Genomic DNA, 57,671 nt, shown 5'->3' on the forward strand with positions numbered 1-57,671 from the left:
TTATACCGAAATATTTAATCCGCAAAATGTGACTAATGCTTATGGAGAGTATCTCGACCCATTAAAAGGTAAAGCTTATGAACTTGGTCTGAAGAGTGCTTATCTTGACGATCGTCTGCACACAACTGTCGCGCTATTTAAAATTGATCAAGACAACCTAGCAACACCAAATGGAACTGTCATAATTGATGGGAAACCTGTTACTAATTACAAAGCTGCTCAGGGTACTGAAAGTACAGGTTTCGAGTTAGAGGCTGTAGGCGAGTTTATTGATGGTTGGAACATCACAGCGGGCTATTCTCAGTTTACAGCTGAAGATGTGGAAGGAAACAGGATGGCAACCACAAGTCCACGCAAACAGTTTAAGCTATTTACCACGTATCAGTTTGTCGATTATCTGCCTGAATTAACTGTGGGTGGGGGTGTTAATTGGCAGAGTGACAGCTACTCAGAAAATACAGTGTTAATAGAACAGGACGCTTACACTTTAGTGAACCTGATGGCTCGCTATAACTTGGCCGACAATATGGATCTGCAAATTAACATAGAAAATCTTCTAGATGAAAAATACTATGCTTATATGTCTGCATCATCTGCAGCCTATAGCGTGTATCACTATGGTACGCCGCGTAATGCCACGGTGAGTTTTAGTTATCGTTTCTAAACTTCTAGCCTAATCGTAAAGGGATAGCCTTAATATCGGCTATCCCTTTTTTATTAGGCCAATTCAAATATTAAACACGCCTAATATTGCAGTTGCTAATTAAATTGGTACAGGTACGTGTTTCATTCTCGACATGGATTATATCTGTAAATTATTAACACTGTTTATTACGCCTATTTAATTCACATGATTCAACGGCCATGGGGCTTAACCATCAAGGACAGATCATCGCCGCCTATGAAGATATAGGCAGACATATCGCACTCGACAAGTTAATTGGTGCCTTTGCCGCTCGCAATGTGGCACGTCCAGTGGCCGTATTGTTCACCAGTCGCGCGAGTTTTGAGATGGTGCAGAAGGCCGCTAGTGCCAATATCCAAATTCTGTTTGCTATGTCCGCCGTGACTTCACTGACGTTGGAGTTAGCTGAGAAAAGCAATATCACGCTTATCGGGTTTTGCCGTAATGGCAGGGCAACGCTGTACACCCACGGCTATCGGCTGTTGGGACATCAATATCAAAGCATAGCCAAGGTAATATGATGCCTTGTCATTTTCATCGTTAGCTATCGTTTATTTTGAGTATTAATTAACGCTGATTGGATAAATGAATATTAAAGCGGATTACAACTGAAAAATGGTACACCCGAGTGGACTCGAACCACCGACCCCTACCATGTCAAGGTAGTGCTCTAACCAACTGAGCTACGGGTGCACTGTTTGAATTTCACTTTTTAGACTCTGTGAAGAGAGTGGTACACCCGAGTGGACTCGAACCACCGACCCCTACCATGTCAAGGTAGTGCTCTAACCAACTGAGCTACGGGTGCATCGTAAATATTAACTTGCTATTCAAAAGCGTTGCGCCTTGGAACGAGCGCTATATTAGGGGCATAGCGCAGGGCTGGCAAGCAAAAAAATCAAATTTGTCGTCAAATGGTGAATTGCTGTGCAACTTGTCCAGTGTTTCAACAAAGTTGTTGATATAACGGCAAGTTAGACTTACTGAGCACGTCAAACCACTAAGACATAAACAAAACGGCGAGCTTAATGCTCGCCGTTGCTTTAAATCTTGCCTATCCGATTAGTGATGCAAACTGTCGCCTTCAATCAGGCTTAAATGCACACCATGTTTTTGGATGTAACGCAGTCGAATGAAAAATAGCAGCGCCGCCGAGGTGAGACCTGCAATCAATCCGGTCCAAAAACCGTGTGCGCCCATGGCAGGAGCGATATGATCCGTATAAGCCAAGGTATAACCGAGTGACATCCCTATGCCCCAATAGGAAAACAGCGTGATATAAAAGGCACTGCGGGTATCTTTATAACCACGTAGGGCTCCGGCGGCAACCACTTGGACTGAATCTGATAATTGATACAGTGCCGCCATTAACATCAAGCTGCCGGCTAAAGCGACAACTTCTGGATCACCATTATAAAGCTCTGCAATCTGGAATCTAAATATGACGGTCAAGACTGCAGTTGATAATGCAAGGGATAGCGCTAACCATAAACCCACTTTGGCGACCACTGCAGAAATATCAGCACGATCGCGACCCAAGTAATAGCCAATTCTAATCGATACTGCGATACCAATAGACAACGGCAGCATAAATACAATCGCAGAAAAGTTCAGTGCTATCTGGTGACTTGCCACCACAGTTGCACCTAATGGGGCGAGTAACAACGCAATAATGGCAAATAAACTCACTTCAAAAAACAGCGCCATTGCTATCGGCATGCCGAGTTTGGTCATTTTTTTCATCGTTTCAAAGTCAGGACGATGAAATTTACTGAAAGGAGCCAAGGCCGCGAATTTCTTATGCAGTTGCATATAAATAGTCATAGCTATCAGCATGGCCCAAAAAACCAAAGCGGTGGCAATACCACAGCCAGCACCGCCCATCGGAGGTACGCCAAAGTGTCCATAAATAAAGATGTAGTTGGCGGGGATGTTCACTGCTAAGCCGACAAAGCCAATGACCATAGTTGGTAACGTGTAAGAAATCCCTTCACTACAGCCGCGCAGCACTTGATATAGCACAAATGCGGGCGCGCCCCATAAAATACCGTCGAGATATCCAATGGTTAAGCGGTATAATTCGGGTTCTAAATCCATATGGCCAAGCACAAAGGGCGCTGATGCGAGGAAAATCATCACGCCAATGCCACCAATGATGGCAAGATAGGCACCTTGAAAGGCCAAAGGTTGGATGGCTTTTTGATTATTCGCCCCATTGTAGTGGGCGAATAAAGGCGTAAAAGCCATCAGTAAACCTTGGACGAATAGAATAGCGGGTAACCAAAGGCTAGTGCCGACCGCCACAGCGGCCATATCAACCGCGCTAACACGGCCCGCCATAACGGTATCAATAAAGCCCATCATGGTCTGAGTGACCTGAGCTATTAGCACCGGCAGCGCCAATTGGATTAAACGTTTGGCTTGATAGCCTGAATTATTCATAAATACAGCCTTTAACGATTAAGCGAGCAGAAAATGTTTACAGGTATAGTTCAAGCCACCTGCGAGGTGGTTGCAATACATAAGAAAGATGGCCTAAATACCCTTGAGGTAGCGTTCGAACCTGATTTGCATGAGGGACTTGCGATTGGTGCAAGTGTGGCAAATAACGGGGTATGTCTTACTGTGACTCAGGTCGTTGATGATAGGGTATTTTTCGACGTAGTGGAAGAGACCTTGCGACTGACGAATCTGGCTAATTTGTCTATAGGTCAAAGCGTTAATGTTGAGCGTTCGTTGACTTTTGGTAGTGAAATTGGTGGTCACATTCTCTCTGGCCATATTCACACTAAGGCTAAAGTCGTCGATATTAGCCATACAGAACAGCATTATGATCTGACACTGGGCATTGAGCCTAAATGGATGGATTACATTTTTTATAAAGGTTTTGTTGGCGTTAACGGCTGCAGCTTAACGGTAGGCGAGGTGAGTGACTCCGGCTTTAAGTTGCACTTAATTCCTGAAACCCTAAAACTGACCAATTTGAGTCAGTATAAAGTGGGTGATGAACTCAATATTGAGATCGACAGCCAAACGCAAGTTATCGTCGACACTGTCGAGCGCGTGCTGGCCAGGCGTTTTAACGAACAAGCCCATTAGTGTCGTGACATCGCAGCCTTTAGTGCAATCTCGTTTAATAGATTTGCTCGTCGTCTGAATCGATATACAGCTCAACGGTACGTCTCAATTCGTCGATATGTAAGCGTAAGTGAATGGGATTACAACAAATTCGGCAATCATCGTAATAATCTTGATCTCCGCAGCTGGCATCGATACTGATATCTTGATGGTGCCCGCAGTGGGGACAAGCAATAACTTTGTTCATGACTCTCATGGTGTAACTCCTTATAGCTAATAGAAGAAAGCCACAATAGAGCAGAGCCCCAATAGAATAGAGCGAATCGCTCAGTTCAATCAGTACATCTCACACTTAGTTCGTTCATCGCACCTATTGTTTTGCGCGTTGGTCATGTTCAAACCTGAGTGCTGTTTATGTGCGTCCTATTCGAGTGCTTCTATTTAAGTGCTTCCTATTTGAGTATACAGCAGAGTGCAGTGCGCTGACTTAGACGAAGTCGGTCTCAAAACGCAGCATGATAGACGTTCTGGTTAAAGGGTTTGCTTAGTGGATCAATAACCCTTTTAGCATTTAGTCCTTAACCGTGACTAATCCTTCCATTTCGCTGCTGTGTAACACGCCATCGCGGGCATTTTTGGTAATATCCAGCGTTAAACGCTGCATCTGTAGCTCAAGCTCACTTTTAATATCAACGAGTAATACTTGAGTATCGATCTGTGGTTCGTTTGTACTTACATGCTGCGGCTCAGGTAAAGCGGCGGCAGTGTTCGTGAGTGCTACAGCCAGTATAATGCAGTTCAACATATCAACTCCCTTGTCATGTTTTCAGTGATGGCTAATAAACTGGCGCCAGAATAGGGGAGTTAGATGACCGCTAAGTTACCAAGACACTGCAAAATCATGAATTTGCTTTTTGCTTTCAATCCCAATTCTGGCCAATATGCTTGCGCCTTTTAGCTACAATCCCTTAGAATAAACGCCCTGCTACGCAAGGCGGCTAAGACTCCTGTACTGTCTTAACCTAGCGAGCATTTCTCTTACATTAACTAAAACCAAGTGGCCCTACGTGTGGGTCACCACTGGAAAGGACATTTCATGCCTGTAATTACACTTCCCGATGGTAGCAAACGTGAGTTTGCTCATGCTGTATCGACCCTCGATGTTGCCGCCGATATTGGCCCAGGTTTAGCGAAAGCTTGTATCGCTGGCCGCGTTAATGGCGAATTAAAAGATGCTTGCGATCTCATTGAAACCGATGCAGAGCTATCAATCATTACCGCCAAAGACGAAGAAGGTGTTGAAATTCTTCGCCATTCTTGCGCACATTTATTAGGTCACGCGATTAAGCAAATGTGGCCAGAAACCAAGATGGCGATTGGTCCAGTTATCGATAACGGCTTCTACTATGATATCGACCTTGAGCACAAGTTGACTCAAGATGACATCGACGCCTTAGAAAAGCGCATGCTTCAACTGGCAAAAACTAACTATGACGTTGTAAAACGTGTGGTTAGCTGGCAAGAAGCGCGCGATACATTCGCTGCGCGCGGCGAAGATTATAAGATTGCCATTCTGGATGAGAACATCAGCAAAGACGCGACGCCTGCGCTGTATCATCACGAAGAATACACAGACATGTGTCGTGGACCGCACGTGCCTAACATGCGTTTCTGCCAACATTTCAAATTAATGAGCATTGCTGGCGCTTACTGGCGTGGTAACTCAGAAAACAAGATGTTGCAACGTATCTATGGTACTGCTTGGGCTGACAAAAAAGCTTTGAGCACACACTTAACCCGTCTTGAAGAAGCGGCTAAGCGTGACCACCGTAAAATCGGTAAGCAGCTCGACTTGTATCACATGCAAGAAGAAGCACCGGGTATGGTGTTCTGGCATAACGACGGTTGGAGCATCTTCCTCGAATTAGAAAGATTCATTCGCCGTAAGTTAAACCAATACACTTACCAAGAAGTAAAAGGCCCATTAATGATGGACCGTGTGTTGTGGGAACGTTCTGGTCACTGGGATAAATACTCAGAAGCCATGTTCACGACCAGCAGTGAAAACCGCGAATATGCAATCAAGCCAATGAACTGCCCAGGCCACGTGCAGATCTTCAACCAAGGGTTGAAATCTTACCGCGACCTGCCATTACGTATGGCTGAATTTGGTTGCTGTCACCGTAATGAACCTTCTGGTTCTTTGCACGGATTAATGCGCGTACGCGGCTTTACCCAAGATGACGCCCATATTTTCTGTACTGACAGCCAAGTCCAAGAAGAAGTGAGTGCCTGTATCCAGATGGTTTACGATACATACGCCACCTTCGGCTTTGAAAATATCGTGGTAAAACTGTCGACTCGTCCTGAAAAACGTATCGGTGACGATGCAATGTGGGACAGAGCGGAAGAAGCACTTAAGCAAGCGCTGCGTGACAATAATATTGAATTCACTATTTTGCCAGGTGAAGGCGCGTTCTACGGACCCAAAATCGAATTTACTTTACACGATTGTTTGGACCGAGCGTGGCAATGTGGTACTGTGCAGCTCGATTATGCGTTGCCAAGCCGTCTTGGTGCAACTTATGTTGCCGAAGATAACAGCCGTCAGACCCCAGTGATGATCCATCGTGCTATTTTAGGCTCTTTGGAACGATTCTTGGGTATCTTGATAGAAGAATATGCAGGACGTTTCCCAACTTGGTTAGCCCCAATGCAAGTTGTCGTGATGAATATCACCGATAAACAGGCTGATTATGTTGAAGAAGTCGTAAAATTCTTCAAAGAACAAGGTATTCGAGCGTCTTTTGACTTGAGGAATGAGAAAATAGGCTTTAAAATACGCGAGCACACCTTAAGGCGTGTCCCTTATTTGTTGGTCGTTGGCGATCAAGAAATGGAAAATAAGGAAGTAGCGGTGCGTACCCGTGATGGTATCGATTTAGGTAAGATGCGACTTGAAGATTTCGCCACTAAAATCCATCAACAGATTTCGCTCCGTAGTCTCAAATTGTTGGAGGAATAGGTCATAAAGATCAAAAAAACAGCAGGGCGTCAGCCGGCCCCTAATAGAATCAATGAAGAAATCACAGGCGTACCAGAAGTACGTTTAACAGGCATTGATGGTGAAGCTATTGGTGTGGTAAGCATCAGAGATGCTCAGAATTTGGCAGATGAAGCAGGTGTAGACCTAGTAGAAATCAGCCCAAATGCTGAACCTCCAGTATGTCGCATTATGGACTACGGTAAGTTCCTTTTTGATAAGGCTAAGTCAGCCAAGGAACAAAAGAAGAAGCAAAAGCAGGTTCAGGTTAAGGAAATTAAATTCCGTCCTGGAACTGACGAAAACGACTATCAGGTAAAACTACGCAACCTGATACGTTTTCTGGAAGACGGGGACAAAGCGAAGATTACGCTTCGTTTCCGAGGTCGCGAAATGGCACACCAAAACCTAGGTATGGATCTATTGAACCGTATCAAGGCTGATTTGGATGAGTATGCGGTTGTTGAATCTTTCCCGAAAATGGAAGGCCGACAAGCAATTATGGTGCTAGCGCCTAAAAAGAAATAAGTAGGGCAAAACTTAAAGTAGCGAAGGTCTATGGCCTTTGCTCGCCTTGCTTTTTATTAAACATCCCAATGCGGAGTTTTAGAAATGCCTAAAATGAAAACAGACAAGGGTGTAGCGAAGCGTTTTAAGAAAACCGCTAATGGTTTCAAGCGCAAGCAAGCACACTTACGTCACATTTTGACGAAAAAAAGCACTAAACGTAAACGTCATTTACGTGCTAAATGTTTAGTTGCAAAAGCTGACGTTCCAGCAATCGCGCGTCAATTACCTTACGCTTAATTTAGGAGATTAGAAAATGCCAAGAGTTAAGCGTGGTGTAACCGCTCGTGCTCGTCACAAGAAAGTTTTAAAACTAGCTAAAGGTTATTATGGCGCTCGTAGCCGTACTTACCGTGTTGCTGTTCAAGCAGTAACTAAAGCTGGTCAATATGCTTACCGTGACCGTCGTCAGAAAAAACGTCAATTCCGTCAACTTTGGATTGCACGTATTAATGCTGCTGCTCGTCAAAATGGTCTGTCTTACAGCCGTTTCATCAACGGTCTGAAAAAGGCGTCTATCGAAATCGATCGTAAGATTTTGGCTGACATCGCTGTATTCGATAAAGTTGTATTTGCAACTTTAGTTGAAAAAGCAAAAGAAGCGTTAAACTAAGAAATTAGTTTGTTGCTGTAGAGAAGGGACCATTTGGTCCCTTTTTTTATGTGTCATTTTTAGCTAAAAAAATAGCAGGCCAAGCCTGCTATTGGTTGAAAAAAGTTTAGAGTTTAATTACTTTTTAGCGTCTAAATAACGCTCTGCATCGAGTGCGGCCATACAGCCTGTGCCCGCAGAAGTAATCGCTTGACGATAATGTTGGTCCATCACATCACCACAAGCATAAACACCTTCGATACTGGTTTGTGTGGCGTTACCTTGCAAGCCGCTTTGTACTTTTAAATAACCGTGATTCATTTCTAACTGGCCTTCAAAAATTCCAGTATTAGGGCTATGGCCAATAGCGACGAACACACCTGCAACGGCTAAGTCAGTAATTGAGCCATCTTTAGTGCTCTTCATCTTAAGACCTGTCACACCCATAGCATCACCAACGACTTCATCCATAGTTTGGTCTAAATGAAGGATGATGTTGCCATTAGCGACTTTGTCCATCAGACGGTCGATTAAGATTTTTTCTGAGCGGAAAGTGTCACGACGGTGGATCAGATGCACTTCAGCGGCGATATTACTTAAGTACAATGCTTCTTCAACAGCTGTGTTACCGCCACCGATCACAGCGACTTTTTGATTGCGATAGAAGAAACCATCACAGGTCGCACAGGCTGATACGCCACGGCCCTTGAATGCTTCTTCTGACTCTAATCCTAAGTAACGGGCAGAAGCGCCAGTTGCGATGATCAACGCATCACAGGTGTACTCGCCGTTATCGCCTTTCAAACGGAAAGGGCGCTCAGTTAGAGTCACTTCGTTGATGTGATCGAACAAGATTTCAGTATCGAACTTTTCAGCATGCTTCTGCATACGTTCCATCAGCGCTGGACCGGTTAAGTCATCCGCGTCACCTGGCCAGTTTTCAACTTCAGTCGTAGTGGTTAATTGACCACCTTGCTGCATACCTGTGATCATCACAGGTTTTAAATTAGCACGCGCAGCATAAACTGCTGCGGTATATCCTGCTGGGCCTGAACCCAAAATCAATAAGTTACAATGTCTGACCTGGCTCATTTTTATCTCCGTGCCTTTAGCAAATTGCAAGGATTGTAGGGAATTTACCTGTGGGGGTAAAGTGTTGGAGGGCGATTCTTTTAGATTGCGCTAATCGAGTCAGTGCGCTTTGGTATTCAGAGTGTCAGTTTTACTTTACTGCGGCTAAATAAACACCTTGAGAGGGCATCACTAGCGAAAGCACGGGACAAGTTTGGATACGGGAGATTATCGATTCACATGCTTGAGCTTTGGTTCTGGCCAATAAAAAATCGGCCTCAACAGAGTCGAGGCCGATTTGGATTATTTGCTAGGTAAAGCAAACGCAATGTTCCACCGAAAGCTTAAACTACCTAAAAGCTATGCTAGTAATGAAACTGGAGAGGTGAACGCTAAATTCAGGGCGTGAGCCACTTCTTTACAGACTACTTTACCGTGCATCACGTTTAAGCCATTGAGTAAGTGCTTGTCTTGCAACAGCGCTTCTTTATAGCCTAAGTTAGCTAACTTAAGAATATACGGTAGCGTTGCATTGTTAAGTGCGAAAGTGGAAGTGCGAGCAACCGCACCTGGCATGTTCGCCACACAGTAATGCACAACATCGTCAACGATATAAGTCGGATCTTGGTGAGTGGTTGCGTGTGAAGTTTCAACACAGCCGCCTTGATCGATTGCTACGTCAACGATAGCACTGCCCGGCTTCATACGTGAAATCATGCTACGGGTAACCAATTTAGGTGCCGCAGCACCTGGGATCAGTACGCCACCGATCACAAGATCGGCTTCAATAACATGACGTTCAATCGCATCAGCAGTAGAGTAAATGGCTTTTACGGCAGAGCCGAATTGCACATTTAAGCGACGCAGTGCATCAATGCTACGGTCAAGTACAACCACATCAGCACCCATGCCTACCGCCATTTGCGCAGCGTTAGTACCGACCATACCGCCGCCAATAATCACGACTTTAGCGGGTTCAACACCTGGAACGCCGCCCAGTAACATACCGCGACCACCAGAAGATTTCTCTAATGCCATAGCACCAGCTTGGATTGACATACGGCCAGCAACTTCAGACATAGGGGCAAGTAAGGGCAGGCCACCACGGTCGTCAGTCACAGTTTCGTAAGCGATACATACGGCACCACTTTTAATTAAATCTTCAGTTTGCGGTAAATCTGGCGCAAGATGCAGATAAGTAAATAAAATCTGATCATGACGCAACATAGCGCGTTCAACTGCTTGAGGCTCTTTTACTTTTACAATCATCTGCGCTTTAGCGAAAACTTCAGTAGCAGTCGCTAAAATTGTGGCGCCAGCATCAATATAATCTTGATCTGAAAAACCGATACCTGTGCCAGCATTTGTTTCTACAAAAACTTCGTGACCTTTGATCGCTAACTCGCGAACACTAGAAGGAACCATACCGACACGATATTCGTGGTTTTTAATTTCCTTGGGAACACCAATAATCATCTTTGAGCCTCAATTGCCTGAAAACCCACTTTTAATGGGCATAATTGTTATTTTATCGTGACCTGAACGTGATTAATTCAGGGATATCTAGTATAGTATCGGCGACGCAGTTTATGCTGCTGAACTTTCGGCATACGTAGAATAAAATGTTGTTTTAGTGATAAAGCAAGGTTAAATAAATGGCATATAATAAAAAGAGTCCTGTAAAAGACTTGGATCGCATCGATCGCAACATTCTTAATGAATTACAACTTGATGGCCGCATTTCTAATGTGGAATTATCAAAAAGAGTCGGACTTAGTCCAACTCCGTGTTTAGAAAGAGTGAAACGACTCGAAAAGCAAGGTTATATCAATGGCTATACCGCATTGGTCAATCCTCATTTCCTGGGTGCATCCCTACTGGTATTCGTGGAAATCACCTTAAGCCGTGATACTCCCGAAGTGTTTGATAAGTTTAACCGTGCAGTGCAGTTACTCGACGACATTCAAGAATGTCATCTGGTTTCAGGCGATTTTGACTACTTACTGAAAACCCGTGTTTCAGATATGTCAGCTTATCGTCGCTTGTTAGGTGAAACCTTGTTGAAATTACCTTCTGTTTCCGACACGCGTACTTATGTCGTGATGGAAGAGGTTAAACACACCAGTCGCGTAGCGATAAATCATCTACTCTCAGATATCTAAATTACCCTGATTGTTTGGTTTTACAATAAGGGGCTTAGGCCCCTTATTTATTGGTCAAGTCAGCACAACTATCCCGTTTAGCACCTATAGCGATTAACCTTGTCATTGCCCTTAAGTTCGCCAACTTAGGGGCATATTTTTGTGGCATTTTTAAGCAGAGTTGTTAACGGAAGTGATTGTGTAATAACTCATTCCTCTCCAAAAGCATACTTAAACATCCCAATAGGTTAATTTTTGCCAATCATGGCCAATTCTGCACAGAAAAACAGGCTAATGTGCTCCACATTTAGTGGGATTCTGGTATCGTTAGCCCACCTGTTTTCACTTTTTATGGATTACGTCGTTTGTCTCAAGGAAATAGTGTACGCACGCTCACTGGCCTGCAACGTCTGCTGGAAGGCGGACTCATCATTTGTTGTGTCCTCGCCACTTATATTTTACTCGCATTGACGAGTTTTAGTCCGTCTGATCCCGGTTGGAGTCAGTCGCATTTTCAAGGCGACATAAAAAACTGGACCGGAGCTGTAGGGGCTTGGATAGCCGATATTCTGTTATATTTCTTCGGCGTCACGGCTTACATTATGCCAATCATTGTCGCCTCGACCGGCTGGCTGCTGTTCAAACGCGCCCATCATTTGCTCGAAGTTGATTACTTTTCAGTGGCCCTGAGATTGATTGGATTTTTGCTGATCATCCTTGGGTTTTCTGCGTTGGCGAGCATGAATGCTAACAACATCTACGAGTTTTCGGCAGGCGGAGTGGCGGGTGATGTCATAGGCCAAGCCATGCTGCCGTATTTTAATAAACTCGGCACCACCTTATTGCTGCTGTGCTTCTTAGGTTCTGGCTTTACCCTGTTGACGGGGATCAGCTGGCTGACCGTGGTCGAGAAAATCGGCTTAGTCTCTATTTGGATTTATAAGAAACTTAAATTATTACCGCATGCGATGAAGCGTGAGCGTGAAACCGAAGATACCCGTGGTTTTATGTCTGTAGTCGATAAGTTTAAGCAGCGCCGCGAATCACAATATGTGCTTGAAAAGCCGCCAGTCGTTGAAACGCCAAAGGTGCGTGAGCGTCATATTGGTCGCAGAGCCGAAATAACCCCAACCTTGTCTACTGCCGCAGATGAAGGGTTTATTACCGAAAGCATTAATACTGAAGAAGCTGCGCCGCAAAAAAACAAGCTATCGGCACTCGCAAAAATTTTGAGTTTGAATGGCAGTAAAAGCAAAAATACACAAAGGGTTGAACCTCAAATCGATCATGATGATTTGGCCGCCCATGGCAATTTTGAAGCGCCGCCTTGGTTAACCGAAGCCCAAGATGCAAGACATGATGAACAAGAAAGCGCCGATTTCAATTCGCAGGCATTCGATCACGACGACAATGAGCCAGTTTTTAACAGCCAAAACTTTGCGGAAGATGATGATGAAAGCTTAGGCTTTACCGATGATGACGTCATTGATTTTGATACAAAAGCCTCAACGGGCGCTGTGAATCAAGCCCAGCGTAAGCAGCAAGATCAAAAAGCGAAAATTGTGGATGGCATAGTGGTGCTACCCGGGCAAGATGATAAACCCGCACCGAAAAAGCCCATGGACCCCTTACCCAGCATCAATTTGCTTGATGTGCCTGATCGTAAAAAGAACCCGATCAGCCCAGAAGAGTTAGAACAAGTCGCCCGTCTGGTTGAAGTGAAGTTAGCCGATTTCAACATCATCGCCAATGTGGTGGGGGTATACCCAGGACCTGTGATCACCCGCTTCGAATTGGAATTAGCGCCTGGCGTTAAAGCGTCAAAAATCTCTAATCTGTCGAAGGATTTAGCCCGTTCACTGCTAGCTGAAAGTGTGCGTGTGGTTGAAGTTATTCCGGGTAAGGCTTATGTCGGACTCGAATTGCCGAACAAGTTCCGTGAAACCGTGTTTATGCGCGATGTGTTAGATTGCGCCGCCTTTACCGACAGTAAATCCAATTTGACTATGGTGTTAGGCCAAGATATCGCCGGCGATCCTGTGGTGGTTGACCTTGGTAAAATGCCGCATTTGTTAGTTGCGGGTACCACAGGTTCGGGTAAGTCAGTGGGCGTAAACGTGATGATCACCAGCTTACTGTATAAGTCGGGCCCAGAAGATGTGCGCTTTATCATGATCGATCCCAAAATGTTGGAATTGTCTGTCTATGAAGGCATTCCGCATTTGCTCTGTGAAGTCGTTACTGACATGAAAGAAGCTGCCAATGCACTGCGTTGGTGTGTGGGCGAGATGGAACGTCGCTACAAGCTAATGTCTATGATGGGCGTACGTAACATCAAGGGCTATAACGCTAAAATTGCCGAGGCGAAGGCCAATGGCGAAGTGATTTTAGATCCTATGTGGAAGTCTTCTGACAGTATGGAGCCTGAAGCGCCTGCATTAGATAAGCTGCCATCGATTGTTGTCGTGGTCGATGAATTTGCCGACATGATGATGATTGTCGGTAAAAAAGTGGAAGAGTTGATTGCCCGTATCGCGCAAAAGGCCCGTGCTGCAGGCATACATTTGATCCTAGCAACCCAAAGACCGTCAGTGGATGTGATTACTGGCTTGATTAAAGCCAACATTCCGACACGTATGGCGTTCCAAGTGTCATCGCGTATCGATTCGCGCACCATTTTAGATCAACAGGGTGCAGAAACCTTACTCGGTATGGGGGATATGTTATTTCTACCACCGGGTACTGCGGTTCCGAACCGTGTCCATGGCGCCTTTGTTGACGATCATGAAGTTCACCGCGTTGTTGCCGATTGGTGCGCCCGTGGTAAACCGCAATATATCGATGAAATTCTCAATGGTGCCAGCGATGGTGAGCAAGTCTTGCTACCAGGTGAAACCGCAGAAACCGATGAAGAATACGATCCACTCTACGATGAAGCCGTCGCCTTTGTGACCGAAACCCGTCGCGGCTCGATTTCAAGCGTACAGCGTAAATTTAAGATTGGTTATAACCGTGCAGCGCGCATTATTGAACAGATGGAAGCCCAAGGTATCGTTTCGGCTCAAGGCCACAACGGTAACCGTGAAGTCTTAGCGCCGCCGGCACCAAAACATTATTAAGCCGCGCGAAGGCGTGGCTTTGATACACCCAAGGGTTTTACAGGGTAAGGAATAAAATGAAAAAACGATTATGCGCTGTGTTGTTAGCTTCACCTTTACTATTTAGCGCGGCAGTGTTTGCCGATGATGCGCAGCAGCTCAGAGACAAATTGATTGGTACTGCATCACTAAAAGCCGATTTCAAACAAACCGTGACTGACGTCAATAAAAAGGTCATTCAGACGGGTTCTGGTATCTTTGCATTGGCCTATCCAAATCAGTTTTATTGGCATTTAACTCAGCCAGATGAATCGCAAATTGTCGCTGATGGTAAAGATTTATGGATCTACAATCCCTTCGCCGAAGAAGTGGTCATCATGGATTTTGCCGAGGCAATCAATGCTTCGCCTATTGCTTTGTTAGTCCACCGCGACGATGCCACTTGGTCACAGTATTCAGTCACTAAGCAACAAGACTGCTATGAGATCAAACCTAAGGCGATTGATTCGGGCATATTGTCCGTCAAGGTGTGTTTCAAAAATGCCCAGTTAGCCAACTTTAATGTTGCCGATGACAAAGGTAACTTGAGCCAATTTGATTTAAGCAATCAGCAAGCGATTACTGATAAAGACAAAGCGCTGTTCAGCTTTGTGCTGCCTGACAATGTCGATGTTGATGATCAACGTCGTAAAACAGCGCACTAGGCGATAGCGTGAGCAGTTTATCCTTTAATTTCGCCCCCGACTTTCGTCCCTTGGCCGCACGCATGCGGCCAAGAACGATCGCCGAGTACATAGGTCAAGCCCATTTACTGGGTGAAGGCCAGCCGCTACGCAAAGCATTGGAAGCGGGGCGTGCCCATTCCATGATGTTGTGGGGGCCGCCGGGCACAGGTAAAACGACCTTAGCCGAATTAATCGCACATTATTCAAATGCCCACGTTGAACGCATCTCTGCGGTCACCTCTGGCGTCAAAGATATTCGCGCGGCGATTGAGCAAGCGAAAGCCGTGGCTGAATCCCGTGGTCAACGCACGTTATTGTTTGTCGATGAAGTCCACCGATTCAATAAAAGCCAGCAGGATGCCTTTCTGCCATTTATTGAAGATGGCACTGTGATTTTTATCGGTGCGACCACTGAAAACCCATCCTTTGAAATCAACAATGCGCTGCTCTCGCGGGCACGGGTTTATCTTATCAAGCGCTTAAGCCATGATGAGATCGCCCACATAGTGACTCAAGCCTTAAGCGATACCGAGCGCGGCTTAGGCCAACGCCAATTTGTGATGCCAACCGATGTGCTCACCACACTGGCGCAACTTTGTGATGGTGATGCCCGTAAAGCGTTAAATCTTATTGAGTTGATGAGTGATATGCTCATCGACGGTGGCACCTTTACCACTGAGATGTTGATCCAAGTGGCGGGGCACCAAGTTGCCGGATTCGATAAGAACGGCGATCAGTTTTACGATTTAATCTCAGCCGTCCATAAATCAATCCGCGGCTCAGCACCCGATGCGGCGCTGTATTGGTTTTGTCGAATATTAGAAGGCGGCGGCGATCCGCTGTATGTCGCAAGGCGCTTACTGGCGATTGCCTCTGAAGATGTCGGCAATGCCGATCCTGCGGCGATGACCATCGCGCTTAATGCTTGGGATTGTTTTCACCGTGTTGGACCAGCCGAAGGTGAACGAGCAATAGCACAAGCCATTGTTTATCTTGCCAGCGCGCCTAAGAGTAACGCTGTCTATACCGCATTTAAGGCCGCCCGTGAGTTAGCTCGCGATACTGGGCAAGTCGAAGTGCCGCACCATTTACGCAATGCACCGACTCAATTAATGAAAGACATTGGCATGGGAGCAGGGTATCGATATGCCCACGATGAAGCCAATGCCTATGCCAGTGGTGAAAATTATTTCCCCGAATCCCTGCAAACAGCGCAGTTTTATTTTCCGACTGAGCGAGGGTTCGAGAAGCGAATCAAAGATAAGTTGGCGCAATTAGCCCAGTTAGATCAAGCCAGCGAGCACAAAAGATATGAATAATCTCTTACTTGTGGCGCTAGGTGGTTCAATTGGGGCTGTTTTTCGCTATCTTATTTCAATATTCATGATCCAAGTATTTGGCAGCAGTTTTCCTTTTGGTACACTGTTGGTTAATGTCCTCGGTTCATTTTTAATGGGCGTAATTTACGCACTGGGGCAAATGAGTCATATCAGCCCAGAACTCAAAGCGCTGATCGGTATTGGCCTGTTGGGCGCTTTGACAACGTTTTCGACTTTCTCTAATGAAACCTTATTGCTGCTGCAAGAAGGGGATTGGCTGAAGGCGACTTTGAATGTGGTGTTGAATCTAAGTCTATGTTTATTCATGGTGTACTTAGGTCAGCAACTGGTTTTTTCTCGCATTTAACTATTAAGAATATATCACATGTTAGATCCTAAATTTTTGCGCAACGAATTAGAAGTTACCGCTGAGCGACTGGCCACCCGTGGCTTTATTTTAGACATAGCTCACCTCACTCAATTAGAAGAAAAGCGTAAGTCACTGCAAGTGGCTACCGAAGAATTACAAGCGTCGCGTAATGCCATCTCCAAATCCATTGGCCAAGCTAAAGCCCGTGGTGAAGATGTTGAAGCGATCATGGCGCAAGTGGGCGATTTAGGTTCACAGCTGGATGCCAGAAAGATTGAACTGGCGGCCGTGCTTGAAGAAGTCAATGCCATTGCCATGTCGATGCCCAACCTACCAGACGAATCAGCGCCAATCGGTGCCGATGAAACGGAGAACGTTGAAGTTCGCCGCTGGGGCACGCCACGCACGTTTGATTTCCCAATTAAAGATCATATCGATTTAGGCGAAAGCCTAAACGGTTTAGATTTTAAAAATGCAGTGAAAATCACTGGCTCACGTTTTATCGTGATGAAAGGCCAAGTTGCCCGCTTAAACCGCGCCATTGGTCAGTTCATGCTGGACTTGCACACCACAGAGCACGGTTATACCGAAGCCTATGTGCCGTTACTGGTTAACGAGGCAAGCTTACTGGGCACAGGTCAACTGCCTAAGTTTGGTGAAGACTTGTTCCACACAAAGCCTGCCACCGAAGAAGGCCAAGGCTTAAGCTTGATCCCAACGGCCGAAGTGCCATTAACCAACTTAGTGCGCGATAGCATTGTTGATGAAGACGAGCTGCCGATTAAATTAACCGCGCATACCGCATGTTTCCGCAGTGAAGCAGGCTCATACGGCAAAGATACCCGTGGTCTGATCCGTCAGCATCAATTCGATAAAGTAGAAATGGTGCAAATCGTTAAGCCGGAAGATTCAATGGCGGCGCTCGAAGCGCTAACAGGTCACGCTGAAACTGTATTGCAACGTTTAGGTCTGCCATACCGTACTGTGATTTTATGTACTGGTGATATGGGCTTTGGCTCAAGCAAAACCTACGACATCGAAGTCTGGTTACCTGCACAAAACACTTATCGTGAGATTTCTTCTTGTTCAAACATGAAGGATTTCCAAGCCCGTCGTATGCAAGCACGTTACCGCGTGAAAGCAGACAATAAGCCCGCGTTACTGCATACCTTAAACGGTTCAGGTTTAGCTGTCGGTCGTACCTTAGTCGCTATTTTAGAAAACTATCAAAATGCCGATGGCAGTATCACAATCCCAGAAGTGCTGCGTCCCTACATGGGCGGCTTAACTCAAATAGGCTAATGGAACGCAAAATAATACTATGGATAAAGGCCAGCGCTATCTCCGTTGGCTTTCCTATACCGCTGTCATTGCTGTATTTTTTGCTGTGATGTTGGCGACCATAGGCAAAGCCGTCTGGGTTGTGTTAGAAAACGTCAAATAACCCTATTAACTTTGTTCAAGTAAAAAGAAAGGCATGTTTCCCAAGGGAACATGCCTTTCTTTTTGTGCCACATTGATGTTCAATGCTCACATTTGACGCTTATGTTCGATATCGAGTTAAGTGTGATGACTTAACCCAATACCATTAAATGCATTTAGCTGGCTTTGGCAGGCCCGCAATTTTGGTAGCTTGTTTTGCTGGGCCAATAGGGAACAAGGTATATAAGTACTTTGAATTGCCTTTGTCTGGCCCTAAAGCTTGGCCAATAGCTTTGACCAATACGCGAATAGCAGGGCTCGTTTTGTATTCAAGATAAAAATCGCGAACAAAATTAATCACTTCCCAATGGGCGGGCGTAAGCACGATTTGCTCTTCTGCCGCCAATAGTAAAGCCATATCCGGTTGCCAATCGTTGAGATCTTTTAAATAACCTTGATGGTCACGGGCGATTTCTGCGCCATTAAATTGCAATGGATTTACCACGTTATCACCTTGTCATGGAGTAATGATTGAGCCACAAACTCATTGTAATCGATAAGCGTCACGTTCTTTAAACGCTCAGATAGGCCTCGAGCGACGACATCGTCTTTTAAGACCATGAACTTGAAGGGCGATAATGCCATTGCCCATTGACGCAGCAGTAACGCGTTCACGCCATCGCTCGATAGTAGAATCGCATCTTCCTTGCAGGCGTAACGTAAGCAGAGTTTCAACGCACTATCTCGGCTGGGAGATGTTTGAATATGATGTAAAATCATCAGAATACTAAGACCTCATCCACCTGTTTTAAATGGGCAGCGATGGCCTCATCGTTGACCACAGTAACAGGAACTGACAGTAAGCCATGGCTTAAGCCGTAGTCGGCTAAGGATTGCTTACAGACAAATACCGACTCGATATCGTACAGCGGCAGTGCTTTAAAGGTGGAGATGTAATCTTTAGCGCCGATAAGCTCAGGCTGTTGATCTTTAATCAAATGCAGCACACCTTCATCGACAAATACCAAACTTACTTCTTGCTCAAAGCTGGCGCTCAGCAGGGCGAGATCTAAACCTTCGCGGCCACGAACAGTACCGTGTGGCGAACAGCGAAATAGGATACACAATTTTTTCATAGTCACCCTGAGAGTTAAAAACTGATCAATCGGTCGGCCGATTCAATGCCGGTGACAAGCTCGCCTAAACCGCCCATGATAAATGACTCGCCCACATTCCAGTGGCTTAGGCCATTCTCGCTGGCATCTTGCTTGCTCACAATCCCACGGCGCAGCGCTGCTGAAACGCAATTGACTAACGGGAGCTGATGGGATTGCGCGAGCTGTTTCCAGTCACTGATCACATCGTTTTCATCGGAGGCGGGTAAGCTTAAATCTGTGGAGTTATACACACCGTCTTGATAAAAAAACACACAGATAATCTGATGCCCAGCCAAAAGTGCAGCTTGGGAAAAGCGTAAGGCGTTAACACTCGCCGACGTGCCATAAGCGGGCCCGTTCACTTGGATAATAAATTTGCTCATTTAAAATAAAAATGGCCCTAAAAGTAGGGCCATTCTAACGCAAGTTAAGCTAAAAATCGCTAACTAGGATTAGTCATCGTTGCCTATGCCCATAAGGTGCAACAGCGCGATGAAGAGGTTTAAGAAATCTAAGTATAATGAGATAGTTGCGCGAATGTAGTTCGTCTCGCCACCGTTCACAATACGGCTAGTATCAAACAGGATAAAACCTGTCATCAATAATGCAATACCGGCGTTAATCGCCATAAAGGCAATGCTGTTACCCATAAAGATGTTAATTACGGCAGCGGCAATCACCACAATCAAGCCAGCGAACAAGAACCCACGTAGGAAAGAGAAATCTTTCTTAGTGGTCACCGCATAGGCTGATAAGGCAACGAAAATCACTGACGTTAACCCCAGTGCTTGCATGATTAGCTGTGGACCGTTTGCCATACCAGCGTAGTGATTCAGCATGTAGCCCAGTGAAGCGCCTTCCATACCAGTAAAGGCAAATACCCAGAAGATACCCGCTGCAGACTCGGCTTTACGTAAGGTCACAAACAACAGCACTAGGCCACCAATGGACAAGCCAATGGAGACTAATGGACTGATATTTAATGCCATTGCCAAGCCAGCACACAGGGCAGAGAAGGCCAATGTCATAGACAACAGCATATAAGTGTTTTTAAGAAGTTTGTTCACTTCCAGTGTTGACGCACTTGTCGAATATAAGGTTTCTTGGGTCATGTTGATCTCCGTTGACACATTTCCAAACTGATCATTTTGATTTTTTACAGCACACTAAGTTCCCGTAAAATCCTAAAACGAACTTAACTGCATTCATGATACCGTACCTGAGATACGGGTGAAAGTCATAGAACCATGAATAACAAATTGTTAATCTTAAAAATTTTGCCTCATCTCACATATCAATCTTAAGTGCTAAGCGTTTAGGATTGAGATGGCTGCATCCGTATCTTTATCCACTAAGCACATGAATGCTTGGTTAAAACTTAATGGGCTTGATAAATAGGCCTGCTGAACTTAGGAGCACTTACAGCAAATTTCAAGTTCAATGTTAAGTTCAATGCCGATTTCAAAGACAAGTTCAATGCCAAGTATAAGGACTAGATCAGCATATTGAGTTTAAACCAAGCTTAAGCCAGCCACTCTTTATGCAATTTTTCAGTATCGCCCAGATATTCCAGCACCCAAGCGAGCGCAGGTGACATCTTGTCGGCATTCCACGCGAGACAACAAGGGCTGGTCTGCTTAGGATTTTCCAGTTGTTTCTCAACCAGCGCACCCGCTTTAATAAACACACTTGCTAAGTGCACTGGCATATAACCAACGCCTAAACCTTCGCGGAAACAGTTAATGGCGCGGATCCAATCGGGGACAACAAGGCGACGTTGATTTTCGAGCAACCAAGTCATACGTTTTGGAATTTCCCGAGAGGTGTCTTCTAGGCAAATCGAGGGGAAAGGGCGCAGCTCATCGTCGCTTAGCGGACGGTCGATATTGGCCAATGGATGATTTTTGCTGACTAAAAAAGCCCACTCAATATCGCCCATGTCTTTATATTGGTACACGCCGCCGACCGGAATTGCGGTTGTTGCACCAATTGCAATGTCACTGCGGCCCGTGGCGAGCGCTTCCCAAACCCCGTTAAAGACCTCAATGCGAATAATCAATTCAATATCATGGAAATGACGGTAGAAGTCAGCAATCAATACACTGATCCTATCGGCACGGACGATATTATCCAGCGCGATAGACAAGGTCGGTTGCCAACCGTTTGCTACGCGCTGCGTGCCACGCTTCATCTCGTCCATCTGCGTAAGCAAGGTTCTGGCTTGCTTAACAAAATGTTCACCCGCAGGGGTTAAGGTTACGCTGCGATGATGACGTTCGAAAAGAATGACGCCGAGTTCTTCTTCTATTTGCTTGACCGCGTAGCTCACGGCAGAGGGCACTTTATGCAGCCGATTCGCCGCCGCGGTGAAACTTCCTACACGAGCCACAATATCTATGAGTTCTAGCGCTTGTTCTGAGAGCATAGCTGACGTCCGTTCCAATGAAAATAATTGATAGCACAAGTCAAAAATAAACGTTTCCAATCGATTTAACAAGTCATTAGACTGCACGCTTTAGTCAATCCGACCCGATTATTTTATGAAAACGTCTAGTAACACCTTTGTAAACATAAAGTTCTTTATGTTTCTATTCTATTTAGCCATGTTGAGCATGCTCGGCTTTATTGCCACTGACATGTATTTGCCTGCTTTCAAAGCAATTGAAGGCTCACTTAACAGTACCCCATCACAGGTGGCGATGTCGCTGACCTGTTTCCTGGCGGGTCTTGCCTTAGGTCAGCTACTTTATGGCCCCTTAGTCAATAAAATCGGCAAACGTTGGGCACTGATCTTTGGCCTAGTGGTGTTTGCCATTGCAAGCGTGTTTATTGCCAACAGTGATTCTATCCTAATGCTCAATACCGCGCGCTTCTTCCAAGCGATTGGCGCCTGTAGTGCAGGGGTTATTTGGCAAGCGATTGTGGTGGAACAATATGATGCCGATAAAGCCCAAGGTATTTTCAGTAACATTATGCCACTGGTCGCATTATCGCCTGCATTAGCACCGATCCTTGGCGCTTACATTCTGAACGAATTAGGCTGGCGTGCAATCTTTATCTCTTTGTGTGTTATCGCTTTTCTACTGATATTGATGACCTTGTACTTTGTGCCAGGCAAGCGTCAGCATACACACAGTGAACATGCTGCGGTATCTTATGGGCAAATTTTGAAAAACACCCGCTATTTAGGCAACGTCGTGATCTTCGGCGCCTGTTCCGGTGCTTTCTTTGCTTATCTAACCGTATGGCCGATTGTGATGGAAATGCACGGTTATCTGCCAACTGAAATCGGTCTTAGCTTTATCCCACAAACCATCATGTTTATTGTCGGTGGTTATGCGAGTAAGTTACTGATAAAACGCATTGGCGGGCATCAAACACTGAATATCTTGTTGTCGATTTTCGCAGCCTGCGTTATTTCGATCATCATGTTCACGCTGATTTTCCCAGCAAGCACGATTTTCCCACTGCTTATTTCGTTCTCTATTTTGGCCGCAGCTAATGGCGCCATTTACCCGATAGTCGTGAACAGCGCGCTACAGCAGTTTAGTCAGAATGCCGCTAAGGCCGCAGGATTACAGAACTTTTTGCAGATCAGCATTGCCTTCGGTGCATCTAGCTTAGTTGCTATGTGGGCAAGCATAGGTGAAGTAGCGATCGGTTGGGGCATCCTATGTTGCGCTATCTTAGTTGTGGTCGGCTATGTGCTGAAGAGCCAACAAGGGTGGGACGATTTTGCCAAACATTTCACTAAGCCAGATCCCGCACGTGTTGGCATAGTGGCCGATGTGAAGCAAAATCCAGCGGATTGAGTGTAATAGCAACAATCGGCGCATAATTGAGAGTTAGTGCTTTACAGTCAACACACTTACTTATATTATGCGCCTCGTTCGGAGGGGTGGCAGAGTGGTTTAATGCACCGGTCTTGAAAACCGGCGTGGGTTTATAGCCCACCTAGGGTTCAAATCCCTACTCCTCCGCCATATTCAGTCAAAAAGCCGCTAAGCAATTAGCGGCTTTTTGCATTTTAGCTATTCTAGCTTTGAGTTTCTGATTCGAAACGCAGCGCCTCCATCATAGTTTACCAACAAGGCCATCAGCATTGATGGCCTTGTTGGTTATTGTCATTTAACTCTAGATTTGCTCATTCAAGATGATGCACTGACAATCTCAGCCATCATTACACTTTGGGTAGTTTGTGTTGGATCATGGCCAGCGCAAAGGCGTTCCACTCTGCATTAGCATAGCTACTCACCAGATCCCGCAGGATAGTCGGTTCGCTGGCGTTATCCACCTGCTGCGAAATTATCGACAAATTCAGCGCATTGCAGTAATCCAGCCGCTCCACCACAAAAAACTGCTTCTTGTAGGGGAGTAACAATGTGTCCTCAGCTTGTGCATTAAAATCACGCGCGGCTAAATAGCCAGTAAACCAATGATTAAGTAGCGTCTCGCATTGCTTAGTGTGGAATAAGTTTCCCCAATCATCCCCGAGTATGGCTTGACCCGACAGGACTCGCTGGCAATGATGAAAATCGATAAACCCTAGCTCACGAGCAATCACTTGTTGGCAATGCTTTAACTGGAGATCTGAGTGTAAGATACCCAACTTCGCTATTAAGGTTGTGACTCTTTGCTTGGCTGACAGCTCACCTTGCTGACAAGCTTTGAGCAGCTTCTTAGCGCGAATTTTAGTTTCATTTAATGCGATGGTGCTTGAGTCTTTCATATTGGCTAACTTCATTTTGCATTACCTCCATGACTGACTCTATTTGCTTGCGGCACGTGAATGAAAGGCCAAATACTGATGATCAATAAACTCAAGAGACAAGCTAAGATGTCCGCGATTGGAAAGGCCATCCATAACTCAATCAAAGCGTTTGGCATGATCTTAATGTTTAATGCACCTGTGATAAATGAAATATCTGTAAAGGATAGTTGAGGTAACAGAACCAGCAGGGGCAGTAATAAACCATAGATTTTTATCCCAGATAATAGCAATGCAAGCTTAGGGCGGTTTGTGCCTTGATACACAGCAATCGCAATACCTGTGATCCCCGCCAAAGGTAAGGCGATAAACGTCACACTCGAAATCTTAACACAGGCGGCAATGAGTGCGAGGTCATCGGTGAAAACACCAAATACTGAGGTAGGAAACCCCATAAATATGATTGTCACTACACTCAGATAACAGCAGGTCAAGACGATTCCCCATTTAGCACACGCTAACACCCGAGAAGATGCCATCGCCCCATAGTTATAGGCACTGATCGTTTGTGCTGCACTGGTGAGAGCCATGAGCGGCAGGGCGATAAAGATATTAAAGCGGCCGATCAAACCATAAGCGCTGATCATGTACGCGACCTCATTCGCCGCTGGCGTATTGGGCACTACATTGGCTAAATGACTGACTAAAATATGATTTACCAATGAGATCACGCAGGCAATCCCAAGATATGACAATAGTATTGGGCTACCTAAGCCAAGAATCGCTTTTATCTCAGTGAGGTTGAGCTTTATCTGCTCTATTCTAAAACAAATAGGCTGGGCAGCTTGCCTATGAAGCGCCTGCTTATTGGCAAAGCAGTTATTTGGAACAAAATAGACGACGGCGATAAATAGACTCACACATTGGCCCGCTACCGTTGCCCACGCCGCACCACTTATGCCCATCTCCAAAACGGCAATAAAGAGTGTATCGAACAGAATGTTCATGACCGCCGACAACAAGATAACCAGCAGCATCACCACGACTTTGCCTTGTGCTCTGAGTAAATCACCGCTAAGGGATAACAAAAAGGTGAACAGACTAAAACAGAGAATGGGTTGTAGATAATCTATAGCAGCTAAGGCAAGTGTTGAGCTTACCCCAATAAATGCTAATAGATTATCGAGCTGGGCGAGTGAGACGACAGTGACAATCACTCCGCAACATAGGGCTAACGCGAAACCGGTATTCGCGATTTGACTCGCCTTATCAAACTCGTTTGCCCCTAAAAATCGGCTCACTAAGGTCGCAGTCCCATTTCCTATCATGCAGGCTAAAGCGAAAATCATCATTTGTAATGGGAAGGCAATCGTTACCCCAGCCAATGCATCGGCGCCGATGTATTTCAAAATAAAATAAGAGTCGACTAAGTTGTAGCTGCCACTGAGCATCATGGCGAAGGCCATAGGTAATGCAAAACGCAAATACAAAGTAGGGATAGCTAACGTACCTAAGTACTCTGTTGGCTGAGAGCTTGAGTGAGATTTCCCGTGGAAGGGTGTTTCGGTGACTACCAAGGGCACAATGTCAGAAGGTTCAACATTGATACTGGCGGGTTTGAAAGTGTTAGCTGTTGCATGTTTCACAAACAATTCTCCTAAGTTTATTGGCATTCCGCTAAGCCAAACTTATTTGATTGCTGTAGGTTCGATATGAAATCGATTCGCAACGCTATTAATTTATCAGAGTGATATCATCTTTTGCGGACAGGCTTCTCTGCAACCTGCCGCGTATTATTCTCACTCAACCGTCTGATGTCAATCAGATTGTCGCATTTGACGATGGCATTCAACCACTTTCCATGGTAAAAGATGGGCTATAAATGACGCCATCCAACAAGCCACTTAAACCACTTTCTGTACCGCAGGTTACTAAGATTCATTGCCTAGCGATAATATAAAAGTCCGTTGTACACACTTCCTTTTAGTTACGACTTAAGCTGTCGCACCTCTGCGTATAATATTAAAAAATAATGTATTGAGGTGTACTATGGATGGTCTAGTTATTGAGTCAATCAGCCTACTGACCTTGCTTGAAGTGGGTGATATTCCACATTATGAACAGTTAAAACCTGGGGATATATTATTGGATTTCCCAGGAGTCTGGTTAGCACTATCTGAAGATTGGAAAGGAATATATCAACACGTGTTAGCGACGCCAGAAGGTTGGTATGACGAGCTACTGCTTTCTCGATTGTTATTAAAAGAATCGACGCACTCGTTATGTGTTAATGCTCTTGCAATTAAACATTTATTAGCATCGCGTAATCCGCTTGATAACCAAGATACTTACCCTGAGTTATCTAAACTTTGGGCCGCGTTTTGCGCGAACGTTAATAATGGCTCGCTGAGTCAAATGTTAGCAGCATCTCAATCAATTCAGGCTTCTTTAGTCACTGAAGCCGAAGCACTATTAGATTTTTTGTTAATAACACATTCAACACTAAGGGAACGGCAGGAAGGTTTTGAATCAAAACATTGGGATGATTATCGCGCAGCTACAGAAGTAGCACGTGATGATGGCTCAGCAATTTTTTCAACCTACAGCAATCATTTTATGCTGGCCTCAGTGTTACTGATGCAGGTAAAACCCAATAGCCACGTTCTTAAGGATGTCGCACTCAGTTGGCCACCGTATTTGCTGTACCCAAATGCAGGGGAATTATTGCTAATCCGTACTTTACTCAGTCATTGCTATCAAAAAGAAGGCATCAACTTTCTAGTTAACAATTTCGAACACATTATTCCAGAGCATTTGTTGTTTTTGCTCGAAAAGCCGAACTCAAACGCTATTGAATGCATCGCAGTCAAACTAGCTTTTTTTGAGAAATACCCACCGCAAGGCTATTACCCAGGCGCAAACAATTCACTCGAAAATTACACAGAGTATTTTGATTTAGTTATCAACCGAAAATCTAAGAGGGCGGTTTATGATCATCTTTAAATCATTTAAAAAAGAAACTGAAGCGTTATTGTCTCTCCTTGATGATGAGAATAAATTTGGTATTGGTTATGCTGAGCAACCAACTCTGACAGAGCGCGTATGGATCCAAGAATCTCAGGAGTTTGATAGGGTTGATAATTTTCTAAGAGATGACTACAACAACCCGTGGGCCGAAGAATATGATATGACATTGTTGGTTCGTCTCGCATTAGATTGCTGGGAAAGTAAGCTTCCAAACCCAGCTAGAAATGTAAAAGCCCTTTGCGCTACGCGCTCAGGAAAATACGCCATGGAAGAAGATTCACCTTTTTATAGCTTATGGACACTATTTCTCAACAGTAATGAATCATTGATGTCTTTAATGTCAACAAGCAGCGATCCCGCTTTGCAACCGAATGTCTTACTTGAACAGGCTGAATTATTACTTGATGCGCATTATCTGACCATCCAAAGATTAAATCGTCGCTATGGTGGAGATCCACGCAGTCGTACTGAACATCAATGGTTTAAATCAAAATTACCCTTGCCAACAAGAAAGGGGAAATCAAAGCCAAGGGAGCCTAATAAAGCCTTCAATCGGAATTTTGTGCCGATAATGCTGGCGGCAAAAATAGTCATGCATTTTCATCCCCACAGTAGCTTACTGCAAGCCTTAGCCCTTGCGCCGGAACATTATTCAGTTGGGGAATGGGGCTATGAATACTGGTTTCGTAGAACATTGCAAAAGCACTGTGCAATACAACAAGGCTGGTTATTTTTATTGATGAACATGCCAAGGTTCGCACCTGAAGAGTTAATGTATTTGATGAGCCGACTCCCCGTTAGCGCCAATGAATGTGACGCACTAATCAACGTATTTGAAGAATATTATGATGAAGATACTCAAGAAAGAGCAAAACATTGGTACCGAGATAAATCAGAATATATGGACTACTTCGAGAAATATTTTCAGGTAGGTTATCTGCTTAATCACTAAAGCTTTGTCGTGTCATGGTTCATCATTAGATTAAAAGGTCTGTTATGTCGGCAAATAAAAATGCAAACACGCTTCTCAGGCAACAAACACTGCTTAAGTGTATTCCCACAGATAAAGGGATAAGAAGCACCGAACTATTGGAGTTGATTGCTAATGAAGGTTTTAACGTTAGCCACCGAACCTTGCAAAGAGACTTAGATGTACTATCACAGTATTTTCCCATTTATTCAGAAACCGAGGAGAAACCCTATCTGTGGCGCAGCACAGAATTGGGCGGCTTACGGACTCATATCGATACTATAAGTTTGACGGATGCTTTGTCGCTGATGTTGGTTGAAAAATCGCTAAAGCAACTGTTGCCACCGGCGATGCAACGACATTTACAAAACAATTTTGATCATTCTCGCCAGCTATTAAATACCTTAAAAGATGACTATAACGCCCAGTGGTTAGATAAAGTCGCGAGTGTAATGCCTGATATGGGATTTAAACCCCCAGTAATTAACGAAACACTGTTAAAAGAAATACAAGAAGCTTTATTGAGGGATCAAACTATTCGAACTCACTATCAGGCAAAGCAAAAGGTCGCGGCGATTGAATACCACCTTATGCCGCTTGCCTTAGTGCAACGTGGGGACGTGCTTTACCTGATTGCTCAAGATATAACAAAAGGGTATGAGAATGCCGCCGTAAAGCGCTTCGCAATGCACCGTTTTCAAACGGTAAAACGTACCTACGAGCAAGGTATTCGTCCAGCGGACTTCAATTTACAGCAATACATACAAGACGGTGCAATGCACTTCTCTAACGGCGAAACCCTAAAGCTTAAAGCTAAAGTCACCGCAGAGTTAGCATTTTATCTAACCGAAAGCCCTATGTCTGACGATATGGTATTAATGCCTTTAGACGAACACTTTTATGAACTGACAGCAACAGTGCACAATAGTTGGCAATTGAACTGGTGGTTAAAAGGACAGGGCGCAAATATAGTGGTACTCGAACCGCAATCACTTCGAACTCAACTTAGTGACAACTTGCGTAAGGCGCTTGAAGCTTATGAATTACAGTAAAATATGTGTACATTATAAACATTAAAAGAGTTAAACTTAATTTAATTCAATATGTTAGGGTAGCTTCTTACCCGTTGAATGTTGCAACACTTATCGTTTAACAGTGCAAAACCAAAATTTAAAGCATTTATCTAGTAATGGAGTAGAGATGAAAAACAAAACAGCTTTGATTATTTTAGAGCGCCCTTGGGGCACGAATACTAGCGATAACAATAGGGCAAGTGTACTGCCATTTTTTCATGGACTGCAGCAGTTGAATGGTAATTTTGATGTATTTCATGCTCAGTTCTATGAAAGAAAAAGCTTTGAGATGGCTCTTAATGACATGATGGAACTCGAATATAGCCAATTCTATATTTATATCGCATGCCATGGCAGTGGTAAGCGCCTTGAAGGATTGAATTTATCAACGGCTATGTTCGCTATCCATGAAAAAGCACAAACAAGTAATATTGTCGGCGTAGTGATTGGAGCCTGTGAAATTGGTAAAAATGTTTCTCACTTACAAGCGTATTCTGAAGGTTCATCAATAGTTTGGCAGTTTGGCTACAAATGTTCTGTTAATTGGCTAGATGGTACATTATTAGATGTGAAAATTTTTGATGAATTGCTCAGGCTAAAGCCTAAAGCATTCAATGAATCTGAAAATATTGTCCAAGCCTTTGCGAAAGTGCTAGAAGATTTCAAACCCGAGGCTTCTATTGGTTATGATAGAAATGATCTTCGCATGCCCTTAAAAGACTCGCTTACATTAGTTGTACAGTCAAAAGGACAGGGGAAACAAGCTAAGGATCATAGCTCAGAACTCTTTAATATTTAGATTAGCCACACTTCTATGTATTAAGCGGCTAAATGTCATTAGCCGCTTTAAGTAAGGATTAGTTTCATATCCTCCTCATCACATTTTCACCCCAAACACGGCCATTTTTCTGGTTTTAAAGCAGCTTGGCTGGTATCTTACAAGCCGACATTTTTGTACTTTTGTATTTGAAAAGGTTGATGTTTGTATGAAGCTTAACATTTAGCGAAAAACGCTGAAAAAGGCATCAACACTGTTACCGCTGTGGGCATTATTTACTCAGCAAACCATTCGACGTTTTTCACAAAACTCATTTTCAACGAATGGCTTTCCTCAGCGTTTTCAAGCGAGGTGCTACACAAAGCGGCTCAAGGTATAACGCTATTACTCGCTGCAACTTCATCGTCAAAATAACTTGCAAGATAGGATGCCACATGGCCATTAAAAAGAACGAACTCTATTCCTCCCTTTGGGCCAGCTGTGACGAACTGCGTGGTGGTATGGACGCCAGCCAATACAAGGATTACGTTCTCACACTCTTGTTTATGAAATACGTTTCCGACAAATATAAAGGCGACCCGTACGGCATGATAGTCGTGCCCAAAGGTGCCAGCTTTGACGATATGATTGCCGCCAAAAACGATAAAGAAATCGGCGATAAACTCAATAAAATCATTGGTAGCTTAGCGGAAGAAAACGATCTCAAAGGCGTTATCGATGTTGCCGATTTTAACGATGAAGACAAGCTCGGCAAAGGCAAGGAAATGGTTGATCGCCTGACTAAGTTAGTCGGGATTTTCCAAGGATTAGATTTAACCGGTAACCGTGCCGATGGTGACGACTTATTAGGGGATGCCTATGAGTATTTAATGCGCCACTTCGCCACCGAATCGGGCAAATCCAAAGGCCAATTCTATACCCCGTCAGAAGTCTCGCAAATTCTGGCTAAAGTGGTTGGTATTCAAAACAATACCCCACAAGATGCCACTGTTTACGACCCCACCTGTGGTTCGGGTTCTTTGCTGTTAAAAGCCAGTAACGAAGCACCACGCGGCTTGTCTATTTTCGGCCAAGAGATGGACAACGCCACCAGTGCACTTGCTCGCATGAACATGATTTTGCACAACAATGCCACAGCTAAAATCTGGAAAGGCAACACCCTTGCCGATCCGCAGTGGAAAGACGGCGCCAATAAACTAAAAACCTTTGACTTTGCCGTGGCTAACCCGCCATTTTCTAACAAAAACTGGACGAGTGGCTTAAACCCACTAAACGATCCCTATGATCGATTTACTTGGGGAACTCCGCCCGAAAAGAACGGTGATTACACTTTCTTACTGCACATCATTACCAGTTTAAAAAGCACAGGTAAGGGCGCAGTCATTCTGCCCCACGGCGTACTGTTTAGAGGCAACGCCGAAGCCAATATTCGTCAAAATCTTATTAAGCAAGGTTACATCAAAGGCATTATTGGTTTACCTGCCAACCTGTTCTACGGCACGGGGATCCCCGCCTGTATTATCGTGATTGACAAAGAGCACGCCCAAAAAGCTGCAGTTCACTTTGGTGAAGCCCTGCAGGGTGAAAGGCCGCTGATTGAAGGGCACGGCAATGACGTGAAAAACAATCAAACTCACATCACCGGCCGTTCCATCTTTATGATTGACGCCAGCAAAGGCTTCATTAAAGACGGCAATAAAAACCGCCTGCGCAGCCAAGACATTCATAAAATTGTCGATGTGTTTAATAAAGGGCTTGAGCTAGAGCGTTTTAGCCGTTTAGTCACGATTGATGAAATTGCCAAAAACGATTACAACCTCAACATACCGCGTTATATCGACTCATCAGAGCCAGAAGATTTGCACGATTTAAGCGCCCACTTGCAAGGCGGTATTCCTAATCGCGATATCGATGCTCTGGCGCATTACTGGCAGGTATTCCCCAGTATTCGAGCGACCTTATTTGGTCGTAACCCAGAGCTGCCAGCGCGTGATGGCTACAGCCACTGCATGATAGACGCCAGCAAAGTGAAAGCCAGTATTTTGGCCCATAGCGAGTTTAAAGACTTTGCCAGCCGCAGCTTATTACCCTTTAAAGCCTGGATAAAACAAGCTGCGTTAACCGAAATCAGCCTAGGCGACAGCCCTAAAGAGTTAATCCACGACATATCAGAAAGCCTATTAGCCGCCTACGCCAACAGTGAACTGCTGAGCAAATACGACATCTACCAGATCCTCATGGATTACTGGAGCGACACACTGCAAGATGACGTCTACGTATTAGTGCAAGATGACTGGCAAGCGGGTAAAACCCTGCGTGAGTTAGTCGCAGCCAAAGGTGAAAAGCTTAAAGAAACACCCGATTTAATCATTAACAAGAAAAAATACAAAGCCGAGCTGATCCCACCAAGCTTAATCGTGGCGCGTTACTTTGCCGCCGAGCAAACCAAGCTTGATGCCCTTCAAATCAAACAAGATGAAGCCACTCAAGCCCTCGAAACTTATCTAGAGGAAAATGCCCCTTCTGGAACAGGGAGCGAAGACGGCTTACTCGCCGATGCGTTAAACGACAAAGACAAAATAACCAAAGTCAGCGTTGCGGCGCGCCTTAAACTCGCCACAGATAAAGCGGAAATTGCCGCCCTTAAGCAAGCGACCAAGCTGTTTACCTCCGATGCCAACGCCAAAAAAGCCGTAAAAGAAGCCCAAGAAATATTGGATTTAGCGGTATTTAAGCAGTACCCACATTTGAGCATTGACGAAATTAAAACCCTGATCGTCAACGACAAATGGCTCGCCACATTGCAAGCCAACATCATTGCAGAGATTGAGCGTGTCACTCAGCAAATGGCCAACCGCGTCAAAGAGCTGGAGGAGCGTTACAGCACGCCGCTGCCCACCTTAACAAAATCGGTTGAAGCTTTAAGCGATAAAGTCGCGGGCCACCTCAAAGCCATGGGTTTGGAGTGGACACTATGAGTCAAGCAATAAACCAAGTGATACCAGAAGGGTATAAACAGACTGATATAGGGGTGATTCCTGTTGAGTGGGAAGTTAAAACTCTTGGCGACATTACAAGTATTGAACGAGGAAAATTTAGCGCGAGACCGCGAAATGATCCTAAATTCTTTGGTGGTTCAATACCGTTTATCCAAACGGGTGACATAACTAGATCTAATGGTCGAAATGTTACTTACTCACAAACTCTCAACGATAAAGGTCTAGCTGTTAGTAGACTTTTTCCAGCTAATTCTCTCTATTTTACTATTGCTGCAAATATTGGTGATGTAGCAATTGTTAATTACCAATCGGCATGTCCTGACAGCCTCGTTGTTATTAAACAAAAGCAAAACATAGATAAAGTATGGTTGTATCACTCATTATCTGATAAAAAAGCTGAATTTGAAGTTATAGCGACCTCAAATGCACAGTTAAATATTAATCTTGAAAAATTAAACCCTTATAAACTTTCTATTCCACCGAAGAAAGAGCAAACCGCCATTGCGAATGCTTTGTCAGATATGGATGCTTTACTGATTGAATTAGAAAAACTTATCGCCAAGAAGCAAGCGATTAAAACCGCTACCATGCAGCAACTGCTCACCGGCAAAACCCGTTTACCGCAGTTTGCCTATTATTCTGATATTAACAGTACAGAAGGCGCTGTCGAAGGTAAGCGTAAAGGCACTAAACCCAGCGAGCTAGGTGAAATCCCAGAGGATTGGGATGTTGTTACTATTGGGGATTTTGCCCCATTGCAAAGGGGATTTGACTTAACAAACACAAATAGGCGAGAAGGTATTTATCCAGTTGTTTATTCCAATGGAATTGTAAATCATCATGCTCATTTTCAAATAAAAGGGCCTGGGGTAGTAACTGGCCGTTCCGGAACATTAGGAAAAGTTCATTATATAGATACAGATTATTGGCCTCACAATACTTCACTATGGGTAACAAAGTTTGAAATATCTAATCCTAAATATGTTTATTACCTATATAAACATGTCGGTTTTGAGCGTTTTGCTAGCGGTTCAGGTGTCCCAACGTTGAACCGAAATGATGCTCATGATTTTAAAATTAAAGTACCACCAACTAAAGAAGAACAAACCGCTATAGCAACCATTCTCTCTGACATGGATAACGAAATCCAAACCCTCGAACAGCGTCTCAGCAAAACCCGCCAAATCAAACAAGGCATGATGCAAGAACTACTCACGGGTAAAACCCGCTTGCCATTTGACAAAGACACAATATCTGAGGTCAGTGTGTAATGAGTAAAAAGGAATTAGTACCACAGGATGTGACGGTAAAATTGGTGAGTTTTAGCCAATTAGCAAACGTAAAAAGTCCATTAGCGTTAGATAGCTACCAACGTGCTTATGTGTGGGGCGAAGATAAGATCATTCAGTTGTTGAATGATTTTGCGGAATTCATCCACACAAATAATGGCGCTAAACAATATTACATGGGCACTTTGCTGCTGCACCAGAAAGTTGGTGTTAAGCAAAACAAGCATTTCGTTATTGATGGCCAACAGCGCTTAACTAGCTTGTCGGTTTTGTATTGGTTGTTATACGGTAAGTTACCAGCGCATATACAGTTTGAATTTCGCTCGTCTCGATCTTTGGTCAATATCCAGCAAGCAAAATGCACTATGCAAGCATGGTTCAAAGATCAGAAAATTGATAAGGAAGAATTTACCAAGGTGTTTAAGCAATTACGCTTCACTGTCATTGCTGTGCAGCGAGAAGACTTAGCCTTTACCTTTTTTGATACTCAGAATAATCGTGGTGTGCCGCTTGGCAGCACAGATTTACTCAAAGCCTTCCATTTACGTGCCATTCAAGACGGTAATCTTCAATTGGTCGAGCAACTGCAAAGTCATTGTGCTAAGCGTTGGGAGCAAGTTCAACTCCAAAGCGAGTTAGGCAAAACTAGCCAGCTTAATGATTTTGCTCCTGAATTATTTCATTATTATTTGTGGCGTGGCCGTAATTGGACTGGCAATCAAGTAGAAGAGCTAGAAAGTAAAGATGAAATGCTTAAGCATTTTGGTGACCACAGTAAAAAAGCCATGATTGGTGAAGTGGCGCTGTACTGTGCAGGAACAAACCAATGGGGGAAAAGCCTTACATTAACTACCACCAATGATTATTCGTTAACGCCAGCAAAACAACATATTGGCCAACAAGCGGCTTATTTACCTTTTGCTTTGCGCCAGCCCATTAGCCAAGGTGTAGGTTTTTTTCTCTATGCTGAGAAATATGCATCAATGCTCAATGTGTTATTTCATCAGCCATCTGATAGCCCTGAATTGTTAGCACTACAAGGTTTTTATAATGACGTTGTTTCAACCTTATCTGCTTATTTACAGAGTCTATTCCGCTTAGCGGTTTTGACATATTTCGACAGGTTAGGCAGCGAGGGATTGTTACGATTTGCTATTTGGTTAGATCATCGTTTGGGCGCAATTCGATTAACACAGGCCGACATCCGCCGTGAAACGCCACTTAAGTTTTTACGGGATGCAAAACAGAATTTACTCGATGTGCTTGCACATGCCTACGATATCGATGATGTGATCCGCTTTTTACAGCAAGAAGATGTAAGCAAAGCGTATGCTACTAATGATGGTTGGCAAACAGAAAGTAAAAGTCACGTTCAATCTCGTTATGCTCGTGCTGTTTCTGGTTATTTTAATGTCGGTGATTTACGAGATAAGACTAACAAACATGTGGAAAGCACGATTACAAATAAACTAAATCAGGTGAGTGCTGAAAAACTCGGTGTCCAGCAGGGAGCTCGTCATGTCTAAATTTGAGTCAGATTTAATTACTTTGGAAGACGTGATTAAAAAGCAGTATTTTTTTAATATTCCCATTTATCAGCGACTGTACGTATGGGGAAAAGAGCAAATACATAGCTTGTTGGATGATATCGTTACTGCCTGGCAAGAAGATAAAAATGAGTTTTATCTGGGCGGCACCTTAGTCATTGAGAGGACATTACATGATACGGCAGACACAAGTAAACTCTATGACCTCATTGACGGACAGCAACGTTTTACCACCTTATGGCTGATAAGCGTGGTACTGGGTGAGCATCTTACTGAGTATCGACAAGTGCAAACTGAGCAAGGTGTTCGTCTGCGGATAAACTTTGCCATTCGCCCTCAAGTCACTGAATTTTTTGAAAAGTTGTGTAAAGTATCCTTACCGCAAGCTAAACAGTTAGAAGATGCGCTTCAATATATCAAGTCTTATTTTGACAATGCTGAAGTCAAGGTAGATAAAGTTACTTTAACTGATTTTATTCTCACGAAAGTTCAGTTGATCTTAACAACAGTACCTAAAGAGACGGATTTAAATAAATTATTTGAAGTGATTAATAACCGAGGTGTGCAGTTACAGCATCATGAAATTCTAAAAGCCAAGTTGTTGGAAAGCATAGACTCAAAAGAACGTGAAGCTTATGCACAGTTGTGGGATGCATGCTCAGACATGAACGGTTACATTGAGCGCCATTTACGCGCAGCCACCCAAGTTAATACCCTTGCTTTATACGAAAGTAAAATAGAGTCCGATGTTTATCAACGTGAGCAACTCAGTAAAGCCAAATATGTCATTGAGAGCTTAAAGCAAAAAAAGCAGCATATTGAAACCAAGCCTATGAGTTTGGAAGCCATTTTAAAGAACAAAAATAGTTTCACCTCGAATGATTCTGAACCTGAAGACGAAGTTGATGATGGTTTACCCGACAGGGTATCAAGCATCATTACTTTTTCAATGCTTTTACAACATACATTGCGGATATATTTACAGCAAAGTGGCAAGTTCGAACATAAAGACATCAACAAAGTTTCTGATAAAGATCTATTGCAAATATTCAAATTACACTGGCTTAAATTTCAACCTAACAGTGAGCAAGTGAAGCAATTTTTCGAACTGCTTTGGGAAGTACGCTATCAATTTGATAAGCACATCATAAAATGGGTGCTAGTTGAAGAAGACAAACAACATGCTATTCGTAGAATATACGTCAATCGGAATACAAAGAAAAAAACCGAATATTTACAACGTTATTCCATCGATGCAGACCCAGATTTTGCACTTTTACAGAGTATGCTGTATCACTCACAGCAAATGACAACTCAATATTGGTTAACACCATTACTTAATTTTTTGTTAAAAAACAATGAGAAAAATGCACTTTACTATTTGCAGCATCTTGATAATCATTTGCTTTGTAGTGTGGCTGACGCCCCTTTGATTGAACGTACTCATCGTTATTTAGTGAATTGCTGGCATAAAGAGAAAGTGTTAAACGCGGCTAAAAGCCTTAACCAACCCTACAATAATGGGACTCAATATCCGCATTATTGGTTTTACAAACTTGAATACGTCCAGTATCTCAAACTCAAAGCTAAAAAAAGTAATCTTGTCGATAATTTTAGAATGACAGCTAAAAACTCGGTTGAGCATGTCACGCCGCAAAATCCTAGAATTCCGCAAGATGCAATACCTGCTGATTTACTTCACACTTTTGGGAACTTAGCCTTAGTCACTGGAAGTATTAACTCTGAAATGACCGATGATGGTTTTACTATCAAAAAAGCTAAATTCGAAGAAAGACATAAAGGTAAAGGTGTGTCGCTTAAGCTTGAAGATATATATTCAAATAAACAGTGGAAAAAAGATGAAATCAGGCACCATCATCAAAAAATGATTAGCGACTTTAATCTTTATATTAAAAAGGTGAATGACAAAACAACGGAGTTGTTGAATGAGTAATGTCGGCCAAAAGGAACGTGCTACCCAAAACCGTGTGGTCAAATTCTTTCAAAATGAATTGGGTTATCGCTATTTAGGTGATTGGAAGGATAGACAAGATAACCGCAATGTTGAAAGCCATATATTAGCTAATTGGTTGGCCAATCGCGGCGTGTCAGAGCTACTGATCAATCGTGCATTACGTAAACTTGATATTGCAACTGCGCTGGGTGAAGGTAAAAAACTCTATGATGCCAATAAAGAAGTGTATCGCTTATTACGTTATGGCGTGAAAGAGAAAGAGGGCGCGGGTGAGCAAAATCAAACAGTTTGGCTGATTGATTGGCTACACCCTGAAGCGAATGATTTTGCTATTGCTGAAGAAGTGACAGTGAAGGGGGATCAGCTATCGCCAAAAACCAAACGTCCCGATCTGGTACTGTATGTCAATGGTATTGCCCTTGGGGTGATTGAGCTAAAGCGCTCGTCTGTTTCTGTGAGTGAAGGGATACGCCAGAATCTCGATAATCAAAAGAAAGACTTTATCCGCAATTTTTTTACGACCATGCAGCTTGTCATGGCTGGCAATGATACCCAAGGTGTTCGCTACGGCACGATTGAAACCAGCGAGAAATACTATCTTGAGTGGAAAGAAAATCTGGAATGGAAAGATCCTGCCATTATCACAAGTGTGGATAAAACAGAAAATGCGAGCACTTTACTGGATTCGCACTTAGGCCAGCTTTGTAATAAATCGCGGTTTTTACAACTGATCCACGACTTTATTGTATTTGATTCTGGGGTAAAAAAGACCTGCCGTCATAATCAATACTTTGGTATTCAAGCCGCCAGAAAACACATTACGTCACGCCATGGTGGAATCATTTGGCACACCCAAGGTTCAGGCAAGAGCTTGACCATGGTGTGGTTGGCTAAGTGGATCCGTGAAAATGTCGCCGATTCTCGGGTGTTGATCATTACTGACAGAACCGAACTCGACGAGCAGATTGAAAAAGTCTTTATCGGTGTCGATGAATTTATTTATCGCACTTCAAGTGGCAGTGATTTAGTCGCCAGCCTAAATAAGCCCAATCCTTGGTTATTATGCTCATTGGTACATAAATTTGGCCGCAATGGCGAAGCGCTAGATGACAATTCTGGAGTGGGAGGCGATGACGAAGCAACTGACGATTTTATTGCAGCAATGACCCGTAACTTGCCAAAAGACTTTAGCGTTAAAGGCAACTTGTTTGTTTTTGTTGACGAGTGTCATCGTACTCAGTCTGGCAAGTTGCATACGGCAATGAAATCTCTGCTTAGCGGTAAAGAGGGGCCTGAAGCCATGTTTATCGGTTTTACGGGCACGCCATTAATGAAAAAGGATAAGAAAAAATCCTTAGAAATCTTCGGCCCTTACATTCATACCTACAAGTTTAATGAAGCAGTGCTTGATGGCGTTGTGCTGGATTTGCGCTACGAAGCCAGAGATATCGATCAGCATTTAACCTCAGAGAAAAAAATTGATCAGTGGTTTGAGGCTAAAACCAAGGGATTGTCTCACCTAGCGAAAATGCAGCTAAAACAAAAATGGGGCACGATGCAAAAAGTGCTCTCCAGTAAATCGCGGCTCGAAAAAATCGTTAGCGATATCTTAATAGATATGGAACTTAAACCACGATTGATGGACGGCCGAGGCAATGCCATGTTGGTGTGCGCTAGCGTGCATCAAGCCTGTGTTGTCTATGATCTGTTTAGTAAAACTGATTTACATGACAAGTGCGCGATTGTCACCAGTTATCAACCTGTTGCCGGTTCAATTAAGGGTGAGGAGTCGGGAGAAGGGTTAACAGAAAAACTGTTTAAGTACGATGTATACCGAAAAATGCTAGCGAATTACTTCGAACAATCTGAAGATGAAGCGGCTAAAAGAGTCGAAGAGTTTGAAAAAGAGGTTAAAAAGCGTTTTATCGACGAACCTGGTCAAATGCGTTTATTGATTGTGGTTGATAAGCTACTGACGGGGTTTGATGCGCCTTCTGCGACATATTTATACATTGATAAGTCGATGGCCGACCATAACTTATTCCAAGCAATTTGTCGGGTGAATCGACTCGATGGTGAGGATAAAGAATATGGTTATATCATTGACTATAAAGATTTATTTAGATCATTAGACAAAGCATTAAAAGACTACACCGCCGAAGCGTTTGACGCTTATGATACTGAAGATGTTGCTGGTTTATTGAAGGACAGATTAGTGCAGGCGAGGGAAGATCTCGATAATGCACTGGAGACTGTACGGGCGATTTGCGAACCCGTTGAAACGCCTCGCCATACTCAAGATTTTATTCATTATTTTTGTGGCAAATCTGGTGTTAGCTATGATGCGGACACTAGAAGTGAACAAGAGACACTGCGCCTGACACTCTATACTGCGGTCGCTAAGCTGCTCCGCGCTTACGCCAATTTAGCCAATGAAATGGAGCAAGCAGGTTACACTACAGAAGAATCAATCCAGATCAAAGCTGAAGTCGTGTTCTATGAGAAAGTGCGCGATGAAGTGAAGCTTGCCAGCGGTGATTTACTCGAAATGAAGCGCTTTGAACCGGCAATGCGTCACTTGCTCGATATGTATATTCGAGCTGATGACAGCGAAGTGTTAATGGATTTTGAAGACTTCGGGCTAATCGATTTAGTGATCAATAACAACGGGGAGGGCATGGATAAACTCCCAAAAGGATTGCGCGATAATGAAGATGCTATGGCGGAAGCCATTGAGAATAACGTCCGTAAAACCATAGTGGATGAAAATCCAGTTAACCCTAAATATTTTGACCAGATGTCGACATTGCTCGAAGAGCTAATAAAACAGCGCCGAGAAAAAGCACTGAATTATCAAGAGTATTTAGAAAAAATTCGTGAACTGGCCAAAAAAGTGGTTAATCCTGTTGGCGCGAGTCAATCTAGCTATCCGGATTCTATTGATACCGCAGCTAAACAAGCCATTTTCGATAACTTTGGAAATGATGAAGTATTAACAACCAAAATAGATACAGCGGTTCGCTTCACTAAAAGAGCGGATTGGCTAGGTGACCGATTTAAGGAACGTGAAATTGCTAATGCAATCCGTGAAGAAACTGCCAGTTATGGCATTGATGTGGCTGCAATAATGGAGCTTATTAAAGCACAAAAGGAATACCATTAATGCCGTCAACACATCCTTTAGATGAGACTTTTTCAATCGAAGTGCGCGGCATAGAAATAGTGGTTAATCGCAAGAATATTAAAAACTTACATTTAAGCGTATTACCACCGGATGGACGAGTAAGAGTGTCAGCTCCTACCCATACGTCAGAGCAAGCGATACGCTTAGCTGTTATAGGCAAGTTAGCCTGGATTAAAAAGCAACAAAGGGATTTTGTTACCCAACCAAGGCAATCAAGTCGCGAAATGGTTAACGGTGAGAGCCATTACTTATGGGGACAAAGATACCGCTTAAGTATGGTGGAGACGACTGGCAGACATCTTGTGAGTCTTAAAGGCGTGTCGAAGTTAGTCATTGCGGTATCAACGGATACTTCAACAGAAAATCGCTTGAAACTCCTTAATGGATTTTATCGATTGGAAATGCAACAAAGGATTTTGCATCTACTCGAGATATGGCAAGAGCGTTTAGGTGTAGAAGCAAACTACATCGGCATTAAGAAAATGAAAACCAAATGGGGCAGCTGTAATATTCAGGCAAAACGCATTTGGTTAAACCTAGAGTTAGCCAAAAAACCGCCAGAATGCCTTGAATACATTTTGGTTCATGAACTGACTCATTTACTTGAACGTCATCATAACGAAAGATTTCGCGCCATCATGGACAAGCAAATGCCAAATTGGCGAGAGCATCGTAATTTACTCAACAGTCTGCCATTGGCCTATGAAGATTGGCAGTATTGATACCAGTCAAAAAGAACGCGTTGCTATGTGAATAATTGAGGGCTATGCCAGCCAACACTCTAAAGAATTCACGTAGCGACGCGTCACAAAAACTGCATTTTCCATTTACCAGCAAATAGCAACAAACCATCATCTAGTCCCCAAGCAACAAACTTAGTTAATCGTACCAATACACAAATAAGAGCAGGTAAGATGGCCCAGAAAATTTCGGCGGAAAAAAAGCAAATCTCAGTCTGCCGCGAAATCTCATTCTGAGTGGCCGCGAACAACATTTATCGATGTAGTGAATGGTATAAATCCATAATTTAACATAATATACATTGTGCGCAACTTTGTGTAGGTGGCTAAGTAGGTAAAAGTGCCGTTTTTCAACAAGCTTAATCACCGATGCCTTTTAAATGGTCGATTGGTTTATTGAATGCACTTTCATGGCGTTCGATTTGGCTTGTGTGCAAATACTGTGATGTGGTGTCAATGCTCTCATGGCCAGCGTCGGCTTGTACATGGGATAACGGTCTGCGGTTAATATTGATATCGTGTGTGATGCCTGTGTGACGAATATTATGGGCTGTAAGTTTGCGCATCTGCGCGGCGTCTTGTGCAAAACCATCGGCCTCAATACTTTCTGCAGCCAGATTGATAATACTTTGAATTTCATCGCGGACTTGGCGAATACCGAGATTGGCATTGAGGATGCCGACATCTCGACCACGACCAGCAGCTTTGTGCCGCACAAACAGTGGATGGTTCTCGTTTGGCCTTGGATAATCCGTTAAGCCTAAAAACTGGCGGTATTTGACTAAGGCGTCGAGTAAAGCTTTTGAGATTGCCACGCTGCGCCTTTTACCGCCTTTGCTCAATGGAATATGAAAACTCCAAATACCCGTTTGTTGATTACGCTTAAACTGATCCATCACCGGTGAATAACCTGCGCGTGCAGACACATCTGAGATACGTAAATAGCAACAATAGATCAATGAAATCAGAAATAAGCTTCTTTGATGTAATTCGGGCGATGTTTCTGCCAACGCTGTTACGGTCGCCATAATGTATGACCACTGTAATTCAGTGAATGCGAGACTGTTATCATCTTCATGATGTTGACGCTGATATTGCCGATTGGCCGCGAATCGACTGTGATTCAGCCAAATTTGTGCAGGATTACGCTCACAATATTCTTCACTTGTCAGGTACGAGTAAAACGAAGACAAAATGGCCATTTTCGTTTTTAACGCATTGTCACTTAACGCATAAGGCTGGATTTGCCCGAGTCGCTTTTTACCGACAAATGGCCGCCACTGTGGGTTTGGAACCCGTTCATCACGCATTTTATCGAGCTTGAATTGTGGCACATTAAAATAGCCAATTAGTGCTATGGGCGGCGCTTGGCAGTAATCCACGTAATGGTTCATATCTTTGCGTGTGACTTCTATGGGCGACATTGAAACCACATCAAAACACCAATGAAGAAATGTCGTGAGCTCGCTGCGATAGGCTTTATAGTTGTTTTCGTTATGCTTTTGCTCAAACAGCCAATCACTGGCGTGCTCAATCACTAAACCCGCATCGGCCACCTTTTTCATGCTAATTTGGGTGATATATTGGTTAACGACACTATTGCCAACTTGTATGAATTCAAATGAGTCAAATAATGGGATTACGGGAGGAAGTTGCATATTGCATCTGAATTATAAGGGTTTCTGATATGATAATACTTAAACGCAAATGCCGATAACGTTATTTATCGGCATCAACTAGGGTCAGATTTTGAGTACAACTGGACAATGTACATTTCTGGCATGTAATACGCTTTTGACAACAAATTAAGCATAACTGCCACACTTGCTGTTTAGACTGACTATCCAAGCACCTAAAATCTGCCGCACAGAGGTGCCCATCATGTATAAGCTGTGCCAGTTTATGCGTTGAAATCGACAAATTAATTTGGTGGCTCATGCCCTTACCCGCTAATCAGTGTGTGATATGAATAGAATACACAAATGATAACTGTTATCAATAACTCAATTTAAGGGTTGCCACTCACCTCGCTATTTAATGTAAGAATTTGCACTGCATTGAAATGTGTCTACTACACTGATTATGTGATCATTATTTTTATTTGAATGAGGTATCGAATGCTGATTGATCTTGCAAAGAAAAATCCGCTGTTTTCCGGTAAAAAGCTTACCGAGACAACTGCATCAGGTATTCCTTGGAAGGTATTAGTGGTCGATGATGAACCTGATGTTCATACCGTCACTAAGCTTGCCCTCTCCCGCTTTAAACTCGATGGCCGCCCGCTTACTTTTATCAATGCCTACAGTGCCGAACAAGCAAAAGAGTTGATGAATCAGGAACATGATATCGCCATCGCCTTTATTGATGTTGTGATGGAGAGTGATCATGCGGGCTTAGAATTAGTAAAATGGATCCGCGAAGAGCTGCAAAATAAAACCACTCGACTAATCCTGCGTACAGGCCAGCCAGGTCAAGCACCTGAAGAAGACGTTATCGTTAATTATGATATTAATGATTACAAAGCCAAAGCTGAACTCGATTCCCGTAAACTGATGACCAGCGTCTATTCTGCCCTACGTTCTTACCGCGATATTATGGAAATTGAACAAGCAAGGCGCACCCAAATAAATCACCGTAAAGGGCTAGAAAGGGTGCTAGAAGCTACATCTGGATTATTTGAGCTGCGCACCCTGCATAAATTTGCTGATGGCCTGCTAACTCAAGTCGCCACCCTACTCAATCTGGATTCTGAAACCTTATTGCTAACGTGTAATGCCATCGATGCCATAAGCGGTCATCTGGATCCTGTGAACATAGAAATCCTCGCAGGCACAGGCCAATTCTCAAATAAATCCCATATTACTCAATTACCAGAGCATATCGACCGCTTACTGCGCAGTGCGATCACGCAAAAACGCTGCCTGTATGAAGACAATTGCTTTATCGGTTACTTCCCCACAAAAAGCGGGTTAATCAATCTACTGTATATGGATGGTATTGATAAAATTGATGATCTTGACAAGAAACTTATTGATATTTTTGCTATCAACGTCGGCGTTGCATTTGAAAATTTACTGCTCAATCAAGAAGTCGAAGATACCCAATCTGAACTCATTCTACGTTTAGGGGATGTGGTTGAAAGCCGCTCAAAAGAAGCCGCGAACCATGTGAAACGTATGGCAGAATATTGCTCCCAACTCGCCTTACTCGCTGGTTTACCTGAATACGAAGCTGATTTACTTCGCCGTGCTTCACCTATGCATGACATAGGTAAGATAGCGATCCCCGATGCGGTTCTGCTCAAACCTGGCAAGTTAGATGATGAAGAATGGAAAGTCATGCGTCAGCATCCTACGATTGGCCATCAGATTTTGGCAAATTCTGAGCGACCCATATTAAAGGCGGCATCAATTATTGCACTACAACACCATGAAAAATATGATGGTTCTGGCTATCCAGCCAATTTAAAACAAGACGAAATTCACATTTTCGCGCGCATTGTTGCCATTGCAGATGTATTTGATGCACTTTCTCATGCCCGCTGCTATAAAACGGCTTGGCCTTTAGAAGAGGTGTTAGCTGAAATGCGTAAAGGCGCCGCAAAACACTTTGACCCACACTTATTGCAGCTTTTTATCGATAATGTGGATATTTTTGTCAAAGTAAAAGACAGTTGGAAAGATAGTTAATCCTTAATCACCCGAGTTAACACTCTCTAATAATACGCTGAGGACGATTCGAATAAATATCTAGCCAGTCTTAACCATTGTTATCCGCAAGAAAATCAAACACTGTCGCTTTGGTTTCGCCATTTGCTTCAAAACTTACAAAACCGCGCCAAACCATATAACCACTGCTGCAGGAGCCATATACCATCTGACCAATATAGGTCATTTCATCGGTTTGCTTCACATTTACAGGAATAACCCCCATAAACATATCTCTTCCTTCTAAACGAATTTGCACATTTTTGATAGGCGTTGAAGCTAACAGCCTTAATGTTAATGGCTTTTCGCTCGGGGCATTCGCTGGCGATAGGCTAATAGCAAGTTTGATATCGTCCACTTGTTTAACACAATCCCCTGTCGAAAATTGACAGAGTGAAGGATCAGAGCTGCTTTTATGTGTGACTTGCTTAGCATCTTCAGTACAAGCTGTGAGATTGATGAGAATTAACGCGATGAATAAATAGAGATTAGGACGATTTAGCACAAAGATTAACCTTATGACGCAATATGTTAACATTCTATGGCGTAGGTTGATCTAGATCAACTTTCCACACCCCTTCTTTGGTATCTTTTTTGATATTGCTCAAGTATCATTGCGAAACCTCATATTTGAGCAAAAATATGCAGGGTAACGCATTGACATAGCTCAGCAACCTTAATAGGGAAGCTGAGTTTTATGTCATTTTATAACAGGTAAAGCTTGTCTTTACTAAAAGTAAAAGTAATAAGCAGTGGAAGCATTATGATGAACCATTCCCAGCCAACAGGCGCTGATTACAATTACGCCATTGTCCGCCAATTTGCCTTAACCACAGTTTTGTGGGGTATTGTTGGTATGTCAGTCGGCGTATTAATTGCGGCTCAGTTAATCTGGCCTCAGCTGAACTTTGACACTCCTTGGTTAACGTATAGTCGCTTGCGACCATTACACACCAATGCGGTGATCTTCGCGTTCGGTACATCAGCCCTTTTTGCAACATCCTATTATGTCGTACAACGCACCTGTCAAACCCGACTATTTGCACCTAAGTTAGCCGCATTTACGTTTTGGGGATGGCAAGCCATCATTCTGTCAGCAGCTATCACTTTACCAATGGGTTTCACTCAAGGTAAAGAATACGCTGAATTAGAATGGCCTATCGATATCGCAATTACTATCGTTTGGGTGTCCTACGCTATTGTGTTCTTCGGTACTATTATCAAACGAACGACTTCGCATATTTATGTGGCGAACTGGTTCTTTGGTGCCTTTATTATTACCGTTGCTGTACTACACATAGTTAACTCTATGGCAGTACCAGTCAGTCTGTTCAAGTCATACTCTCTGTATAGCGGCGCTGTCGATGCTATGGTGCAGTGGTGGTATGGTCACAATGCGGTAGGTTTCTTATTAACCGCAGGCTTCTTGGGGATGATGTATTACTTCGTACCTAAGCAAGCGGGTCGTCCTGTGTACTCTTACCGTCTATCTATCGTCCATTTTTGGGCTTTGATCGCACTGTATATTTGGGCTGGTCCTCACCACTTACATTACACAGCTTTACCTGACTGGACTCAGTCTTTAGGTATGGTGATGTCACTGATCCTATTCGCACCTTCTTGGGGCGGTATGATTAACGGTATCATGACCTTGTCTGGTGCTTGGCATAAACTGCGTACTGACCCTGTATTGCGTTTCTTAGTCGTTTCTCTGTCTTTCTACGGTATGTCTACCTTCGAAGGCCCGATGATGGCAATTAAGACAGTTAACGCATTATCACATTACACAGATTGGACTATCGGTCACGTTCATTCCGGCGCGCTAGGCTGGGTTGCAATGGTGTCTATTGGTTCTCTGTATCACTTGATCCCTGTATTGTTCGGCCACGGCCGCATGTACAGCATCAAGTTAGTCAACGTCCATTTCTGGTTAGCGACTATTGGTACTGTGCTTTACATCGTATCTATGTGGATTTCAGGTGTAATGCAAGGTCTAATGTGGCGCGCAGTGAATGCTGACGGTACTTTGACTTATAGTTTTGTTGAAAGTCTTGAAGCTTCATATCCTTTCTACTTTGTACGTTTCCTTGGCGGTTGTTTCTTCTTAACCGGTATGCTGATCATGGCATACAACGTGATCCGTACTGTGAAAGCCTCTAAAGATTCATTGCCAGCATTGGCTGAACCAACAGCGGCTTAAAGGAGCAAACTCGATGAAATTTAATCATGAGATAGTTGAAAAAAACATCGGTTTGTTAGCGATTTTTACCGTTATCGCTATCAGTTTCGGTAGTCTCGTTGAAATCACACCGTTGATTTTTCAAAAAGATACGACTGAGCCAGTTGAAGGTTTAAAGCCATACACTGCCCTGCAAATTGAAGGCCGTGACATCTATGTTCGTGAAGGTTGTTATAACTGTCACAGCCAGATGATCCGTCCTTTACGTGCAGAAACTGAACGTTATGGTCACTACTCTGTCGCGGGCGAATCAGTTTGGGATCATCCATTCCAATGGGGTTCTAAGCGTACGGGTCCTGATCTTGCACGTGTTGGCGGTCGTTATAGCGATAAATGGCATGAAGTTCACTTAATCGATCCTCGTGCTGTAGTTCCTCAATCGAATATGCCAGGGTTCCCATGGTTAGCCGAAAACAAGTTAGACGGCAAACTAACGGGTGACAAGATGACTATCCTACGTAACCTGCATAAAGGCGGTTACAAAGGTAATGATCTTTATACCGATGAAGAAATCGCAGGCGCACAGCAAGCTGTTGCAGGTAAGACAGAAATGGACGCCTTGATTGCATATCTTCAGTCTTTGGGTCACGCACTCAAATAAGGAGGCAATATATGGATTACGGCACATTACAAGGCATTTTAACCATCATTGTGATGCTGACCTTCGTCGGTATATTTGCTTGGGCATATAGCTCGCGTCGTCAAAAATCATTTGATGAAGCAGCTAACCTTGTGTTTTCCGATGAGGAAGTCAACAAGGTATCGAAGGACTCAGGAGAGAATAAGTGATGAGTAGCTTCTGGAGTGTTTGGATTACTGTACTCTCGTTAGTCGTGATCGCGGGTTGTTTTCTATTACTGCGTGTGTGTTCTAAGAACACCACTGACGTAAAAGAAGGCGAATCCATGGGTCACAGTTTCGACGGTATTGAAGAACTCAATAACCCACTGCCAAAATGGTGGAGTTATATGTTCTATATCACTATCGTGTTTGGCTTGATCTATCTAGCCTTATTTCCTGGTTTAGGTAACTACAAAGGCCTTTTAGGCTGGACCAGTTCTAACCAAAGCATTGGTACTGAGCAAGGTATTAAAGCCGACTCTGCCGCAGCCATTGAGCTTGCCGCAAAAGAAGGCCGTTATGTTCAGTATGACCAAGAAGTAAAACACGCTGATGAAAAATATGGCCCAATCTTCGCGGCTTACTTGGCAACACCACTAGAAGAATTAGTGAAAAACCAAGAAGCATTGAAAGTGGGCGGCCGTTTGTTCCTACAAAACTGCGCACAGTGCCATGGCTCTGACGCACGTGGTAGCAAAGGCTTCCCTAATCTCACCGATGGTGACTGGTTATATGGTGGCGACTTGGCCACGATTAAAACCACTATCATGGGTGGTCGTCATGGCATGATGCCGCCAAAAGGTGGTTTGCCAATCGATGACAGCGAAATTGCTGGTTTAGCTGAATACGTTGTTAAATTGTCTGGTCGTGAGCATGACGAGAAACTCGCTGCCCAAGGTCAAGGCTCATTCATGAAAGGTTGTTTTGCGTGTCATGGTATGGACGCTAAAGGCAACAAGTTTATGGGTGCTCCTAACTTAACTGACGATGTTTGGTTATATGGCGGTAGCCGTGGCATGATCGAAGAGACCATTAAACATGGTCGCGCAGGTGTGATGCCAGCGTGGAAAGACGTTCTCGGTGAAGAGAAAGTTCACGTCATTACAGCTTATGTTTATAGCTTGTCAAACAAGTAATTAGGTATAAGCAACACTAAGGCCTCGAAGACTTCGAGGCCTTTTTTTTAAAGTGCTAAAACCGGCTTTTAACGGTAAAATGGCGCAAATTTTTTGAATGGGTATCTGACATGAGCGAACAACAAGCCTGGTATAAGCAGTTCTGGCCTTGGTTTTTAATTATTCTTCCTTTATGTGCCGTCGTCGCAAGTTTTACCACGCTAAAAATTGCCCTTACGAACTCGGACTCTTTAGTCGCCGAGGATTACTACAAAGATGGCAAAGCCATTAATATGGACTTAAGTAAAGTGAAGTATGCCAAACAAATAGGCATGAATTTTTCACTCGATCAAGCCAATAATGAGATTTTACTGACGCAGCAAGGGGGACCTACATATCAAGCCGCCTTGAAAGTTGAGTTCTATCATCCAACCATTGCCGACAGAGATATGAAACTCACTGCGACGGCCGATGCCAGCAATGTGTATCGCATTACCATCCCTACTACCCTAACCGGCCCTTGGGAAGTTCGCCTCGAAAGTTACGACGGTAAATGGCGAATTCACCAACGCGTTGAATTAAAAGATCACGTCCAACTTTGGCTGAATTGATTGTGGTTAAATAAGTAGCGCTATGACGTATCCAAGTTGTTTTCACTGCCAAGAGCCCGTTCTAACGGGCCAGCAGTTTGTGACTCGCATTAATGACCGTGATGAACTGATGTGTTGCCCTGGCTGCCAGGCGGTTTCTCAAGCGATTGTCGATGCGGGATTACTCAGTTATTACAAGTTCCGCACTGAGCCTGGCAGTAAACAGAATGCCCTGGTCCCCGAGGCATTAACGCAATTTAGTGCCTATGACTTGCCCGAAGTGCAGCAAGACTTTGTGCATTCTGAGGACAATGTCGAATCAGTATCACTCTCCATCGATGGTATCACCTGTGCCGCCTGTGCTTGGTTAATTGAACACAAAGTCAAACAACTTGCGGGCGTGAGCCAAGTGCTAGTCAACTCAACCACCCAACGCGCCATGATCAGTTGGGATAAACGCAAGGTAAAACTTAGCGATATTCTCGGACAAATTAGTCGTATTGGCTATCAAGCCGCGCCCTACCAAGTTGACGAACAAGAGCTCAACAATAAACTCAATAGCCGCAAGTTTTTACTGCGTTTAGGCTTAGCTGGCTTTGCGACTATGCAAGTCATGATGTTCGCCCTCGCCCTTTATACTGGCTACTTCACTGATTTAGACGTGCAGTACCGGGACTATTTCCGCTGGGTCAGCATGATTTTTGCCACGCCTGTGGTGCTTTATTCGGCGCAGCCCTTCTATTTTAGTGCCATTCGTACCCTGCTCAGCGGCAAACTCAATATGGATGTGTCTGTTTCGATTGCCATTGGTGGTGCCTATACCGCAAGCTGTTTTGCCACAGTGCATGGCACAGGCGAAGTGTATTTTGAATCCGTATCCATGTTTACTTTCTTTTTGTTACTTGGGCGTTACTTCGAGCAAAAGGCAAGACAAAAGGCCTCGGTCAGCTCCAGTAATTTACATAAACTAGTGCCGCTCACTGCACACTTAGTCACCGAAAATGGTCAAGAAGAAATTCCGGCCAAAAAGTTACGCCTCAATGATGTGATCCTTGTGAAACCAGGGGAAATGGTTGCGGCCGATGGTGTGGTGATTGAAGGCCACACAAACATCAATGAAGCTATGCTCACTGGTGAGCAAATGCCCATTGAAAAGCAGCAAGATCAGCAAGTCTACGCTGGCACTATCAACGTCGATCAACCGATAAAAGTTAAAGTTACCGCGTTAGGGCAAGACCAACTCGTGGCGGAAATTATTCGACTGCAGGAGCTGGCATCCAATACAAAACCTGCGATAGCCCTATTAGCCGATAAATTATCCCGCTATTTCTCGGGTACGATTCTAACAATCGCGACGATCACCTATTTGGTTTGGCAACAGATTTCCCCAGAGGATGCCTTTTGGGTAACGCTATCGGTTCTGGTCGCCACTTGTCCTTGTGCCTTAGCGCTAGCGACACCGACCGCCGTCACCTGTGCAACCGCCATTTTTACCCGTCTTGGGATCATTACCCGCAAAGCCGGTGTCTTTGAAAAACTGCCGCAGATTAAACATGTGGTCTTTGATAAAACTGGCACCCTCACCTGTGGTACGCTCTCTATTGGGCAAACGCGGTGCATGGCCGATTTAACAAAGACGCAGGCCTTAGCTATTGCCGCGGCGCTGGAAACAGGCTCTCGTCATCCGATTGCGGCTGCATTTGCCCTATTTGCCGATAATACCTTGGTCGCAGAACAAGTTCACCATGAAGTCGGCTTTGGTGTTCGAGGCCGAATTGATGGCACTGATTACTTAATTGGCAATGCAGTATTTACCGGCGCGAGTATTGATACTCGTGACCCAACCCAAAAGATTTGGTTAGCACGCTCAGCTAATGAGCAGCTTGAAGTGCTTGCCAGCTTTGAGATCCAAGACAATATTCGTCAAGACAGTAAGGCCACGATTGAGATATTAAAGCAACAAGGTTGCCGCATTAGTATCGCCAGCGGCGATAGCTCGGGACATGTGCATCAACTGGCCAAAGAGCTGGGAATTGAAGATGTGCACAGCGGATTAACGCCCGCGGGTAAACTTGCCCTCGTGACTCGATTACAACAGCATACTCGCGTGGCGATGTTTGGCGATGGCATCAATGATGCGCCTGTACTTGCGGGGGCTGATTTGTCGGTCGCCATGGGCAGTGGCAGTGCGATTGCCAAAAACAGTGCCGATTTGATTTTACTGGGCGATCATCTATCCCGTTTCACTCAAGCTGTCGCGGTCGCTAAACTGACCACGCAAATTATTAAACAAAATTTAGCTTGGGCGCTGGGTTACAACGCCCTTATTTTGCCTTTAGCTGTCACTGGTCATGTGGCACCTTATATTGCCGCGATTGGCATGTCGGCGAGTTCTTTGATTGTGGTCGGTAATAGCCTGAGATTATTACGGGTAAAAGTGTGATCATAATAAAACGTTTAACCAGATAGTAAGAGGTCATTATGGAAATTATTTATGTGCTTATCCCCATTGCCATGATCTTCGTCGCCATTGCGGTAATGGTATTTTTTTGGGCAGTAAAATCTGAGCAATTTGACGATCTTGACCGTCAAAGTGTTTCTATATTGTTTGATGAAAATACTGACAAACCAGGCCATCTACCCACCCCTGCCATTCAGTCAACAGCAGAACATGATGACATCGCAGCGCAGCAAGCGATAAAAAATCAGCAAAAAGGCATGCCTTTGTGATTGAGTACAATGTCACCGGTGCCTTTCTCGTCGGCTTGATGGGAGCTGCACATTGTTTTGGTATGTGTGGCGGTTTAGTGGGCGCTTTTTCCGCCCAAATCCCTCATCCTAAAATAGGTAACCAGCTGGCCCATCAGCTTAAATATTTACTGAGTTACAATTTAGGCCGTATTTTAAGTTACACCTTAGCGGGCGGCTTAGTGGGCGCTTCGGCGGCAGGTCTTGGTCACTTATTTGAACTGGATACGTATTTGATTGTGCTGCGCATCATTGCCGGACTGATGATGATCGCAACTGGGCTGTATATCGCTAAAATTTGGGTTGGAATCGTGCAAATTGAGCGTGTAGGTCAATGGCTATGGCAATATTTAAAACCGCTAGCGCAGCGCCTTGTTCCTATCAAGAATCCGAGCCAAGCAGTCATGGCGGGATTCATTTGGGGCTGGCTCCCCTGCGGCCTCGTCTATAGCACCTTAACTTGGTCGGTTGCATCTGGCTCTGCCAGCCAAGGCGCCTTAATTATGTTAGCCTTTGGCTTGGGTACTTTACCCGCTCTATTAAGCGCTGGCGTGGCGGCAAAACGCCTTGCTGAATGGGTACAAAAGAAAACCGTTAGACTATTGAGCGGCTTACTGTTAATTGCTTTTGGTGGTCAAACTTTATATATCGCACTCGCGCAGCTAAACTAGCCCAAGTGAGTGAATTGGTTTAACATGGTTACAGTGGATAAACTTGAGAATCAACATGACAATTGAACAAAATAAGAATCGTCGTCCTGCCGCTAGCGGATGCACAATCCATTGTCACGATTGCAGTATGGGTACCCTTTGTATTCCTTTTACCCTCAATGCAAGTGAGCTAGATCAGCTCGATGATATTATTGAGCGTAAAAAGCCGATCCAAAAAGGCGAGCAAATTTTTAAATCGGGTGATGCGTTAAAATCCCTATTTGCGATCCGCTCTGGCACCATCAAAAGCTATACGATTACCGAGCAAGGCGATGAGCAGATAACTGGCTTCCATTTAGCGGGTGATGTGATTGGTTTTGACGGTATCCACGCCCAGTTGCACCAGAGTTTTGCACAGGCCCTCGAAACCTCCATGGTCTGTGAGATCCCCTTTAATATCCTCGATGAACTTTCAGGCACTATGCCTAAATTGCGTCAGCAGATCATGCGCCTGATGAGCAATGAGATCATGAGCGATCAGGAAATGATCCTGCTACTCAGCAAAAAAAATGCCGAAGAACGCCTGGCTGCATTTATCAGCAATCTGGCTAATCGTTTTGGTAGCCGTGGCTTCTCGCCAAAGGAATTCCGCTTAACTATGACCCGCGGTGACATTGGTAATTATCTCGGTTTAACCGTAGAGACCATCAGTCGTTTACTTGGGCGTTTCCAAAAATCAGGCTTAATTGAGGTTAAAGGTAAGTACATTACTATCCTCGACTCACAAGAGCTGAATCTGTTAGCGGGTAATTCGCGTATAGCGAGATAGTTCACCGCAAGCGTGTTTTCTGCTAGAAAGTTGAGTGAAACATAATAGTTAAGTGCAAAAGTATTAGGCGCTAGATCCTTGCTATAGATTGCAAGAACAATTCAGTTGAAAAAACGCAGCTGGCTAGACATGTCATGCAGATTAAGGCATGATTTTTAAGCGAGTTTTAATCAATTTCAATTGAGTTTGATCTAGAACAATACAGCTAACTGCCAAAGGCTCATGATGATATTGAGCCTATGACTAAAGGAACCTCCCATGAAGGATTATCAAAAAATACTGGTTGTGGTTGACCCTACCACAGAGAATCAAGTTGCCCTCGCACGAGCGGTAACCTTGGCCAGTAAATGCAATGCTCAAGTCACTGTGTTTCTTTCTATCTTCGATTTTTCCTATGAGATGACTTCGATTCTGTCGAATCAAGAGCGCGAAGCCATGCGCCAAGGCGTCATAGATCAACGTCTCGCTTGGATCCAAGACTTACTCGCCGCTTACGCTCATCTGCAGCTCAATATCGATACCCAAGTCATTTGGCATAACCGCCCCTTCGAAAGCATTATTAATCATGCAATTTCAGGGCAATACGATTTGATTGTTAAAGGCACCCATGCCCACGACAAACTCAAAGCGGTGATCTTCACCCCAACCGATTGGCATTTAATGCGTAAAGCGCCTGTGCCAGTGTTGATGGTGAAAGCCCATGACTGGCCAGCGGCGGGTAAAATCCTTTGCGCTGTGAATGTGGCGACCGAAGATACCGATCATCAAATGCTTAACGGTAAAATCATTGAGCACGCAAAAGATTTGGCAGATAAATTCTCTGCCGAAGTGCATTTAGTTAATGGTTATCCCGGCACACCGGTAAACCTAGCCATTGAATTACCAGATTTTGATGCCCAATCCTATAACGAAACCATTCGCATGCAGCATGAGCAGCGCGTAAGTTATCTCGCTAATGCATACGGCATTAATCCAAACCATTGCCATGTAAAAGAAGGCCTGCCTGAGGATGTGATCCCTGAGCTTGCTGAAAAACTCGATGCCGAATTAGTGATCTTAGGCACTGTCGGTCGCACCGGATTTTCAGCGGCACTGATTGGCAATACTGCAGAGCATGTTATCGATAGCATCAACTGCGATTTACTGGCCATCAAACCTGACGGTTATAAATCGCCGTTAGAAGAAGCCTAAGCGATACGCGGCACTTTACCCCGCCAAAGATAGCTGGAATAATACGCGCCCTGAAACTGAGTTACTGGGCGCTTTTTTATGCTTGAAGCTATATCTGAAGTTACGGCAAATCCAATGTCTGAAGAATTATCAAAAAAACAAACTACCCGTCTGAATAAGTTACAGAAACGTCTGCGTCGTGAAGTGGGTAGCGCTATCGCCGATTACAATATGATTGAAGATGGTGATAAGATCATGTGCTGCCTTAGTGGCGGTAAAGACAGCTATGCAATGCTCGATATTTTGATGAATCTGCAGCAACGTGCACCCATTCAGTTTGAAATCATTGCGGTTAATTTAGATCAGAAGCAACCTGGCTTCCCTGAGCATGTATTGCCCGCCTATTTAGATAAGCTCAATGTGCCCTATCACATCCTCGAGAAAGACACTTACTCGATAGTGAAAGACAAGATCCCTGAAGGCAAAACCACCTGCTCCCTGTGTTCTCGCCTGCGACGCGGTACGCTCTATGGCTTTGCCCAGCGTATTGGCGCCACTAAAATCGCCCTTGGCCACCACAGGGACGATATTATTGAGACCTTGTTCCTGAATATGTTCTTTGGCGGCAAGATGAAAGCTATGCCTCCTAAGCTACTGTCAGATGACGGCGCTAATGTGGTCATTCGGCCACTTGCCTATTGCCGCGAGAAAGATCTCGAAGAATATGCCAGCTTAAAAGAATTTCCAATCATTCCATGCAACTTGTGTGGCTCGCAGGAAAACTTAAAGCGCGCTGCTGTCAAAGACATGTTGAATCAGTGGGATAGACAGTATCCTGGTCGTATTGAAACAATATTCACCGCCATGCAAAACACCGCACCATCACAGGGTGTTGACCGTGAGCAGTTCGACTTTGTGTCATTAACGCGTGATCCAGATGCGCCTCTGCGTGGCGATGTTGCCGAAGCCAATCTGCCCGCATTCGATTTCCTAGATATCGCCAACAGCGGCCGTATTGATTTGGATGCAGTAAAACGCATTGATATTGTTAACACTTACGAAGTCTAATTAAGGCTGAAACTAGCGCCCTAATCAGTAAATAAGTTAAACCAGCAAAACAAAAATGCCCACATGATGTGGGCATTTTTATGGCTACAAAATAAGTTAATCTTTGAGTACGTGCTTCTCAATCGACTATTTCAAGATGCCAATTCAAGATACAAAGAGGATCACTTCACCCAAGGACTCAAGACTAATGGCTGGGCACTAAAGCTTAGCGTCGTGATGTTTTCAAGCTCATTCACGGCTAATTTATAACTGCCCTTAACGGCTTGTTCACGGCCATTAAGGTGTACATACACTTCTTGCTCGGGTTGGAATTCAAAGTTAAGACCAGCAATAGGATCCCTAAAATAACGCATCGGGAAGCCTTGCATAGCACCAAGCAGCGTGTCCATTTCGGTCACGATTTGCTGTAAACGCGCTTTATCGTACTCAGCCAATGTCTGTTTTGCTCTGACTTGCATCGCGATAGCACATCCATCAGCACTGCCTGCAAAATTGAGATTAACCAAGGCACGCTGATCTTTTAAATCATCATCTAAGGGAATAAATAACCGCTGAGCATAGGTATACGTCAATGGCGTTGATGTTTTTTCACTGGAAATAGAACCGCTTTGGATCAAACAGTTTTTTTGCATTGGAACACTAAAAGCCACTTCTACGAGTTGGTAACTGCCCTTATTGACTTGTTTTAACCTATCATAAAAACCTTTATATTCAAGGGATACAGTTTCTGCAGCGGCGCTAGTTGCCAGTAAACAGAGGCCACTAAACAACAATTTTTTATACATCGACATTCACCAAATATTTTTCATTATGACGTAACATATCAAGCAGCTCATCAATATAAGCTTCTTGTCTTTCAGAATAATTCACGAGTCCGTAAATCAATTGATCCGCTGTCGGCTCTAGCTCCTGTGAGCGTAAATCAGCGCGGATAGAACGAAACAGCGCATAAGCCGTATTAGAATTTAAATTGCGCATGTAGGATGAAACGGACTCGTCGACCGATGAAAATACTTTGACCTCATGGCTCTTACCAGATCCCCGTGAAGATGGCACTATGCCGCAACCAGCACTAAAACACCATTCACCAAAAAAATTAAAGCCTTCACGGGCAAAACGTGAGCTGCCCCAACCGGATTCATTCGCGGCTTGGATCAGCACCATAGATTCAGGCACAATATCGACGCGCTTTAGTAAGCTTGCTAAGGATTTAGCATCGACGTTTCGTGCCGCATATTGGTATTTGTCGAATAGCGTATTGAGTTGCCCGAGTTGGGTCTCAGATAAACTCTTGCCATTATCAACCAAAGCGAGCATTTCACTGACAAACTCGCGTTCCATCGAGATGATGGCATTCTGCTGCTGCACAATCGGCC

54 protein-coding genes, 3 tRNA genes and 1 pseudogene (1 of these 58 running past the window's edge) are annotated in these 57,671 nt (G+C 44.1%); 38 read left to right on the plus strand and 20 right to left on the minus strand.

Annotated elements, in window-relative coordinates; genetic code table 11:
• Both Q4Q46_RS09620 and Q4Q46_RS09625 read left to right on the plus strand, forming a co-directional pair.
• On the plus strand, window positions 1–664 hold a 664-nt coding region (locus Q4Q46_RS09620), incomplete at its 5' end, for a TonB-dependent siderophore receptor (RefSeq protein WP_311905839.1).
• A 197-nt stretch (window positions 665–861) separates the two neighbouring features.
• A pseudogene (locus tag Q4Q46_RS09625) lies at window positions 862–1,206 on the plus strand (formate dehydrogenase accessory sulfurtransferase FdhD); the annotation flags it as partial.
• A gap of 95 nt (window positions 1,207–1,301) precedes the next feature.
• Here the strand turns inward: Q4Q46_RS09625 and Q4Q46_RS09630 are convergent.
• From Q4Q46_RS09630 to Q4Q46_RS09640, 3 genes are all read right to left on the minus strand, one after another.
• Window positions 1,302–1,378, minus strand: a tRNA-Val gene (locus Q4Q46_RS09630).
• Between the two features lie 38 nt (window positions 1,379–1,416).
• Window positions 1,417–1,493: transfer RNA gene (locus Q4Q46_RS09635), tRNA-Val, on the minus strand.
• Between the two features lie 254 nt (window positions 1,494–1,747).
• Window positions 1,748–3,127, minus strand: a complete 1,380-nt coding sequence (locus Q4Q46_RS09640) for an MATE family efflux transporter (RefSeq protein WP_311905840.1) — start codon at window positions 3,125–3,127, stop codon at window positions 1,748–1,750.
• Between the two features lie 33 nt (window positions 3,128–3,160).
• On the opposite strand from Q4Q46_RS09640, the gene Q4Q46_RS09645 reads away from it, so the two are divergent.
• Window positions 3,161–3,784 carry a riboflavin synthase subunit alpha gene (locus Q4Q46_RS09645; protein ID WP_259520405.1) on the plus strand — a complete coding sequence of 208 codons (624 nt, stop codon included), beginning with the start codon at window positions 3,161–3,163 and terminating at the stop codon, window positions 3,782–3,784.
• A gap of 34 nt (window positions 3,785–3,818) precedes the next feature.
• On the opposite strand, the gene Q4Q46_RS09650 is transcribed toward Q4Q46_RS09645, so the two are convergent.
• Together Q4Q46_RS09650 and Q4Q46_RS09655 are read right to left on the minus strand one after the other, a co-directional pair.
• Entirely contained in the window at window positions 3,819–4,019 is a 201-nt protein-coding gene (locus tag Q4Q46_RS09650; protein ID WP_006087488.1) for a CPXCG motif-containing cysteine-rich protein, read from the minus strand.
• A gap of 315 nt (window positions 4,020–4,334) precedes the next feature.
• A complete protein-coding gene (locus tag Q4Q46_RS09655) occupies window positions 4,335–4,568 on the minus strand; it encodes a hypothetical protein (protein ID WP_259483923.1) in 234 nt (77 codons plus the stop codon).
• Window positions 4,569–4,859: 291 nt separating this feature from the next.
• On the opposite strand from Q4Q46_RS09655, the gene thrS reads away from it, so the two are divergent.
• From thrS to rplT, 4 genes are all read left to right on the plus strand, one after another.
• The gene (gene thrS, locus Q4Q46_RS09660) at window positions 4,860–6,788 is read left to right on the plus strand and encodes a threonine--tRNA ligase (protein WP_011846833.1); all 1,929 of its coding nucleotides are present in this window, start codon (window positions 4,860–4,862) and stop codon (window positions 6,786–6,788) included.
• Between the two features lie 3 nt (window positions 6,789–6,791).
• Complete coding sequence (gene infC / locus Q4Q46_RS09665; protein WP_012089240.1) at window positions 6,792–7,334, plus strand: translation initiation factor IF-3; 543 nt, start codon at window positions 6,792–6,794, stop codon at window positions 7,332–7,334.
• Window positions 7,335–7,418: 84 nt separating this feature from the next.
• Complete coding sequence (gene rpmI / locus Q4Q46_RS09670) at window positions 7,419–7,613, plus strand: 50S ribosomal protein L35 (RefSeq protein WP_106650517.1); 195 nt, start codon at window positions 7,419–7,421, stop codon at window positions 7,611–7,613.
• A gap of 16 nt (window positions 7,614–7,629) precedes the next feature.
• Window positions 7,630–7,986 (plus strand): 50S ribosomal protein L20, encoded by a 357-nt coding sequence (rplT, locus tag Q4Q46_RS09675; protein ID WP_006081652.1) that lies wholly within the window; start codon window positions 7,630–7,632, stop codon window positions 7,984–7,986.
• Window positions 7,987–8,103: 117 nt separating this feature from the next.
• Here rplT and trxB read toward each other — a convergent pair whose 3' ends face one another.
• Together trxB and ald are read right to left on the minus strand one after the other, a co-directional pair.
• Window positions 8,104–9,057, minus strand: coding sequence for a thioredoxin-disulfide reductase (gene trxB / locus Q4Q46_RS09680; RefSeq protein ID WP_007647644.1), 954 nt, complete (start codon window positions 9,055–9,057; stop codon window positions 8,104–8,106).
• Window positions 9,058–9,396: 339 nt separating this feature from the next.
• On the minus strand, window positions 9,397–10,512 hold the full coding sequence (ald, locus tag Q4Q46_RS09685; RefSeq protein ID WP_311905841.1) for an alanine dehydrogenase: 1,116 nt from the start codon (window positions 10,510–10,512) through the stop codon (window positions 9,397–9,399).
• A 179-nt stretch (window positions 10,513–10,691) separates the two neighbouring features.
• On the opposite strand from ald, the gene lrp reads away from it, so the two are divergent.
• From lrp to Q4Q46_RS09720, 7 genes are all read left to right on the plus strand, one after another.
• The gene (gene lrp / locus Q4Q46_RS09690) at window positions 10,692–11,198 is read left to right on the plus strand and encodes a leucine-responsive transcriptional regulator Lrp (protein ID WP_006081649.1); all 507 of its coding nucleotides are present in this window, start codon (window positions 10,692–10,694) and stop codon (window positions 11,196–11,198) included.
• A gap of 344 nt (window positions 11,199–11,542) precedes the next feature.
• A complete protein-coding gene (locus tag Q4Q46_RS09695) occupies window positions 11,543–14,296 on the plus strand; it encodes a DNA translocase FtsK (protein WP_311905842.1) in 2,754 nt (917 codons plus the stop codon).
• 56 nt (window positions 14,297–14,352) lie between these two features.
• On the plus strand, window positions 14,353–14,979 hold the full coding sequence (gene lolA, locus Q4Q46_RS09700; protein ID WP_011846837.1) for an outer membrane lipoprotein periplasmic chaperone LolA: 627 nt from the start codon (window positions 14,353–14,355) through the stop codon (window positions 14,977–14,979).
• A gap of 8 nt (window positions 14,980–14,987) precedes the next feature.
• Window positions 14,988–16,319: a replication-associated recombination protein A gene (locus Q4Q46_RS09705; RefSeq protein ID WP_311905843.1), complete on the plus strand. Its 1,332-nt coding sequence runs from the start codon at window positions 14,988–14,990 to the stop codon at window positions 16,317–16,319.
• Window positions 16,312–16,686, plus strand: a complete 375-nt coding sequence (gene crcB / locus Q4Q46_RS09710) for a fluoride efflux transporter CrcB (RefSeq protein WP_006081645.1) — start codon at window positions 16,312–16,314, stop codon at window positions 16,684–16,686. Before Q4Q46_RS09705 ends, crcB begins: the two co-directional genes overlap by 8 nt.
• An 18-nt stretch (window positions 16,687–16,704) precedes the next feature.
• On the plus strand, window positions 16,705–17,991 hold the full coding sequence (serS, locus tag Q4Q46_RS09715) for a serine--tRNA ligase (RefSeq protein WP_311891300.1): 1,287 nt from the start codon (window positions 16,705–16,707) through the stop codon (window positions 17,989–17,991).
• Window positions 17,992–18,010: 19 nt separating this feature from the next.
• Window positions 18,011–18,133 (plus strand): hypothetical protein, encoded by a 123-nt coding sequence (locus Q4Q46_RS09720; RefSeq protein WP_006081643.1) that lies wholly within the window; start codon window positions 18,011–18,013, stop codon window positions 18,131–18,133.
• 144 nt (window positions 18,134–18,277) lie between these two features.
• On the opposite strand, the gene Q4Q46_RS09725 is transcribed toward Q4Q46_RS09720, so the two are convergent.
• The 6 genes from Q4Q46_RS09725 to punR all read right to left on the minus strand — a co-directional run bounded on the left by Q4Q46_RS09725 (window position 18,278) and on the right by punR (window position 21,693).
• Window positions 18,278–18,616, minus strand: a complete 339-nt coding sequence (locus Q4Q46_RS09725; RefSeq protein ID WP_006081642.1) for a TusE/DsrC/DsvC family sulfur relay protein — start codon at window positions 18,614–18,616, stop codon at window positions 18,278–18,280.
• A complete protein-coding gene (gene tusB, locus Q4Q46_RS09730; protein WP_311905844.1) occupies window positions 18,610–18,891 on the minus strand; it encodes a sulfurtransferase complex subunit TusB in 282 nt (93 codons plus the stop codon). Before tusB ends, Q4Q46_RS09725 begins: the two co-directional genes overlap by 7 nt.
• Window positions 18,891–19,247, minus strand: a complete 357-nt coding sequence (gene tusC, locus Q4Q46_RS09735) for a sulfurtransferase complex subunit TusC (protein ID WP_063882974.1) — start codon at window positions 19,245–19,247, stop codon at window positions 18,891–18,893. The genes tusB and tusC overlap by 1 nt, the downstream gene beginning before the upstream one ends.
• Window positions 19,248–19,261: 14 nt before the next feature.
• Window positions 19,262–19,651, minus strand: a complete 390-nt coding sequence (gene tusD / locus Q4Q46_RS09740) for a sulfurtransferase complex subunit TusD (protein ID WP_012089235.1) — start codon at window positions 19,649–19,651, stop codon at window positions 19,262–19,264.
• A gap of 69 nt (window positions 19,652–19,720) precedes the next feature.
• Entirely contained in the window at window positions 19,721–20,380 is a 660-nt protein-coding gene (locus Q4Q46_RS09745; RefSeq protein ID WP_012587690.1) for a Bax inhibitor-1/YccA family protein, read from the minus strand.
• 410 nt (window positions 20,381–20,790) lie between these two features.
• Window positions 20,791–21,693 (minus strand): DNA-binding transcriptional activator PunR, encoded by a 903-nt coding sequence (gene punR / locus Q4Q46_RS09750; RefSeq protein WP_011846842.1) that lies wholly within the window; start codon window positions 21,691–21,693, stop codon window positions 20,791–20,793.
• Between the two features lie 115 nt (window positions 21,694–21,808).
• On the opposite strand from punR, the gene punC reads away from it, so the two are divergent.
• Both punC and Q4Q46_RS09760 read left to right on the plus strand, forming a co-directional pair.
• On the plus strand, window positions 21,809–23,080 hold the full coding sequence (gene punC / locus Q4Q46_RS09755) for a purine nucleoside transporter PunC (RefSeq protein WP_311905845.1): 1,272 nt from the start codon (window positions 21,809–21,811) through the stop codon (window positions 23,078–23,080).
• Window positions 23,081–23,160: 80 nt separating this feature from the next.
• Window positions 23,161–23,251 (plus strand) — tRNA-Ser (locus tag Q4Q46_RS09760).
• Window positions 23,252–23,448: 197 nt separating this feature from the next.
• On the opposite strand, the gene Q4Q46_RS09765 is transcribed toward Q4Q46_RS09760, so the two are convergent.
• Together Q4Q46_RS09765 and Q4Q46_RS09770 are read right to left on the minus strand one after the other, a co-directional pair.
• A complete protein-coding gene (locus tag Q4Q46_RS09765; RefSeq protein ID WP_311905846.1) occupies window positions 23,449–24,012 on the minus strand; it encodes a hypothetical protein in 564 nt (187 codons plus the stop codon).
• On the minus strand, window positions 24,009–25,622 hold the full coding sequence (locus tag Q4Q46_RS09770) for an MATE family efflux transporter (RefSeq protein ID WP_311905847.1): 1,614 nt from the start codon (window positions 25,620–25,622) through the stop codon (window positions 24,009–24,011). The genes Q4Q46_RS09765 and Q4Q46_RS09770 overlap by 4 nt, the downstream gene beginning before the upstream one ends.
• 451 nt (window positions 25,623–26,073) lie before the next feature.
• On the opposite strand from Q4Q46_RS09770, the gene Q4Q46_RS09775 reads away from it, so the two are divergent.
• The 10 genes from Q4Q46_RS09775 (at window position 26,074) to Q4Q46_RS09820 (ending at window position 41,540) form a co-directional block, all read left to right on the plus strand.
• Window positions 26,074–26,979, plus strand: a complete 906-nt coding sequence (locus Q4Q46_RS09775) for a hypothetical protein (protein ID WP_311905848.1) — start codon at window positions 26,074–26,076, stop codon at window positions 26,977–26,979.
• The gene (locus Q4Q46_RS09780) at window positions 26,966–27,955 is read left to right on the plus strand and encodes a hypothetical protein (RefSeq protein ID WP_311905849.1); all 990 of its coding nucleotides are present in this window, start codon (window positions 26,966–26,968) and stop codon (window positions 27,953–27,955) included. The genes Q4Q46_RS09775 and Q4Q46_RS09780 overlap by 14 nt, the downstream gene beginning before the upstream one ends.
• A 44-nt stretch (window positions 27,956–27,999) precedes the next feature.
• The gene (locus Q4Q46_RS09785; protein WP_311905850.1) at window positions 28,000–29,025 is read left to right on the plus strand and encodes a helix-turn-helix transcriptional regulator; all 1,026 of its coding nucleotides are present in this window, start codon (window positions 28,000–28,002) and stop codon (window positions 29,023–29,025) included.
• 148 nt (window positions 29,026–29,173) lie between these two features.
• Window positions 29,174–29,845: a hypothetical protein gene (locus Q4Q46_RS09790; RefSeq protein ID WP_311905851.1), complete on the plus strand. Its 672-nt coding sequence runs from the start codon at window positions 29,174–29,176 to the stop codon at window positions 29,843–29,845.
• 413 nt (window positions 29,846–30,258) lie between these two features.
• Entirely contained in the window at window positions 30,259–32,802 is a 2,544-nt protein-coding gene (locus tag Q4Q46_RS09795; protein WP_311905852.1) for a type I restriction-modification system subunit M, read from the plus strand.
• Window positions 32,799–34,094 carry a restriction endonuclease subunit S gene (locus Q4Q46_RS09800; protein WP_311905853.1) on the plus strand — a complete coding sequence of 432 codons (1,296 nt, stop codon included), beginning with the start codon at window positions 32,799–32,801 and terminating at the stop codon, window positions 34,092–34,094. Before Q4Q46_RS09795 ends, Q4Q46_RS09800 begins: the two co-directional genes overlap by 4 nt.
• Entirely contained in the window at window positions 34,094–35,638 is a 1,545-nt protein-coding gene (locus Q4Q46_RS09805) for a DUF262 domain-containing protein (RefSeq protein WP_311905854.1), read from the plus strand. Before Q4Q46_RS09800 ends, Q4Q46_RS09805 begins: the two co-directional genes overlap by 1 nt.
• Window positions 35,631–37,613: a DUF262 domain-containing protein gene (locus tag Q4Q46_RS09810; RefSeq protein WP_311905855.1), complete on the plus strand. Its 1,983-nt coding sequence runs from the start codon at window positions 35,631–35,633 to the stop codon at window positions 37,611–37,613. The genes Q4Q46_RS09805 and Q4Q46_RS09810 overlap by 8 nt, the downstream gene beginning before the upstream one ends.
• Entirely contained in the window at window positions 37,606–40,797 is a 3,192-nt protein-coding gene (locus tag Q4Q46_RS09815) for a type I restriction endonuclease subunit R (protein WP_311905856.1), read from the plus strand. Before Q4Q46_RS09810 ends, Q4Q46_RS09815 begins: the two co-directional genes overlap by 8 nt.
• A complete protein-coding gene (locus tag Q4Q46_RS09820; RefSeq protein WP_311905857.1) occupies window positions 40,797–41,540 on the plus strand; it encodes a M48 family metallopeptidase in 744 nt (247 codons plus the stop codon). The genes Q4Q46_RS09815 and Q4Q46_RS09820 overlap by 1 nt, the downstream gene beginning before the upstream one ends.
• Before the next feature lie 377 nt (window positions 41,541–41,917).
• Here Q4Q46_RS09820 and Q4Q46_RS09825 read toward each other — a convergent pair whose 3' ends face one another.
• Window positions 41,918–43,216, minus strand: a complete 1,299-nt coding sequence (locus tag Q4Q46_RS09825; RefSeq protein ID WP_311905858.1) for a tyrosine-type recombinase/integrase — start codon at window positions 43,214–43,216, stop codon at window positions 41,918–41,920.
• Between the two features lie 61 nt (window positions 43,217–43,277).
• Entirely contained in the window at window positions 43,278–43,496 is a 219-nt protein-coding gene (locus tag Q4Q46_RS09830) for a hypothetical protein (RefSeq protein ID WP_106650466.1), read from the minus strand.
• Between the two features lie 179 nt (window positions 43,497–43,675).
• On the opposite strand from Q4Q46_RS09830, the gene Q4Q46_RS09835 reads away from it, so the two are divergent.
• The gene (locus Q4Q46_RS09835; RefSeq protein WP_220592937.1) at window positions 43,676–45,247 is read left to right on the plus strand and encodes a DUF3369 domain-containing protein; all 1,572 of its coding nucleotides are present in this window, start codon (window positions 43,676–43,678) and stop codon (window positions 45,245–45,247) included.
• 70 nt (window positions 45,248–45,317) lie between these two features.
• Here the strand turns inward: Q4Q46_RS09835 and Q4Q46_RS09840 are convergent, their stop codons facing one another.
• Window positions 45,318–45,770: a hypothetical protein gene (locus tag Q4Q46_RS09840; protein WP_006087155.1), complete on the minus strand. Its 453-nt coding sequence runs from the start codon at window positions 45,768–45,770 to the stop codon at window positions 45,318–45,320.
• Window positions 45,771–46,028: 258 nt separating this feature from the next.
• Between Q4Q46_RS09840 and ccoN the strand changes: the two genes are divergently transcribed.
• The 11 genes from ccoN (at window position 46,029) to ttcA (ending at window position 56,295) form a co-directional block, all read left to right on the plus strand.
• Window positions 46,029–47,465 carry a cytochrome-c oxidase, cbb3-type subunit I gene (gene ccoN / locus Q4Q46_RS09845; protein WP_006081607.1) on the plus strand — a complete coding sequence of 479 codons (1,437 nt, stop codon included), beginning with the start codon at window positions 46,029–46,031 and terminating at the stop codon, window positions 47,463–47,465.
• Between the two features lie 13 nt (window positions 47,466–47,478).
• Window positions 47,479–48,105 (plus strand): cytochrome-c oxidase, cbb3-type subunit II, encoded by a 627-nt coding sequence (gene ccoO, locus Q4Q46_RS09850; RefSeq protein WP_028759965.1) that lies wholly within the window; start codon window positions 47,479–47,481, stop codon window positions 48,103–48,105.
• Window positions 48,106–48,116: 11 nt separating this feature from the next.
• Entirely contained in the window at window positions 48,117–48,293 is a 177-nt protein-coding gene (locus tag Q4Q46_RS09855) for a CcoQ/FixQ family Cbb3-type cytochrome c oxidase assembly chaperone (RefSeq protein ID WP_028759966.1), read from the plus strand.
• Window positions 48,293–49,261, plus strand: a complete 969-nt coding sequence (gene ccoP / locus Q4Q46_RS09860) for a cytochrome-c oxidase, cbb3-type subunit III (RefSeq protein WP_311905859.1) — start codon at window positions 48,293–48,295, stop codon at window positions 49,259–49,261. Before Q4Q46_RS09855 ends, ccoP begins: the two co-directional genes overlap by 1 nt.
• Window positions 49,262–49,371: 110 nt before the next feature.
• Window positions 49,372–49,851 (plus strand): FixH family protein, encoded by a 480-nt coding sequence (locus Q4Q46_RS09865; RefSeq protein WP_263143446.1) that lies wholly within the window; start codon window positions 49,372–49,374, stop codon window positions 49,849–49,851.
• Window positions 49,852–49,873: 22 nt separating this feature from the next.
• On the plus strand, window positions 49,874–52,273 hold the full coding sequence (locus Q4Q46_RS09870) for a heavy metal translocating P-type ATPase (RefSeq protein ID WP_311905860.1): 2,400 nt from the start codon (window positions 49,874–49,876) through the stop codon (window positions 52,271–52,273).
• A gap of 38 nt (window positions 52,274–52,311) precedes the next feature.
• Window positions 52,312–52,560 (plus strand): cbb3-type cytochrome oxidase assembly protein CcoS, encoded by a 249-nt coding sequence (ccoS, locus tag Q4Q46_RS09875; RefSeq protein WP_173244909.1) that lies wholly within the window; start codon window positions 52,312–52,314, stop codon window positions 52,558–52,560.
• Window positions 52,557–53,249 carry a sulfite exporter TauE/SafE family protein gene (locus tag Q4Q46_RS09880; RefSeq protein ID WP_311905861.1) on the plus strand — a complete coding sequence of 231 codons (693 nt, stop codon included), beginning with the start codon at window positions 52,557–52,559 and terminating at the stop codon, window positions 53,247–53,249. The genes ccoS and Q4Q46_RS09880 overlap by 4 nt, the downstream gene beginning before the upstream one ends.
• Window positions 53,250–53,304: 55 nt before the next feature.
• A complete protein-coding gene (gene etrA, locus Q4Q46_RS09885; RefSeq protein WP_006081599.1) occupies window positions 53,305–54,057 on the plus strand; it encodes an electron transport transcriptional regulator EtrA in 753 nt (250 codons plus the stop codon).
• Window positions 54,058–54,315: 258 nt separating this feature from the next.
• The gene (uspE, locus tag Q4Q46_RS09890; RefSeq protein ID WP_106650460.1) at window positions 54,316–55,248 is read left to right on the plus strand and encodes a universal stress protein UspE; all 933 of its coding nucleotides are present in this window, start codon (window positions 54,316–54,318) and stop codon (window positions 55,246–55,248) included.
• A gap of 78 nt (window positions 55,249–55,326) precedes the next feature.
• Window positions 55,327–56,295 (plus strand): tRNA 2-thiocytidine(32) synthetase TtcA, encoded by a 969-nt coding sequence (ttcA, locus tag Q4Q46_RS09895; protein ID WP_311905862.1) that lies wholly within the window; start codon window positions 55,327–55,329, stop codon window positions 56,293–56,295.
• Window positions 56,296–56,456: 161 nt separating this feature from the next.
• On the opposite strand, the gene Q4Q46_RS09900 is transcribed toward ttcA, so the two are convergent.
• Both Q4Q46_RS09900 and Q4Q46_RS09905 read right to left on the minus strand, forming a co-directional pair.
• Window positions 56,457–57,080 carry a DUF2987 domain-containing protein gene (locus tag Q4Q46_RS09900; RefSeq protein ID WP_106650459.1) on the minus strand — a complete coding sequence of 208 codons (624 nt, stop codon included), beginning with the start codon at window positions 57,078–57,080 and terminating at the stop codon, window positions 56,457–56,459.
• On the minus strand, window positions 57,073–57,671 hold the 3' portion of the coding sequence (locus Q4Q46_RS09905; RefSeq protein WP_311905863.1) for a glucosaminidase domain-containing protein. 214 nt of this gene lie beyond the right edge of the window; only the last 599 of its 813 coding nucleotides appear in the window; the start codon falls outside the window, past its right edge; it ends in the stop codon at window positions 57,073–57,075. Before Q4Q46_RS09905 ends, Q4Q46_RS09900 begins: the two co-directional genes overlap by 8 nt.

Origin of the sequence: Shewanella vaxholmensis (genome assembly GCF_031932135.1) — a bacterium.
GTDB lineage: Bacteria > Pseudomonadota > Gammaproteobacteria > Enterobacterales > Shewanellaceae > Shewanella > Shewanella hafniensis.

Excerpts from the sequence above, each read along its gene's own strand:
- Q4Q46_RS09640 (WP_311905840.1), bottom strand. The coding sequence starts at position 3,127 with ATGAATAATTCAGGCTATCAAGCCAAACGTTTAATCCAATTGGCGCTG.
- Q4Q46_RS09645 (WP_259520405.1), top strand. The coding sequence starts at position 3,161 with ATGTTTACAGGTATAGTTCAAGCCACCTGCGAGGTGGTTGCAATACAT.
- Q4Q46_RS09650 (WP_006087488.1), bottom strand. The coding sequence starts at position 4,019 with ATGAGAGTCATGAACAAAGTTATTGCTTGTCCCCACTGCGGGCACCAT.
- Q4Q46_RS09655 (WP_259483923.1), bottom strand. The coding sequence starts at position 4,568 with ATGTTGAACTGCATTATACTGGCTGTAGCACTCACGAACACTGCCGCC.
- thrS (WP_011846833.1), top strand. The coding sequence starts at position 4,860 with ATGCCTGTAATTACACTTCCCGATGGTAGCAAACGTGAGTTTGCTCAT.
- rpmI (WP_106650517.1), top strand. The coding sequence starts at position 7,419 with ATGCCTAAAATGAAAACAGACAAGGGTGTAGCGAAGCGTTTTAAGAAA.
- rplT (WP_006081652.1), top strand. The coding sequence starts at position 7,630 with ATGCCAAGAGTTAAGCGTGGTGTAACCGCTCGTGCTCGTCACAAGAAA.
- trxB (WP_007647644.1), bottom strand. The coding sequence starts at position 9,057 with ATGAGCCAGGTCAGACATTGTAACTTATTGATTTTGGGTTCAGGCCCA.
- ald (WP_311905841.1), bottom strand. The coding sequence starts at position 10,512 with ATGATTATTGGTGTTCCCAAGGAAATTAAAAACCACGAATATCGTGTC.
- lrp (WP_006081649.1), top strand. The coding sequence starts at position 10,692 with ATGGCATATAATAAAAAGAGTCCTGTAAAAGACTTGGATCGCATCGAT.
- lolA (WP_011846837.1), top strand. The coding sequence starts at position 14,353 with ATGAAAAAACGATTATGCGCTGTGTTGTTAGCTTCACCTTTACTATTT.
- crcB (WP_006081645.1), top strand. The coding sequence starts at position 16,312 with ATGAATAATCTCTTACTTGTGGCGCTAGGTGGTTCAATTGGGGCTGTT.
- serS (WP_311891300.1), top strand. The coding sequence starts at position 16,705 with ATGTTAGATCCTAAATTTTTGCGCAACGAATTAGAAGTTACCGCTGAG.
- Q4Q46_RS09720 (WP_006081643.1), top strand. The coding sequence starts at position 18,011 with ATGGATAAAGGCCAGCGCTATCTCCGTTGGCTTTCCTATACCGCTGTC.
- tusB (WP_311905844.1), bottom strand. The coding sequence starts at position 18,891 with ATGATTTTACATCATATTCAAACATCTCCCAGCCGAGATAGTGCGTTG.
- tusC (WP_063882974.1), bottom strand. The coding sequence starts at position 19,247 with ATGAAAAAATTGTGTATCCTATTTCGCTGTTCGCCACACGGTACTGTT.
- tusD (WP_012089235.1), bottom strand. The coding sequence starts at position 19,651 with ATGAGCAAATTTATTATCCAAGTGAACGGGCCCGCTTATGGCACGTCG.
- Q4Q46_RS09745 (WP_012587690.1), bottom strand. The coding sequence starts at position 20,380 with ATGACCCAAGAAACCTTATATTCGACAAGTGCGTCAACACTGGAAGTG.
- punR (WP_011846842.1), bottom strand. The coding sequence starts at position 21,693 with ATGCTCTCAGAACAAGCGCTAGAACTCATAGATATTGTGGCTCGTGTA.
- punC (WP_311905845.1), top strand. The coding sequence starts at position 21,809 with ATGAAAACGTCTAGTAACACCTTTGTAAACATAAAGTTCTTTATGTTT.
- Q4Q46_RS09765 (WP_311905846.1), bottom strand. The coding sequence starts at position 24,012 with ATGAAGTTAGCCAATATGAAAGACTCAAGCACCATCGCATTAAATGAA.
- Q4Q46_RS09780 (WP_311905849.1), top strand. The coding sequence starts at position 26,966 with ATGATCATCTTTAAATCATTTAAAAAAGAAACTGAAGCGTTATTGTCT.
- Q4Q46_RS09785 (WP_311905850.1), top strand. The coding sequence starts at position 28,000 with ATGTCGGCAAATAAAAATGCAAACACGCTTCTCAGGCAACAAACACTG.
- Q4Q46_RS09790 (WP_311905851.1), top strand. The coding sequence starts at position 29,174 with ATGAAAAACAAAACAGCTTTGATTATTTTAGAGCGCCCTTGGGGCACG.
- Q4Q46_RS09795 (WP_311905852.1), top strand. The coding sequence starts at position 30,259 with ATGGCCATTAAAAAGAACGAACTCTATTCCTCCCTTTGGGCCAGCTGT.
- Q4Q46_RS09800 (WP_311905853.1), top strand. The coding sequence starts at position 32,799 with ATGAGTCAAGCAATAAACCAAGTGATACCAGAAGGGTATAAACAGACT.
- Q4Q46_RS09805 (WP_311905854.1), top strand. The coding sequence starts at position 34,094 with ATGAGTAAAAAGGAATTAGTACCACAGGATGTGACGGTAAAATTGGTG.
- Q4Q46_RS09810 (WP_311905855.1), top strand. The coding sequence starts at position 35,631 with ATGTCTAAATTTGAGTCAGATTTAATTACTTTGGAAGACGTGATTAAA.
- Q4Q46_RS09815 (WP_311905856.1), top strand. The coding sequence starts at position 37,606 with ATGAGTAATGTCGGCCAAAAGGAACGTGCTACCCAAAACCGTGTGGTC.
- Q4Q46_RS09820 (WP_311905857.1), top strand. The coding sequence starts at position 40,797 with ATGCCGTCAACACATCCTTTAGATGAGACTTTTTCAATCGAAGTGCGC.
- Q4Q46_RS09825 (WP_311905858.1), bottom strand. The coding sequence starts at position 43,216 with ATGCAACTTCCTCCCGTAATCCCATTATTTGACTCATTTGAATTCATA.
- Q4Q46_RS09830 (WP_106650466.1), bottom strand. The coding sequence starts at position 43,496 with ATGAGCCACCAAATTAATTTGTCGATTTCAACGCATAAACTGGCACAG.
- Q4Q46_RS09835 (WP_220592937.1), top strand. The coding sequence starts at position 43,676 with ATGCTGATTGATCTTGCAAAGAAAAATCCGCTGTTTTCCGGTAAAAAG.
- ccoN (WP_006081607.1), top strand. The coding sequence starts at position 46,029 with ATGATGAACCATTCCCAGCCAACAGGCGCTGATTACAATTACGCCATT.
- ccoO (WP_028759965.1), top strand. The coding sequence starts at position 47,479 with ATGAAATTTAATCATGAGATAGTTGAAAAAAACATCGGTTTGTTAGCG.
- Q4Q46_RS09855 (WP_028759966.1), top strand. The coding sequence starts at position 48,117 with ATGGATTACGGCACATTACAAGGCATTTTAACCATCATTGTGATGCTG.
- ccoP (WP_311905859.1), top strand. The coding sequence starts at position 48,293 with ATGAGTAGCTTCTGGAGTGTTTGGATTACTGTACTCTCGTTAGTCGTG.
- Q4Q46_RS09865 (WP_263143446.1), top strand. The coding sequence starts at position 49,372 with ATGAGCGAACAACAAGCCTGGTATAAGCAGTTCTGGCCTTGGTTTTTA.
- Q4Q46_RS09870 (WP_311905860.1), top strand. The coding sequence starts at position 49,874 with ATGACGTATCCAAGTTGTTTTCACTGCCAAGAGCCCGTTCTAACGGGC.
- ccoS (WP_173244909.1), top strand. The coding sequence starts at position 52,312 with ATGGAAATTATTTATGTGCTTATCCCCATTGCCATGATCTTCGTCGCC.
- etrA (WP_006081599.1), top strand. The coding sequence starts at position 53,305 with ATGACAATTGAACAAAATAAGAATCGTCGTCCTGCCGCTAGCGGATGC.
- uspE (WP_106650460.1), top strand. The coding sequence starts at position 54,316 with ATGAAGGATTATCAAAAAATACTGGTTGTGGTTGACCCTACCACAGAG.
- ttcA (WP_311905862.1), top strand. The coding sequence starts at position 55,327 with ATGCTTGAAGCTATATCTGAAGTTACGGCAAATCCAATGTCTGAAGAA.
- Q4Q46_RS09900 (WP_106650459.1), bottom strand. The coding sequence starts at position 57,080 with ATGTATAAAAAATTGTTGTTTAGTGGCCTCTGTTTACTGGCAACTAGC.